59 protein-coding genes, 4 tRNA genes and 3 rRNA genes (2 of these 66 only partly in view) are annotated in these 56702 nt (G+C 41.4%); 41 read left to right on the top strand and 25 right to left on the bottom strand.

Annotated elements, in window-relative coordinates:
• Positions 1–226: the 5' portion of a LytTR family DNA-binding domain-containing protein gene (locus KFQ09_RS06810; RefSeq protein WP_008346719.1), read on the bottom strand. The gene continues 215 nt to the left of window position 1, outside the view; 226 of the gene's 441 nt are visible here — the first part of the coding sequence; it begins with the start codon at positions 224–226; its stop codon lies off the left edge, out of view.
• A gap of 161 nt (positions 227–387) precedes the next feature.
• On the opposite strand from KFQ09_RS06810, the gene KFQ09_RS06805 reads away from it, so the two are divergent.
• Positions 388–1176: a GNAT family N-acetyltransferase gene (locus tag KFQ09_RS06805; protein WP_046342768.1), complete on the top strand. Its 789-nt coding sequence runs from the start codon at positions 388–390 to the stop codon at positions 1174–1176.
• Here the strand turns inward: KFQ09_RS06805 and KFQ09_RS06800 are convergent.
• Positions 1168–1641, bottom strand: a complete 474-nt coding sequence (locus KFQ09_RS06800; RefSeq protein ID WP_008346715.1) for a GNAT family N-acetyltransferase — start codon at positions 1639–1641, stop codon at positions 1168–1170. The genes KFQ09_RS06805 and KFQ09_RS06800 overlap by 9 nt on opposite strands.
• A gap of 51 nt (positions 1642–1692) precedes the next feature.
• Between KFQ09_RS06800 and KFQ09_RS06795 the strand changes: the two genes are divergently transcribed.
• Complete coding sequence (locus KFQ09_RS06795) at positions 1693–1962, top strand: YesK-like family protein (RefSeq protein ID WP_035390333.1); 270 nt, start codon at positions 1693–1695, stop codon at positions 1960–1962.
• 12 nt (positions 1963–1974) lie between these two features.
• On the opposite strand, the gene KFQ09_RS06790 is transcribed toward KFQ09_RS06795, so the two are convergent.
• From KFQ09_RS06790 to KFQ09_RS06780, 3 genes are all read right to left on the bottom strand, one after another.
• Complete coding sequence (locus tag KFQ09_RS06790; protein WP_255836139.1) at positions 1975–2499, bottom strand: GNAT family N-acetyltransferase; 525 nt, start codon at positions 2497–2499, stop codon at positions 1975–1977.
• Positions 2496–2891, bottom strand: a complete 396-nt coding sequence (locus KFQ09_RS06785; protein WP_008346708.1) for a VOC family protein — start codon at positions 2889–2891, stop codon at positions 2496–2498. The genes KFQ09_RS06790 and KFQ09_RS06785 overlap by 4 nt, the downstream gene beginning before the upstream one ends.
• Positions 2892–2959: 68 nt before the next feature.
• Positions 2960–3583 carry a GNAT family N-acetyltransferase gene (locus tag KFQ09_RS06780; RefSeq protein ID WP_048001231.1) on the bottom strand — a complete coding sequence of 208 codons (624 nt, stop codon included), beginning with the start codon at positions 3581–3583 and terminating at the stop codon, positions 2960–2962.
• A gap of 150 nt (positions 3584–3733) precedes the next feature.
• Here KFQ09_RS06780 and KFQ09_RS06775 point away from each other — a divergent pair, with 150 nt between their 5' ends.
• The 6 genes from KFQ09_RS06775 (at position 3734) to KFQ09_RS06750 (ending at position 7807) form a co-directional block, all read left to right on the top strand.
• Positions 3734–4285 (top strand): TetR/AcrR family transcriptional regulator, encoded by a 552-nt coding sequence (locus KFQ09_RS06775; protein WP_008346703.1) that lies wholly within the window; start codon positions 3734–3736, stop codon positions 4283–4285.
• Between the two features lie 115 nt (positions 4286–4400).
• The gene (locus KFQ09_RS06770; protein ID WP_051626197.1) at positions 4401–4904 is read left to right on the top strand and encodes a dihydrofolate reductase family protein; all 504 of its coding nucleotides are present in this window, start codon (positions 4401–4403) and stop codon (positions 4902–4904) included.
• A gap of 109 nt (positions 4905–5013) precedes the next feature.
• On the top strand, positions 5014–5487 hold the full coding sequence (locus KFQ09_RS06765; protein ID WP_017358433.1) for a MarR family winged helix-turn-helix transcriptional regulator: 474 nt from the start codon (positions 5014–5016) through the stop codon (positions 5485–5487).
• Positions 5471–6094, top strand: a complete 624-nt coding sequence (locus KFQ09_RS06760) for a nitroreductase family protein (protein ID WP_008346699.1) — start codon at positions 5471–5473, stop codon at positions 6092–6094. Before KFQ09_RS06765 ends, KFQ09_RS06760 begins: the two co-directional genes overlap by 17 nt.
• A 17-nt stretch (positions 6095–6111) precedes the next feature.
• Positions 6112–7164, top strand: a complete 1053-nt coding sequence (locus KFQ09_RS06755; protein ID WP_024719164.1) for an LLM class flavin-dependent oxidoreductase — start codon at positions 6112–6114, stop codon at positions 7162–7164.
• A 349-nt stretch (positions 7165–7513) separates the two neighbouring features.
• Positions 7514–7807, top strand: coding sequence for a hypothetical protein (locus KFQ09_RS06750; RefSeq protein WP_008346693.1), 294 nt, complete (start codon positions 7514–7516; stop codon positions 7805–7807).
• A 41-nt stretch (positions 7808–7848) separates the two neighbouring features.
• Here the strand turns inward: KFQ09_RS06750 and KFQ09_RS06745 are convergent, their stop codons facing one another.
• Positions 7849–8403 (bottom strand): helix-turn-helix domain-containing protein, encoded by a 555-nt coding sequence (locus tag KFQ09_RS06745; RefSeq protein WP_025206820.1) that lies wholly within the window; start codon positions 8401–8403, stop codon positions 7849–7851.
• 114 nt (positions 8404–8517) lie between these two features.
• Between KFQ09_RS06745 and KFQ09_RS06740 the strand changes: the two genes are divergently transcribed.
• Complete coding sequence (locus KFQ09_RS06740; RefSeq protein ID WP_007496397.1) at positions 8518–9105, top strand: LysE family transporter; 588 nt, start codon at positions 8518–8520, stop codon at positions 9103–9105.
• Positions 9106–9109: 4 nt separating this feature from the next.
• Here KFQ09_RS06740 and KFQ09_RS06735 read toward each other — a convergent pair whose 3' ends face one another.
• Positions 9110–9661, bottom strand: a complete 552-nt coding sequence (locus KFQ09_RS06735; RefSeq protein ID WP_017358427.1) for a GNAT family N-acetyltransferase — start codon at positions 9659–9661, stop codon at positions 9110–9112.
• Between the two features lie 126 nt (positions 9662–9787).
• Between KFQ09_RS06735 and KFQ09_RS06730 the strand changes: the two genes are divergently transcribed.
• Positions 9788–9973, top strand: coding sequence for a CsbD family protein (locus KFQ09_RS06730; RefSeq protein ID WP_008346686.1), 186 nt, complete (start codon positions 9788–9790; stop codon positions 9971–9973).
• Between the two features lie 149 nt (positions 9974–10122).
• Positions 10123–10785 carry an O-methyltransferase gene (locus KFQ09_RS06725; RefSeq protein ID WP_025206822.1) on the top strand — a complete coding sequence of 221 codons (663 nt, stop codon included), beginning with the start codon at positions 10123–10125 and terminating at the stop codon, positions 10783–10785.
• Positions 10786–10820: 35 nt separating this feature from the next.
• On the opposite strand, the gene KFQ09_RS06720 is transcribed toward KFQ09_RS06725, so the two are convergent.
• Complete coding sequence (locus tag KFQ09_RS06720) at positions 10821–11141, bottom strand: AzlD domain-containing protein (protein WP_025206823.1); 321 nt, start codon at positions 11139–11141, stop codon at positions 10821–10823.
• Entirely contained in the window at positions 11138–11863 is a 726-nt protein-coding gene (locus KFQ09_RS06715; RefSeq protein WP_025206824.1) for an AzlC family ABC transporter permease, read from the bottom strand. The genes KFQ09_RS06720 and KFQ09_RS06715 overlap by 4 nt, the downstream gene beginning before the upstream one ends.
• A 294-nt stretch (positions 11864–12157) precedes the next feature.
• On the opposite strand from KFQ09_RS06715, the gene KFQ09_RS06710 reads away from it, so the two are divergent.
• Positions 12158–13033 carry a DMT family transporter gene (locus KFQ09_RS06710; protein ID WP_255836137.1) on the top strand — a complete coding sequence of 292 codons (876 nt, stop codon included), beginning with the start codon at positions 12158–12160 and terminating at the stop codon, positions 13031–13033.
• A 79-nt stretch (positions 13034–13112) separates the two neighbouring features.
• Complete coding sequence (locus KFQ09_RS06705) at positions 13113–14132, top strand: S66 family peptidase (RefSeq protein ID WP_255836136.1); 1020 nt, start codon at positions 13113–13115, stop codon at positions 14130–14132.
• Positions 14133–14170: 38 nt separating this feature from the next.
• On the opposite strand, the gene gltP is transcribed toward KFQ09_RS06705, so the two are convergent.
• Complete coding sequence (gene gltP / locus KFQ09_RS06700) at positions 14171–15421, bottom strand: glutamate-aspartate/proton symporter GltP (protein WP_024719154.1); 1251 nt, start codon at positions 15419–15421, stop codon at positions 14171–14173.
• A gap of 370 nt (positions 15422–15791) precedes the next feature.
• Here gltP and KFQ09_RS06695 point away from each other — a divergent pair.
• From KFQ09_RS06695 to tsaD, 12 genes are all read left to right on the top strand, one after another.
• Positions 15792–15868 (top strand) — tRNA-Arg (locus KFQ09_RS06695).
• Positions 15869–15883: 15 nt separating this feature from the next.
• Positions 15884–15957: transfer RNA gene (locus KFQ09_RS06690), tRNA-Gly, on the top strand.
• Between the two features lie 134 nt (positions 15958–16091).
• Positions 16092–17639, top strand: a 16S ribosomal RNA gene (locus tag KFQ09_RS06685).
• A gap of 181 nt (positions 17640–17820) precedes the next feature.
• A 23S ribosomal RNA gene (locus KFQ09_RS06680) occupies positions 17821–20749 on the top strand.
• A gap of 61 nt (positions 20750–20810) precedes the next feature.
• Positions 20811–20926: ribosomal RNA gene (gene rrf, locus KFQ09_RS06675) — 5S ribosomal RNA — on the top strand.
• The 16S, 23S and 5S rRNA genes sit together here with 4 tRNA genes alongside, the layout of an rRNA operon.
• A 17-nt stretch (positions 20927–20943) precedes the next feature.
• Positions 20944–21020: transfer RNA gene (locus KFQ09_RS06670), tRNA-Met, on the top strand.
• A gap of 49 nt (positions 21021–21069) precedes the next feature.
• A tRNA-Asp gene (locus tag KFQ09_RS06665) sits at positions 21070–21146 on the top strand.
• Between the two features lie 278 nt (positions 21147–21424).
• Positions 21425–22402, top strand: coding sequence for a thiamine-phosphate kinase (thiL, locus tag KFQ09_RS06660; RefSeq protein WP_048002239.1), 978 nt, complete (start codon positions 21425–21427; stop codon positions 22400–22402).
• A gap of 12 nt (positions 22403–22414) precedes the next feature.
• Positions 22415–22891, top strand: a complete 477-nt coding sequence (gene tsaE, locus KFQ09_RS06655) for a tRNA (adenosine(37)-N6)-threonylcarbamoyltransferase complex ATPase subunit type 1 TsaE (RefSeq protein WP_017359859.1) — start codon at positions 22415–22417, stop codon at positions 22889–22891.
• Positions 22872–23561, top strand: coding sequence for a tRNA (adenosine(37)-N6)-threonylcarbamoyltransferase complex dimerization subunit type 1 TsaB (gene tsaB, locus KFQ09_RS06650; protein ID WP_035391507.1), 690 nt, complete (start codon positions 22872–22874; stop codon positions 23559–23561). Before tsaE ends, tsaB begins: the two co-directional genes overlap by 20 nt.
• Positions 23562–23586: 25 nt before the next feature.
• Entirely contained in the window at positions 23587–24015 is a 429-nt protein-coding gene (gene rimI, locus KFQ09_RS06645) for a ribosomal protein S18-alanine N-acetyltransferase (protein WP_008344382.1), read from the top strand.
• The gene (tsaD, locus tag KFQ09_RS06640; RefSeq protein ID WP_017359857.1) at positions 24008–25036 is read left to right on the top strand and encodes a tRNA (adenosine(37)-N6)-threonylcarbamoyltransferase complex transferase subunit TsaD; all 1029 of its coding nucleotides are present in this window, start codon (positions 24008–24010) and stop codon (positions 25034–25036) included. Before rimI ends, tsaD begins: the two co-directional genes overlap by 8 nt.
• A gap of 474 nt (positions 25037–25510) precedes the next feature.
• Here the strand turns inward: tsaD and KFQ09_RS06635 are convergent, their stop codons facing one another.
• Complete coding sequence (locus tag KFQ09_RS06635; RefSeq protein ID WP_008344379.1) at positions 25511–27433, bottom strand: ABC-F family ATP-binding cassette domain-containing protein; 1923 nt, start codon at positions 27431–27433, stop codon at positions 25511–25513.
• 138 nt (positions 27434–27571) lie between these two features.
• Here KFQ09_RS06635 and moaC point away from each other — a divergent pair, with 138 nt between their 5' ends.
• Genes moaC through tatC form a run of 4 tightly spaced genes read left to right on the top strand, consistent with a single transcriptional unit; the run spans position 27572 to position 29709 of the window.
• Complete coding sequence (gene moaC, locus KFQ09_RS06630; RefSeq protein ID WP_035391505.1) at positions 27572–28063, top strand: cyclic pyranopterin monophosphate synthase MoaC; 492 nt, start codon at positions 27572–27574, stop codon at positions 28061–28063.
• 15 nt (positions 28064–28078) lie between these two features.
• Positions 28079–28732, top strand: a complete 654-nt coding sequence (locus KFQ09_RS06625) for a redox-sensing transcriptional repressor Rex (protein ID WP_008355687.1) — start codon at positions 28079–28081, stop codon at positions 28730–28732.
• 26 nt (positions 28733–28758) lie between these two features.
• Positions 28759–28938, top strand: a complete 180-nt coding sequence (locus KFQ09_RS06620; RefSeq protein WP_008344374.1) for a twin-arginine translocase TatA/TatE family subunit — start codon at positions 28759–28761, stop codon at positions 28936–28938.
• A 6-nt stretch (positions 28939–28944) separates the two neighbouring features.
• On the top strand, positions 28945–29709 hold the full coding sequence (gene tatC / locus KFQ09_RS06615) for a twin-arginine translocase subunit TatC (RefSeq protein ID WP_096881072.1): 765 nt from the start codon (positions 28945–28947) through the stop codon (positions 29707–29709).
• A 39-nt stretch (positions 29710–29748) separates the two neighbouring features.
• Here tatC and KFQ09_RS06610 read toward each other — a convergent pair whose 3' ends face one another.
• The 3 genes from KFQ09_RS06610 to KFQ09_RS06600 are packed head-to-tail and all read right to left on the bottom strand — an operon-like array spanning position 29749 to position 31358.
• Complete coding sequence (locus KFQ09_RS06610) at positions 29749–30375, bottom strand: NUDIX hydrolase (protein ID WP_035391502.1); 627 nt, start codon at positions 30373–30375, stop codon at positions 29749–29751.
• 57 nt (positions 30376–30432) lie between these two features.
• Positions 30433–30627, bottom strand: a complete 195-nt coding sequence (locus KFQ09_RS06605; RefSeq protein ID WP_017366710.1) for a YdiK family protein — start codon at positions 30625–30627, stop codon at positions 30433–30435.
• Entirely contained in the window at positions 30624–31358 is a 735-nt protein-coding gene (locus tag KFQ09_RS06600; protein ID WP_060832115.1) for a CPBP family intramembrane glutamic endopeptidase, read from the bottom strand. Before KFQ09_RS06600 ends, KFQ09_RS06605 begins: the two co-directional genes overlap by 4 nt.
• A 229-nt stretch (positions 31359–31587) precedes the next feature.
• On the opposite strand from KFQ09_RS06600, the gene groES reads away from it, so the two are divergent.
• The 4 genes from groES (at position 31588) to KFQ09_RS06580 (ending at position 35020) form a co-directional block, all read left to right on the top strand.
• Positions 31588–31872: a co-chaperone GroES gene (groES, locus tag KFQ09_RS06595; RefSeq protein ID WP_003214120.1), complete on the top strand. Its 285-nt coding sequence runs from the start codon at positions 31588–31590 to the stop codon at positions 31870–31872.
• 56 nt (positions 31873–31928) lie between these two features.
• Entirely contained in the window at positions 31929–33563 is a 1635-nt protein-coding gene (gene groL / locus KFQ09_RS06590) for a chaperonin GroEL (RefSeq protein ID WP_007496015.1), read from the top strand.
• 371 nt (positions 33564–33934) lie between these two features.
• Entirely contained in the window at positions 33935–34387 is a 453-nt protein-coding gene (locus KFQ09_RS06585) for a MarR family winged helix-turn-helix transcriptional regulator (protein WP_008344363.1), read from the top strand.
• Positions 34388–34408: 21 nt separating this feature from the next.
• Positions 34409–35020, top strand: coding sequence for an FMN-binding negative transcriptional regulator (locus KFQ09_RS06580; protein ID WP_255836135.1), 612 nt, complete (start codon positions 34409–34411; stop codon positions 35018–35020).
• A gap of 35 nt (positions 35021–35055) precedes the next feature.
• Here the strand turns inward: KFQ09_RS06580 and KFQ09_RS06575 are convergent, their stop codons facing one another.
• Entirely contained in the window at positions 35056–35547 is a 492-nt protein-coding gene (locus tag KFQ09_RS06575; protein ID WP_255836134.1) for a M15 family metallopeptidase, read from the bottom strand.
• Between the two features lie 34 nt (positions 35548–35581).
• Positions 35582–35935 (bottom strand): SH3 domain-containing protein, encoded by a 354-nt coding sequence (locus KFQ09_RS06570; RefSeq protein ID WP_255836133.1) that lies wholly within the window; start codon positions 35933–35935, stop codon positions 35582–35584.
• A gap of 206 nt (positions 35936–36141) precedes the next feature.
• Here KFQ09_RS06570 and KFQ09_RS06565 point away from each other — a divergent pair, with 206 nt between their 5' ends.
• Positions 36142–36567 (top strand): hypothetical protein, encoded by a 426-nt coding sequence (locus KFQ09_RS06565; protein WP_017366716.1) that lies wholly within the window; start codon positions 36142–36144, stop codon positions 36565–36567.
• 45 nt (positions 36568–36612) lie between these two features.
• Here the strand turns inward: KFQ09_RS06565 and KFQ09_RS06560 are convergent, their stop codons facing one another.
• From KFQ09_RS06560 to KFQ09_RS06550, 3 genes are all read right to left on the bottom strand, one after another.
• Positions 36613–36963 (bottom strand): DUF4064 domain-containing protein, encoded by a 351-nt coding sequence (locus KFQ09_RS06560; protein ID WP_017359851.1) that lies wholly within the window; start codon positions 36961–36963, stop codon positions 36613–36615.
• Positions 36964–37101: 138 nt separating this feature from the next.
• Positions 37102–37569, bottom strand: a complete 468-nt coding sequence (locus tag KFQ09_RS06555) for a hypothetical protein (RefSeq protein WP_017366718.1) — start codon at positions 37567–37569, stop codon at positions 37102–37104.
• Positions 37570–37693: 124 nt separating this feature from the next.
• Positions 37694–38368 carry a hypothetical protein gene (locus KFQ09_RS06550; protein WP_060832118.1) on the bottom strand — a complete coding sequence of 225 codons (675 nt, stop codon included), beginning with the start codon at positions 38366–38368 and terminating at the stop codon, positions 37694–37696.
• Between the two features lie 210 nt (positions 38369–38578).
• Here KFQ09_RS06550 and KFQ09_RS06545 point away from each other — a divergent pair, with 210 nt between their 5' ends.
• Entirely contained in the window at positions 38579–38947 is a 369-nt protein-coding gene (locus tag KFQ09_RS06545) for an RlpA-like double-psi beta-barrel domain-containing protein (RefSeq protein WP_008344356.1), read from the top strand.
• Between the two features lie 73 nt (positions 38948–39020).
• Positions 39021–40070 carry a hypothetical protein gene (locus KFQ09_RS06540; protein WP_052320937.1) on the top strand — a complete coding sequence of 350 codons (1050 nt, stop codon included), beginning with the start codon at positions 39021–39023 and terminating at the stop codon, positions 40068–40070.
• 215 nt (positions 40071–40285) lie between these two features.
• Here the strand turns inward: KFQ09_RS06540 and KFQ09_RS06535 are convergent, their stop codons facing one another.
• The 3 genes from KFQ09_RS06535 to gabP all read right to left on the bottom strand — a co-directional run bounded on the left by KFQ09_RS06535 (position 40286) and on the right by gabP (position 43943).
• The gene (locus KFQ09_RS06535) at positions 40286–40660 is read right to left on the bottom strand and encodes a carboxymuconolactone decarboxylase family protein (RefSeq protein WP_007496965.1); all 375 of its coding nucleotides are present in this window, start codon (positions 40658–40660) and stop codon (positions 40286–40288) included.
• A 267-nt stretch (positions 40661–40927) separates the two neighbouring features.
• Positions 40928–42457: a multicopper oxidase family protein gene (locus KFQ09_RS06530; RefSeq protein ID WP_017359847.1), complete on the bottom strand. Its 1530-nt coding sequence runs from the start codon at positions 42455–42457 to the stop codon at positions 40928–40930.
• Positions 42458–42554: 97 nt separating this feature from the next.
• Positions 42555–43943, bottom strand: a complete 1389-nt coding sequence (gene gabP / locus KFQ09_RS06525) for a GABA permease (protein WP_017359846.1) — start codon at positions 43941–43943, stop codon at positions 42555–42557.
• Between the two features lie 482 nt (positions 43944–44425).
• Between gabP and KFQ09_RS06520 the strand changes: the two genes are divergently transcribed.
• The 5 genes from KFQ09_RS06520 (at position 44426) to guaA (ending at position 51513) form a co-directional block, all read left to right on the top strand.
• Entirely contained in the window at positions 44426–45325 is a 900-nt protein-coding gene (locus KFQ09_RS06520) for a cation diffusion facilitator family transporter (protein ID WP_052320938.1), read from the top strand.
• 102 nt (positions 45326–45427) lie between these two features.
• Positions 45428–46390, top strand: coding sequence for an AAA family ATPase (locus tag KFQ09_RS06515; RefSeq protein WP_017366721.1), 963 nt, complete (start codon positions 45428–45430; stop codon positions 46388–46390).
• Entirely contained in the window at positions 46387–47577 is a 1191-nt protein-coding gene (locus tag KFQ09_RS06510; protein WP_255836129.1) for a DUF58 domain-containing protein, read from the top strand. The genes KFQ09_RS06515 and KFQ09_RS06510 overlap by 4 nt, the downstream gene beginning before the upstream one ends.
• Positions 47578–47588: 11 nt before the next feature.
• The gene (locus KFQ09_RS06505) at positions 47589–49787 is read left to right on the top strand and encodes a transglutaminase TgpA family protein (RefSeq protein ID WP_060832119.1); all 2199 of its coding nucleotides are present in this window, start codon (positions 47589–47591) and stop codon (positions 49785–49787) included.
• A 184-nt stretch (positions 49788–49971) separates the two neighbouring features.
• Complete coding sequence (guaA, locus tag KFQ09_RS06500; protein ID WP_017359841.1) at positions 49972–51513, top strand: glutamine-hydrolyzing GMP synthase; 1542 nt, start codon at positions 49972–49974, stop codon at positions 51511–51513.
• A 1094-nt stretch (positions 51514–52607) separates the two neighbouring features.
• Here the strand turns inward: guaA and KFQ09_RS06490 are convergent.
• The 3 genes from KFQ09_RS06490 to KFQ09_RS06480 all read right to left on the bottom strand — a co-directional run.
• Positions 52608–55151: a DEAD/DEAH box helicase gene (locus KFQ09_RS06490; protein WP_255836128.1), complete on the bottom strand. Its 2544-nt coding sequence runs from the start codon at positions 55149–55151 to the stop codon at positions 52608–52610.
• Positions 55144–56106, bottom strand: a complete 963-nt coding sequence (locus KFQ09_RS06485; protein WP_058336449.1) for a HamA C-terminal domain-containing protein — start codon at positions 56104–56106, stop codon at positions 55144–55146. Before KFQ09_RS06485 ends, KFQ09_RS06490 begins: the two co-directional genes overlap by 8 nt.
• 535 nt (positions 56107–56641) lie before the next feature.
• On the bottom strand, positions 56642–56702 hold the 3' end of the coding sequence (locus KFQ09_RS06480; protein ID WP_255836125.1) for a hypothetical protein. 695 nt of this gene lie beyond the right edge of the window; 61 of the gene's 756 nt are visible here — the last part of the coding sequence; its start codon lies off the right edge, out of view; the stop codon is at positions 56642–56644.

Here is a 56702-nt window from a genome sequence, read left to right as displayed (position 1 = left end):
CTTGAGTCGTGATCACCTTTGACAGATGTCCAAGCGCAGAGATCGCTTCAATTTGTTCTAATGGTAAAAGAGACTGCCGATCATTTTTTGGATCTTTGACCGTTAGAGATGTACTAGTCTCCAGCATTGTTGCCATCTTTTGTAAACGTTCTTGATTATGTGGATGGCTGATGACGTCTACTTCCGTCACATCCTTTTCTTGATTCCAGATCAAACGAAATTTCATCCATAAACCTCCTCTCACAATGAGCATAGCAATAGATGAAAGCGAATGCGATGGAATGTTGCTTTGATGCAGAAGAATTCTTTTTGTTGCAAAGATTCACTGCGAGTCTACGGCTTTCCTTTATAATGAAAAGATACTCGTTCGTGAATGGAGGAATGATGTTGTATCTTGTAGATCAACAAAGGACAGGAGCGGTAAAAGAGGAAATTCGGCGGATTGATCCTGCCTATCCAGTGTTCGTAGATGCGATACTCGATGGGGTGATACAAGGAGATTTATATGTGGATCACCGAGATCACCCGTGTGTCTATTTTGCAGGGACAACAACCGGCATTTATTATGTCGCAGGCAAGACAGAAGCAGCACTCTCATTATGTTCAACGTTCATTGTGGATGTTTATAAAAAGCAGAAAAGAGAGAACAGACGGTTCACTTTGTTTTCAGCAAATCCTGCATCAGATGAGATGATGAAAAAATGCTTCGGTTCAAAACTGAATGAAATGCAAAGACATGCGTATTCTTATGATTTGACCTCTCCTGATCTGATTGTGCCTGATCAAGACGAAATGATTAAACGCACGAATGAACAAGTCATTGCCGCAAGCAAAGTATTCCCATCCAGCTATTATGAAGCATATTGGGGAGGAGTAGATCACTTTTTATCTAATGGCGTCGGAGTTGCCATCTTAAACGGTGAAGACGTGGTCAGTGAATGTATCTCTATTTTTTCAAGTGAAAAACGTGTGGAGATCGATATTTGGACAGATGAAGCCTGCCGTGGAAAAGGGTTGGCTTTGTTAGCAGCTCAGCAAATGATCAGCATCTGTGTTGAAAAAGGGAAGACACCGCATTGGGATTGCGATGTCCATCATGCAACCTCGGCCAAATTGGCAGAGAAGCTAGGTTTTCAGTGGACAAAGACGTATCGCTTATTTTATGCCTCACGCTGAAAAGGTTTTGAGATACCAAGCATCCATGGCAGAATGCTCTGAGCCTTCAATCGGTGCAGGAAGAAGAGAAAAGTCATACCGTTGATAAAGGCCAGTAGCAGCTGTTAATTCACTGCGGGTTTCTAAATAACAAGCATCGTAGTATGTAGCAGCATATTGCAGGGCCGTATCCATCAGTTTCTTGCCCGCACCTTTGCCTTGTGCTTTTGGGCTTAAATAAAGCTTTTGTAGCTCACAAATGCCATCTGTGAAAGGGGCAATGCCAACGCCACCAACAATTTCACCATGTTCTTCGGCAATCCAATAGGCTGCATGAGTCAATGATTGATAGTATTCGAAAAGCTGATCAAGGTGTGGGTCTGTGTAGGCTGTACCTTCAATCGCAAGATTCGCTGATTCTAATGACTGGCGGATAATGGCCGCGATAAAAGGATTGTCCTGCTTTTGAATTGGTCTAATATTCATTGTAAAAACCTCCGTTGTCATAGGATAAAAAAGAAAAGGAGTTGATGCGATATGTTCTGGCTACAAACCGCTATTTTTACTGTCATTGTGCTCTGTCTCTCGTGGTGGGCAGGAAAAAGACGCAGGCATCGCCATGCCGGGCTGATTGTTCCGGTATGTATCACTTTGTTTGGATTGCTGTTATTGATCGGCAGTTTCTTCATTGGCAGATGGGAAGGGATGGCGCTCAGCATATCAAGCGTCTCTATCGTTCTCTCTTCTATCATTTGTTTGATCATCGTTACAGGGGTTCATTTGTTTAAAAAAGATGACCCTTCGTAGGCTGGGACATCTTTATGATTTGAATCTATCGTATTCCTCACGAAGGATGCCCATCATGATGACATCCGAATAAGCACCGTTGAAATAGAGCGCTTGACGTCTTTTTCCTTCATATTGAAATCCGGCTTTCTCATAGCTTCGAAAGGCTCGTGGGTTATGGGGAAAAACTTCAAGCTCAAGCCGATTGAGTTCTAACGTCTCAAAGGCAAATGTTTGAACCATCCGAACAGCCTCAGTGCCATACCCTTTGTGGAAATGCTCTGGACCATGCAGCGCAATGCGGAAACTTGCCGTATGATTCATCGGATCAATATCCACAATCGCAGCATCCCCGATCATTTCTTTCGTGTCTAGCAGACAAATAGCAAAGTCTCGTCTACTGTCATCCTGCAGAAAACGGGTATAGGCTGAACGAATTTCTTCTAGTGTGAACGTTTTTCGTGTGCCAGTCATATAAAGTGTTTCTGCATGCTGGCATCCTCTATGAATACCAGGATAATCTTGCTCTTCAATCGGTCTCAAAAATAATCGAGTCATGATGGATCAGCCTCCTCTATATATCGGGAGATTTCAATTAAGTTCATATCAGGATCACGGATATAAATGGATTCAATCGGACCTAATGCACCAGACCGTCTGACCGGACCTTCTTCAATTGGAACAACCTGCTTTCGAAGATGAAGCAATAAACTGTCTATATCTAAATCGGTGATAAAACACAAGTCAGCAGATCCAGGCTGGGGATGAGCAGCTTTTGGTTCAAATTCATGACCCGCTTCATGAAGGTTGATCTTTTGTAAGCCAAAACGAAGGGCTTTACGGCCTTCTCCAAAAGTTTCTTCCTTCATTCCTAATACGTTTGTATAAAAGCGAATGGTTTCCTCCATATGTTGAACAGTCAACACGATATGATCAAGTCGTCGTATCATCAGTCTCTCCTCCAAGTATGATCATTGTTTGAACTGCTTCTATTATATCATCCCTTGAAGAAGATACCTTATTTGATCACGGTTTTATAACTCCAGCTTTCTAGGGACATGTTTTCTCCGTGCAGTACTCTCTCATCAAACTCCGTCCACCCATTTTTTCGATAGAAATGACGATTGGCCTCGTTGTGTGTAATCAGTGTGAACAGTCCGCCGCCTTGCCGGGCGATAAAGGGGAAAAGACATTGCTTTAGCATACGGCTTCCAAGTTTTTTTCCTTGTTGGTCTTTTGCAACGACAAGAGCTTCTAAATACCAGTAAGGTTTCTTTAAGGAAGAACACGCTTTTTTTGCCTCCTTTAACATACGGAACACATGCTGAATCGCCGATATGCCACCAGTAAAGAGTAGCTTTAACCCACCAGATAACACATAATCCATGAGTCCTGGTTCAGGAAGACGGGGATGTTTTAACAGGGCGGCAGACACAATTTTCTCGTTCTCAACCCCGACCAAACAGATTTGATGCTGAAAATATACCTTTGTATTGATCAAATGCAACTGACGGGCGAAAGCAGAACGATTGGTCACCTTTTCGCATAATAAATCAAAAAATGAATAGTTCTGAAATGAATCATCTAACAACGCTGCCACTTGAGGCAGTTCATCCTCTCTAGCAAGTCTGAATTGAAACATATGATGGTCCTCCTTTTTTTGAACAGATATAGATTATTGAACATGTGTCCATTATAATAAGAGGAAAATAAACCGAACATCGGCAATGAATGATCTCTTGTTCATAAATAGACAGGTATAGCCAGATTGTTCAAAAATGGAGGGTGTTTGATGAAGGACAGACGAACAATCAAAACCAAAAAGGCGATACGGGAAAGCTTTCTTGAGCTTTTAAAGGAAAAAGATGTTCAACAAATTACAGTATCAGAGCTATCTAGAAGAGCGGATTTAGGAAGAGGGACCTTTTATTTGCACTACCAAGATGTATTTGATTTGCATGAACAGCTTGAGAAGGAACTATTTCATCAGCTTGGCGGACTATACGATGAATCGTTTCCAAGCCAGGACCCGCTTGATATGCTGTCCTTTTTAAACAAAACAACTGAGTATTTAAAAGAAAAACAATTCATGATGACGTTATTTGTCAAACCGAATAGCCCAACGACGAATCAATTTAAAGCGTTTTTTAAAGAAAAAATCATGAAAGAGTGGCAACTTGATCAGCGTCAGATTACGGAACGTGAACAGATTGAGGCTTCATTTGTTGTGTCTGGTGTTGTTGGTGTACTGGAGGAATGGATTCATGAAGGGATGACAGTCGAAGCGGGGCAGCTTGCGCACATCTTGTACAAGCTTCTTATGAAGGTAGAACAGGAATCGTAAGATACGAATTGATCATATATCATTTTTCTATTCTTTCTGTTAAAATGGGAATGTACGTTCTTATTTGAGGCGGGGAGTGGTGAGATTGAAAAGGAAATTACTATTTTATGGGGCAATGAGCATTGATGGATATTTAGCAAGGGATGATCACCGTTTAGATTGGCTCATAGGAACAGAGGGCGAAGAGGATACGAGATATGAGGAATTTTATGCTTCAGTCGATACGCTGATCATGGGACGGAACACATATGAACAGGTTCTAAAGCTCTCACCTGATGGGTTTCCTTATGAAGACAAGACATGTTATATCGTTTCTCGCACTTTACAAGACAGTCATACAGGGACCCACATCGTTCGTGAAGATGTTCTCTCTTTTATCAAAAATTTAAAAAATGAAAAAGGCCAGCATATTTGGATTTTAGGGGGCGGGGAACTGCTTCAAGCATTATTAAAAGAAAGATTAGTCGATGAGCTGTATCTCCAAATCGCACCTGTCATGATTGGAAAAGGAATCCCTCTTTTTCCTCCAACTGAACAGGAATCTAGATTTTCATTACAACAAGTGAATCAATACAAACAAATTGCTGAAATGCATTTTGTGTTAAAAGAAGACCACTAATTCACAGGGGTCTTTTTTTTAATCAAACAAACACGTTGACAAGAAAATATCCTAGTGTTAGGATAAATTTATCCTAGTTTTAGGATTTATTGAAAAAGGAGTAGTTGCCATGGTGCAGCAAGAACAGGAATTAGACTTAAGGCTTTTCCGAGTGTGGATGAAAGCCTATCATGCCCTTTTTGCAAATATCCAAAAAGACATTGAACGTTATGATATCGGATTTGAAAACTTTCAAATTCTTGAATTACTGTATAGTAAGGGACCACATCCCGTTCAAAAAATTAGTGAGATTTTATCCATTCCAAGTGGGAGCATCACCTATGTGGTCAACAAATTAGAAAAACAAGAATTAGTCAAAAGACAATGTGCACCTTCTGATAAACGTGTATTCCATGTATTACTGACAGATAAAGGGAAGCAGCTATTTGACGATATTTTCCCAAAACATACAGATGTCATTTCACAAAATCTGTCCTTTATCGAAACAGAGGAAAAAGAGCAGCTCATTGAATGGTTGAAAAAAATCGGTTTAGGTGCAAAACAACTTCACGAAAAGGGGAAACAAGATGACACGCAGCTTTGATACATTGGTACGTGAAAGACGATCAGCATCAAATTTTTTGCCAAATATCTCGATTTCGAGAGAAGAGCTTAATAGTATCTTTGAAGAAGTGAAGCTGGCACCTTCAGCCTTTAATTTACAGCATACGCAATATGTCGTCGTCCAATCAGAAGCGCTTAAAGAGCAAGTAAGAGATGCTGCATTTGGACAATATAAGGTGCATTCCGCTTCAGCAGCGATCATTGTACTCGGCGATCCGAAAGCTTATGAGCAAGCAGGAAACATTTATGAAGGCCTAAAAATGCTCGGCATCTTAAATGCGCAACAATATGAGGAAATGGTCAGAGAGACGATGAGTTTTTATGTGCAGAGAGGATCAGACTTTCAGAAAGAAGAGGCGATTCGAAATGCTTCATTATCTGCCATGCTATTTATGCTTGCCGCCAAAAACAAGGGATGGGATACTTGTCCGATGATTGGCTTTGACCCCGAAGCAATGAAAAAGGTGTTAAATATCGAATCAGATTTGGTTCCTGTATTAATGATCACGCTCGGAAAAGAAAAAGTAGAGAGCAGACAAGCGAGAGGCTATCGCAAGCCGGTCTCTGAATTTGTGACATATTTATAAGATAGGGGGTTCCATTCATGGAACTAGGAATTAGTACATTTGTAGAAACAACACCTGATTTTCAAACAGGAAAAACAGTCAGCCACGCACAGCGTATTCGTGAAGTAGTAGAAGAAATTATTTTAGCAGATCAAGTGGGTCTCGACGTTTTTGGTGTAGGAGAGCATCATCGTGAAGATTTTGCCGCATCAAATCCAGCAGTCGTATTAGCAGCTGCGGCAACGCAAACAAAGAATATTCGTCTGACAAGTGCCGTAACTGTTCTTTCATCGGCAGATCCTGTTCGTGTGTTTCAAGATTTTGCGACATTAGATGGCCTTTCTAACGGGCGTGCAGAGATCATGGCTGGCCGTGGATCATTTATTGAATCGTTCCCGCTTTTTGGCTATGACTTAGATGATTATGAAGAATTATTTGAAGAAAAACTAGATTTACTATTGAAATTACAGCAGTCAGAGCGTGTGACATGGAGCGGTAAGCATCGTCCTTCCATTCAGGATGTCGGCGTATACCCAAGACCTGTTCAAGATCCGCTTCCGATCTGGATTGGCAGTGGAGGAAACAGAGAATCTGTCGTACGTGCTGGATTATTAGGATTACCACTTGTCCTTGCCATTATTGGCGGCAGCCCTAGACAGTTCGCACCGCTCGTGCAGCTCTACAAGCAAGCTGCGATTCACGCTGGACATGACCCTGAGAAATTAACGGTGGCATCCCATTCACATGGATTTGTTGCGGAGGAAACAGAATTGGCAGCAGATCAATTCTTCCCTTCTACACAGCATGTCATGAATACATTAGCAAGAGAACGAGGCTGGGGACCTTATACCCGTTCTACATTCGATGCAGCAAGAACATTAGAAGGTGCATTGTATGTAGGAGATCCAGATGCCGTGGCAGAGAAAGTGATACATCTGCGAAAAAATGTAGGCATTACGCGCTTCATGCTGCACGTACCGGTCGGTTCGATGCCGCATGATCAAGTGCTGAAAGCTATTGAGTTATTTGGAAAAGAAGTGGCTCCTAAAGTAAGAGAAGAGGTTGCCCGCTGGGAAGCCGAACAAGCATAACAAAAAAGTCGATCAAGTGAATAGGCTTGATCGACTTTTTCTTATGCTTAAGGATCAATAACACATGGTTTCACTGTAGGGCATGAAGCAGCAGAAGCAAATGGTGTGGCCGTCAAGGTGAAGAGGAAAACAAGTTGAAAACAGATAAGCCATTTTTTCATGAAATCACCTCCGTTATCAATTGCTTCACTAGAACGAGGTGAGGATAAAAGCATAGAAGTATGTAACATCCTCTATCCAGCATAAGACAATCATATCATAATTTTCAAAAAAATGAAAAAATAACTTACGAAAGTTCTAAATTATGGTATGGTTAATATGTTCAACAAAAAAAGGGAGGGATTTTTGTATGAAAAAGGTCATAACTTCTGTTTTGGTTGGAGCAATTGTTTTAACGGGTGCGGGTGTCACCGCTGTCCCGGTAGAAGCGAAGGGGAAAGTAAACAGTGAAGTTACGGTACAAGCAAGTCGAACCGTCTCGGAAACGAGAACATATACGACGTCAAACATCCCATCAAGTATTACATATGCAAAGGATGGATGGGTCGGTATTCTCTATCAATCGTCAATTGAAGAGTTAGGTTTAGGAAAATATAGAGTTACCTTTACTGGAACGGTTGTACGCGATCCAGGATTTAATTAAATAAAATAAAGCTGACAGGTGGACAAGCCTGTCAGCTTTTTTTAATGGGGATAATAAAGAATCATTTGCATCCGTACCATCTGTTCTCCTGATTGTTTATACTCATGGGCACGGTCAGCTTTAAACCGAATCGAGTCGCCAGCTTGTAATGTGTATTGCTCATCACCGATTGATAAATCAAGTGCTCCCTCAAATACGGTAATCAATTCCTCTGTACCGCCGATATGTTCTTCCGCACTTAACGACCCATGAGGATCAATTTCTACCTGATAGACTTCAAATTTTCTCAGGTCATCAAATGGGAACGTCGTATATACCCGATACCTTCCCTCGTCCTCTGTTAAAACTTGTCCTTCTTCTTTTCGCACAAACTTAATCTCAGGCTGCGGTGCGTATATGAGTTCACTAAAAGACACCTTCAACCCATTGGCGATTTTCCACAGAGTGGTGATGGTTGGTGTGGATTCTCCTCTTTCGATTTGCCCAATCATCGTTTTACTCACACTTGTTACCTCAGCCATCTTTTCTAGGCTTAATTTCTTTTGCTCTCTTAACAGTTTGACATTTCTAGCAATAATCGATTGTACATCCTCCATCAAAAAAACTCCTTTCTGGATTTACTTTATAACGACTGAATAGTACAATAAAACGTAATATATACACAATAAAGACTTTTAAGTCTAAATAACGTATGAGAAGGAGGTAACAGTTTGATTGTTTCCATGTTGATTTATGCTTTTGTTACCAGCTTTACCCCTGGACCGAATAATATCATGGCGATGGTCTTTACGAATAAATATGGGGTCAAGCAAACATTTCGATTTTGTTTAGGGGTTGGGATCGGATTTTTGGTCATTTTATGTTTGAGCGGTTTTTTCAATATGATTCTTTATCAAGTCATGCCGAAAATCGGCTGGGTCATGGCTTTCATCGGAGCCGGTTACATGATCTATTTAGCTGTCAAAATCATGAGAAGTAAAGGCGGAGATGACGAAACACTAGACCGCTATAATCATTTTATCCCGGGGATGCTGCTGCAATTTATTAATCCGAAAGCCATCTTGTATGGGTTAACCGTCATTTCCACTTTTGTTCTGCCGTATGGACAGTCCAATATGCAATACATGTTGTTGACGTTGATTCTCGCCATCATTGGTTTTTTAGGCACATTTAGCTGGAGTTTATTTGGCTCTGTATTCAAGCGTTTTTTGACTCTTTATCAGCGGCCGTTCCAGTTCGTCATGGGGCTGCTGCTTATGTATAGTGCGATTTCGATGATCTGGAGTTATGTCATGTAAGCGGTCAGGAGACTGGCCGCTGCCTGCCCATCACAACCGTATCATAATACATGCCGTCCGCCAGCCGTTTATCTTTTTTTAACAAGCCTTCAATCTCAAAGCCATAGTGTTCATATAAACGAATGGCTTTTTGATTGGTTTCCATTACTTGAAGTGACATCTTTTGAATGCCTTGCTGATCTGCCCAGTCGATCGATGCAGCTAAAAGTTCTTTCCCGATGTGATAGCCCCAAGCGGCCTTCTGTACGGCGACGCCAAACGTTACTTTGTGAGCAGAGCGCTTAAGAGAATGCCCTTCGCATCTTGAAAAACCGACAATGTCTCCTTCAATATCTGCAACTAAAAAGAGATGACGGCATTCCTTGGAATCCTCTTGAATCAACGCCTCGAACCCTTTCTCATCAATAAAAGCTTCACCCGGTTCACGATCTAAATATTCGGTTTCACCATCGATTTTCAGTCTGAGAGCTGATAACTGTTTGGCATCTGCTAATGCAGCAGAGCGAATACGATAAGTCACACCACGTACAGTGAACATACTTTCAGAAATGATCATTGAACAAACCACCAACCTTTCATTCCATTATGTCTATCATACCTGAAACGCGCACACAGAACACTCAGATGTTTTGTCATGTGCAAAAAGGCTAAATAAACAGTATCAAACGTGGAGGTGGAACAAATGAGTGAACAAAATGGACATATGGATAAAGCGAAAGGAAAAACAAATCAAGTCAAAGGTCAAGTGAAAGAAAAACTTGGCGAAGCGACAGATCATGAAAACCTGAAAGCAGAAGGAAAGAAAGATCAAGTAAAAGGAAAGCTTCAAGATAAAAAAGGTGACGTGAAAAATAAGCTGAATCAGTAGTTTGCGTATACTTGCACTCGCCCCATGTATCCATCATCACATTCCTTTCATCAATAAAATGAATAGGTGTGTGAAAAGAATTGATTATAAATTCTCGCTTCCATCATGTAGAATTTAAATAGAAGACATGAACAAGGGAGATGGATGACTTGGAGCAAGTATGGGGGAAAGTTGACGAGTATATCAAAGACAAATTGATGGCCAAAGATGACGTATTGGAGCAAACTCTTATCAAGAATAAGCAAGCCGGGTTACCAGAAATAGATGTGTCGCCGGCCCAAGGAAAACTGCTTTATTTGTTAGCAAAAACCAAGGGTGCAAAGCGCATTTTAGAAATCGGTACACTTGGCGGTTATAGTACCATTTGGCTTGCCCGTGCACTTGAAGAAGATGGAGAACTTTTGACATTAGAGGCTGTCAGTCATCATGCAGAAACAGCACAGCAGAACATAGACAGAGCAGGCCTAGCAGAACGTGTCACCATTTTACAAGGAAAAGCGTTAGATACTTTATCTCAGTTAAAAGAGCAGGATACGCTTCCGTTCGATTTGATTTTCATTGATGCAGACAAACCAAACAACCCGCAATATTTGAAGTGGGCGTTACATTTCTCAAAAAAGGGAACAGTCATTATTGCAGACAATGTGGTCAGAAATGGGGCAGTTCTCCATGCCTCTGATCAAGATGAGCGAGTGAAGGGAACGCGTGAATTTTTCGATTTACTCAAACAAGAGTCGAGAATTGAAGCAACCGCTATTCAAACTGTTGGCGAAAAAGGCTATGACGGCTTTATATACGGTATCGTAAAATGAAAAAAGCTTAACCGCATCCGGTTAAGCTTTTTCTATTAGAAAAGCCATCTAGCTGTGCCCATCAGCATGACGCCTACTAGAACGGTGAGGGACAAGCTTTTTGTCCAAACAGCGATTAACACAGTTGGAACCAAGACAGCAAGGTACATCCAGTGAATGGTGACGCTTGCTGTAGTATGTATGAATAGATGCTCTGCAATCAAAGCAGTAAATATACAAATGGGGATAAATGATAACCATTTGAGCACCACTTCTGGCATCTGGATACTCCTCACAAATAAAAATGGAACGACTCTTGGGATGATGGTCACAATCATACAGCCAAGAATGAGCCATAACATAAAACTACTAATCATTTATCTGTCACCACCCCAATAGTGGCAACAAGCACAGTCGCCAACAAAACAGCCACGTGTGAAGGAACAAAATGAAGCAGCACAAACATCGCAACAAACATATATAAAACAAGTGATAAGCGATGGGTTAGCTTATTTTTTGGCACCGTCTGTAAAGAAAGAATGAGCAGCGCAGCAAACATCGCGGATAGGGCAAAATCAAGACCAAGCGCCTCTGGATTTGAAATCCAGTGTCCGAATATTCCGCCAAGTGTACACGCAGCAATCCAGCATAAATAAGCTGTAATATTCAGTCCATGCATCCATCTGTTATTCAATTTTCCTTGCTGTGCTAATTTATTCATCGCTACGCCAAAGGATTCATCAGTAAGCAGAAGGCCAAACCCGATGTTCTGCTTTACAGAGTAGCGTGTAAAATGAGGGGCAAGCGTAAGACTGAGTAACAAATGCCGTAAATTGACAATGAACGTGGTGAAAATAATAGCGGAAAGGGGGCTTCCTGTCACAAGTAATGCACAGATGATAAACTGTGAAGCGCCAGCATAAATAAAGATAGATAGCAGCGCGATTTCCCATATACTTAAGTGCGAACTAATGCCAACAATTCCAAAGGCAAACCCAATGCTCATATAACCAAGCAAGGTTGGCACACAATCTTTTATTCCCTCAAGAAACGGTTCGTTTCCGGCAGTGGGAATGTGTTTCCTAGCTTCAACATCCAAAGACCTCTACTCCTTTTCTGTGTAAACATCAATTGTTTTACTTACTATAAGAAAACGAATTCATCATGTCAATCCTATTGAACTTCTATTATATGAAGAAACATGGCGATAAAAAGGATTGAAGTGAACCAGATTTTGTTATAAAGTAATCAGAAAATAAACACAATTGGGGTGACTGATATGCAATGGAAGCCTTTATTTGAACATGATGTACCAAATCACCTCCGTCCATAACGGAGAGTGATCTCCGTTTGTGGATATCGCAGTGAATATATCCGTAACGGAGGGGAAAAAATGAATGAAAAATATATAGGAGCCCTCTACTTAGCGTTAGCTGCTAGTATTTGGGGCGGTATGTATGTAGTGGTCAAAGTAACAGTTGCGGTTGTCCCGCCACTTGAGCTCGTCTGGATGAGATATGCAGTAGCTGGAGTCGTTCTTGTGTTCACGATTTGGCGTTTGGGCTACTCTTTTCGGTTAGACAAAAAGGATATCCCGCTGATTGTGTCGATTGGATTGATTGGCAACTTTCTATCGATCGTGACCCAAGAAATTGGCACAATGTATACGTCTGCACAAATGGGTGCCGTCATCACATCGGCCACACCTGCTTTTATGGTGCTTTTCGCTTTCTTTCTATTAAAAGAATCATTCACAGTGAGAAAGTGTGTCTCCATTCTGCTTGCTACAGTAGGTGTACTGACGATGATTGGACCTGTCGCTGTTCAAACGGATGAGTTTGTTGGCGGTCTTTCGCTGATGATCGCTGCATTAACATGGGCGCTGATGTCTGTTCTTTTGAAACGAGTTCCAGGAAAGTATCCTCAAGTAGTGACGACAACATATGCGATCATTGTGGCTTTTATCGTATTAACACCACCTGTCTTGTTTCGTTTGCCTCATCTTGATGTGCAGCAAATGGCAAGACCGGAAATATGGGGCGGCATTCTGTATCTAGGTATCATCTCAACGGCCCTTGCTTTCTTTTTGTGGAATAGAGGGCTTCAACTGATGGACGCTTCAAGCGGTGGTCTGTTTTTCTTCTTTCAACCAATCGTTGGTACGGTCCTTGGATGGCTGCTTCTAGGTGAAGAGATGGGCTTACGTTCGTTTGTTGGGATTTTGTGTATTTTCGCAGGTGTATATACTGTCCTGCGTCAGAGAGAGTAAGACGAGATTCCCCTTGAAGAAGGGGAATTTTCTTTACAATGAATAGATGAGAGATTCATAGAAGGTGGAGGTGAGCAGGATGATCCAGTATCCATTTTTGCAAAAAGGACAAACGATTGGGGTGACAGCACCGTCCTCAGGTGTGCAACCCTCTTTGCATAAGATGTTTCAACTGTCTTGTGATCGGATGAAAAAAAGAGGCTATGAAGTCATATGTGGAGAGACAGTATGGCAGCAGGAAAAAGCGAAATCAGCCCCTGCAATCAAGCGAGCAAATGAGTTACAGCGGATGATGACTTGTCATGAGATTGACCACATCATCCCGCCATGGGGCGGACAGCTGCTTATTGAAGTGTTAGAGCATCTTGATTTCTCAGTGATGCAAAAAAAGTGGATTCTTGGTTACTCAGATACAAGTCTCCTTCTATTAGCTTTGACATTAAACACAGGCATTGCGACAGCGCATGGACCGAACCTTGTGGATCTTCAGGGGGAAGAGCTTGATCAGGTGACGGCTATGTGGGAACAAATACTTTCCACTCCAGAGAAAAAGGACGTTACTCAATTTTCTTCTGATATGTATCAAAAGGAATGGCAGTATGACCATCCAAGTATACATGTCTTTCATTTAACCGAACCAACCGCATGGCGTACTGTTGATCACTTAGAGACGACGATGAAGGGAAGACTGATGGGTGGCTGTATTGATGTGATCCGGCACTTAGCTGGCACGCCTTTTGGAGATGTCAAAGCTTTTCAAGAAACATACCTGAAAGGTGAACCCGTTCTATGGTATTTTGAAAACTGTGAATTAAATGCTGCGAGCATGAAGAGGTCTCTTGTTCAATTAAAACTAGCAGGCTGGTTTGATCATTGCTCTGGCATCATGTTTGGCAGGAGTGCAGTGGACACTCCTGTGGAAGGATATGAATATACGGATCTATATGAAGAATTGCATAAGGAATTACAAATACCAATTGTTTACGATATTGATTGTGGACACGTACCGCCTCAAATGACCCTCATTAACGGAGCATATGCGGAGGTGCAGTTGCAACAAGAAGGTAAAGCCGTGCTGAGGCAGACATTTTTGCCATGAAAAAAGGAAAGGGCGACCCCTTTCCTTCATAAATAACATTACATTCCTTTTGTTTCTTCACCTGCTTTTGGAACTTCCCATGCAGACTCTCGGAATACTTTTTCCCATTTAGAAACGACAATACAGGCAACCGCATGTCCAGGAACATTCACGCCTGTTCGAGCCATATCCATAATCCGGTCAACCCCGGCGATAATAGCGACACCTTCTGCTGGCAGACCTACTGCATGAGCTGTTGCCAAAAGAACGACAAGTGAGCCAGACGGGACAGCTGCAATGCCTTTACTTGTTAAAACAAGGACAAGCATCATGAGGAGCTGCTGTGATAAACTCATATCGACACCAAACGCTTGTGCAAGAAACACACAGGAAACCGATAAATATAAACTTGAACCATCACAATTAAGAGAAAGACCTGACGGGATGACGAAGGAAACGATTCTTTTTGGGCAGCCGTATTTCTCCATCCGTGACATGAGCTGGGGAAGAACAGTTTCTGTACTTGTAGTAGAAAAGGCCACTAAAAACAAATCCCAAATCATTTTCAACACTTCGAAGTAGTTAAAACGGAAGATCAGTGCGACAAGAGGGAACAAAACAAATAGAATAATAAACAATCCTAAGAAAACAGTGCCAACAAGTTTCATCATAGGAATGAGTAAAACAATGCCGTATTGTCCGACAGAAGCTGCCATTAATGCTAAAACTCCAATAGGAGCTGTCACCATGACCATTTGTGTGAGCTTAAACATAATTTGTGCTACTGATTCAAAGAAGGTAAGGACAGGAGCGGAAGCTTTCCCAATGCCGCTTGCGGCTACACCGAATAAAATAGCGAAGAAAATCACTGCTAGTAAATCATTTTGAGCCATGACATCGATGATATTGGTTGGAATGATGTCTAAAACCATCTGTTTAAAATCGACGACCTTTTGAGTATAACCATCGAGTTCCCCAATATCTTTCTTAGCTAATTGAGAGAAATCGAGTCCAACGCCTGGCTTTAACACGTTGGCCAATAAAAGTCCGATTCCAAGAACGATGGTCGTAATGACCTCAAACCAAATGATTGTCTTTAATCCGAGACTGCCCATTTTCTTCATTCCACCGCTGCCAGCTGCGCCGATGACAATCGTAGAGAAAACAATAGGGACTACAATCATTTTAATCAATCGGATAAAGCCATCCCCAATGGGCCGCAGTGCCATTCCGAAATCAGGGAAGAAGTGGCCGATAAGAGCTCCTATCACCAAAGCGATCATGATTTGAAAAGCGACAAACTTTTTCATCATCTCCTACCTCCTTTAAATGCATGGAAAAAAATTAAGAATTTTCCAATAAATAAAAATTCTAGGTGACCATGTTTTGTCCTCCTTTGGATTTAGAAAGATTTTATTTAAGAATCATTAGAATTATGAAGAAAGAAATGAAATTAGGGCGATTGAAACTCTATTTATCTAACAAAAGAGCACTTCTTAAAAAACATGAAACTTTTTTAGAAAAATGTATTGACCCTTTTGTGTGATCCATGGTATATTTTTATTCGTCGCTGATGACGCATCTGAAACACTGATGCTCAGACAGATACGACAAACAAACTTCAAAAAGATGTTGACTTAATAAAAACGATATGTTAAGATAATTAAGTCGCCTGATTAAGCGCCCGTAGCTCAATTGGATAGAGCGTTTGACTACGGATCAAAAGGTTAGGGGTTCGACTCCTCTCGGGCGCGCCAATAACATTTAACCACGCGGGTGTAGTTTAGTGGTAAAACCTCAGCCTTCCAAGCTGATGTCGTGAGTTCGATTCTCATCACCCGCTCCATTTTTAAAAATGATCTTTGAAAACTAAACAAGACAAAACGTACCTGTTAATTCGAGTTTTTACAAAAAAATCCTATGATATTTCATAGGTAGTCAGTCAAACGCTGACGAAAAACAAAACTTCGGTTTTGTACTTTTTCGGAGAGTTTGATCCTGGCTCAGGACGAACGCTGGCGGCGTGCCTAATACATGCAAGTCGAGCGGACAGAAGGGAGCTTGCTCCCGGATGTTAGCGGCGGACGGGTGAGTAACACGTGGGTAACCTGCCTGTAAGACTGGGATAACTCCGGGAAACCGGAGCTAATACCGGATAGTTCCTTGAACCGCATGGTTCAAGGATGAAAGACGGTTTCGGCTGTCACTTACAGATGGACCCGCGGCGCATTAGCTAGTTGGTGAGGTAACGGCTCACCAAGGCGACGATGCGTAGCCGACCTGAGAGGGTGATCGGCCACACTGGGACTGAGACACGGCCCAGACTCCTACGGGAGGCAGCAGTAGGGAATCTTCCGCAATGGACGAAAGTCTGACGGAGCAACGCCGCGTGAGTGATGAAGGTTTTCGGATCGTAAAGCTCTGTTGTTAGGGAAGAACAAGTGCAAGAGTAACTGCTTGCACCTTGACGGTACCTAACCAGAAAGCCACGGCTAACTACGTGCCAGCAGCCGCGGTAATACGTAGGTGGCAAGCGTTGTCCGGAATTATTGGGCGTAAAGGGCTCGCAGGCGGTTTCTTAAGTCTGATGTGAAAGCCCCCGGCTCAACCGGGGAGGGTCATTGGAAACTGGGAAACTTGAGTGCAGAAGAGGAGAGTGGAATTCCACGTGTAGCGGTGAAATGCGTAGAGATGTGGAGGAACACCAGTGGCGAAGGCGACTCTCTGGTCTGTAACTGACGCTGAGGAGCGAAAGCGTGGGGAGCGAACAGGATTAGATACCCTGGTAGTCCACGCCGTAAACGATGAGTGCTAAGTGTTAGGGGGTTTCCGCCCTTAGTGCTGCAGCTAACGCATTAAGCACTCCGCCTGGGGAGTACGGTCGCAAGACTGAAACTCAAAGGAATTGACGGGGGCCCGCACAAGCGGTGGAGCATGTGGTTTAATTCGAAGCAACGCGAAGAACCTTACCAGGTCTTGACATCCTCTGACAACCCTAGAGATAGGGCTTTCCCTTCGGGGACAGAGTGACAGGTGGTGCATGGTTGTCGTCAGCTCGTGTCGTGAGATGTTGGGTTAAGTCCCGCAACGAGCGCAACCCTTGATCTTAGTTGCCAGCATTCAGTTGGGCACTCTAAGGTGACTGCCGGTGACAAACCGGAGGAAGGTGGGGATGACGTCAAATCATCATGCCCCTTATGACCTGGGCTACACACGTGCTACAATGGACAGAACAAAGGGCTGCGAGACCGCAAGGTTTAGCCAATCCCACAAATCTGTTCTCAGTTCGGATCGCAGTCTGCAACTCGACTGCGTGAAGCTGGAATCGCTAGTAATCGCGGATCAGCATGCCGCGGTGAATACGTTCCCGGGCCTTGTACACACCGCCCGTCACACCACGAGAGTTTGCAACACCCGAAGTCGGTGAGGTAACCTTTATGGAGCCAGCCGCCGAAGGTGGGGCAGATGATTGGGGTGAAGTCGTAACAAGGTAGCCGTATCGGAAGGTGCGGCTGGATCACCTCCTTTCTAAGGATATATGGAGCAGCGTGCGTTTTCGTCTTGTTTAGTTTTGAAGGATCATTCCTTCAAACATGTCTCTAGCGAGACAGGATTGTTCTTTGAAAACTAGATAACAATAAGTAATACATTCACATTGAATGCAATGCAAAGTTCATCACACATAGTGATTCTTTCTAAAGTAAGAAATGGTTAAGTTAGAAAGGGCGCACGGTGGATGCCTTGGCACTAGGAGCCGATGAAGGACGGGACGAACACCGATATGCTTCGGGGAGCTGTAAGCAAGCTTTGATCCGGAGATTTCCGAATGGGGAAACCCACTGCTCGTAATGGAGTAGTATCCATACTTGAATACATAGAGTATGAGAAGGCATACCCGGGGAACTGAAACATCTAAGTACCCGGAGGAAGAGAAAGCAAATGCGATTCCCTGAGTAGCGGCGAGCGAAACGGGAACAGCCCAAACCAAGAGGCTTGCCTCTTGGGGTTGTAGGACACTCTATACGGAGTTACAAAGGAACGATATAAGCGAAGAGGTCTGGAAAGGCCCGCCAAAGAAGGTAACAGCCCTGTAACTGAAATGTTGTTCTCTCCAGAGTGGATCCTGAGTACGGCGGAACACGTGAAATTCCGTCGGAATCCGGGAGGACCATCTCCCAAGGCTAAATACTCCCTAGTGACCGATAGTGAACCAGTACCGTGAGGGAAAGGTGAAAAGCACCCCGGAAGGGGAGTGAAATAGATCCTGAAACCGTGTGCCTACAAGTAGTCAGAGCCCGTTAACGGGTGATGGCGTGCCTTTTGTAGAATGAACCGGCGAGTTACGATCCCGTGCAAGGTTAAGCAGAAGATGCGGAGCCGCAGCGAAAGCGAGTCTGAATAGGGCGCATGAGTACGTGGTCGTAGACCCGAAACCAGGTGATCTACCCATGTCCAGGGTGAAGTTCAGGTAACACTGAATGGAGGCCCGAACCCACGCACGTTGAAAAGTGCGGGGATGAGGTGTGGGTAGGGGTGAAATGCCAATCGAACCTGGAGATAGCTGGTTCTCTCCGAAATAGCTTTAGGGCTAGCCTCAAGGTAAGAGTCTCGGAGGTAGAGCACTGATTGGACTAGGGGCCCCTACCGGGTTACCGAATTCAGTCAAACTCCGAATGCCGATGACTTATCCTTGGGAGTCAGACTGCGAGTGATAAGATCCGTAGTCGAAAGGGAAACAGCCCAGACCGCCAGCTAAGGTCCCAAAGTATACGTTAAGTGGAAAAGGATGTGGAGTTGCTTAGACAACCAGGATGTTGGCTTAGAAGCAGCCACCATTTAAAGAGTGCGTAATAGCTCACTGGTCGAGTGACTCTGCGCCGAAAATGTACCGGGGCTAAACGTATCACCGAAGCTGCGGACTGTTCTTACGAACAGTGGTAGGAGAGCGTTCTAAGTGCAGTGAAGTCAGACCGGAAGGACTGGTGGAGCGCTTAGAAGTGAGAATGCCGGTATGAGTAGCGAAAGACGGGTGAGAATCCCGTCCACCGAATGCCTAAGGTTTCCTGAGGAAGGCTCGTCCGCTCAGGGTTAGTCGGGACCTAAGCCGAGGCCGAAAGGCGTAGGCGATGGACAACAGGTTGATATTCCTGTACCACCTCCTCACCATTTGAGCAATGGGGGGACGCAGGAGGATAGGGTAAGCGCGGTATTGGATATCCGCGTCCAAGCAGTTAGGCTGGGAAATAGGCAAATCCGTTTCCCGTGAAGGCTGAGCTGTGATGGCGAGCGAAATTTAGTAGCGAAGTTCCTGATTCCACACTGCCAAGAAAAGCCTCTAGCGAGGTGAGAGGTGCCCGTACCGCAAACCGACACAGGTAGGCGAGGAGAGAATCCTAAGGTGATCGAGAGAACTCTCGTTAAGGAACTCGGCAAAATGACCCCGTAACTTCGGGAGAAGGGGTGCTTCTTAGGGTGTTAAAGCCCCGAGAAGCCGCAGTGAATAGGCCCAGGCGACTGTTTAGCAAAAACACAGGTCTCTGCGAAGCCGTAAGGCGAAGTATAGGGCTGACGCCTGCCCGGTGCTGGAAGGTTAAGAGGAGCGCTTAGCGTAAGCGAAGGTGCGAATTGAAGCCCCAGTAAACGGCGGCCGTAACTATAACGGTCCTAAGGTAGCGAAATTCCTTGTCGGGTAAGTTCCGACCCGCACGAAAGGCGCAACGATCTGGGCACTGTCTCAACGAGAGACTCGGTGAAATTATAGTACCTGTGAAGATGCAGGTTACCCGCGACAGGACGGAAAGACCCCGTGGAGCTTTACTGCAGCCTGATATTGAATGTTGGTACAGCTTGTACAGGATAGGTAGGAGCCTTGGAAACCGGAGCGCTAGCTTCGGTGGAGGCATCGGTGGGATACTACCCTGGCTGTATTGACCTTCTAACCCGCTGCCCTTATCGGGCAGGGAGACAGTGTCAGGTGGGCAGTTTGACTGGGGCGGTCGCCTCCTAAAATGTAACGGAGGCGCCCAAAGGTTCCCTCAGAATGGTTGGAAATCATTCGCAGAGTGTAAAGGCACAAGGGAGCTTGACTGCGAGACCTACAAGTCGAGCAGGGACGAAAGTCGGGCTTAGTGATCCGGTGGTTCCGCATGGAAGGGCCATCGCTCAACGGATAAAAGCTACCCCGGGGATAACAGGCTTATCTCCCCAAGAGTCCACATCGACGGGGAGGTTTGGCACCTCGATGTCGGCTCATCGCATCCTGGGGCTGTAGTCGGTCCCAAGGGTTGGGCTGTTCGCCCATTAAAGCGGTACGCGAGCTGGGTTCAGAACGTCGTGAGACAGTTCGGTCCCTATCCGTCGCGGGCGCAGGAAATTTGAGAGGAGCTGTCCTTAGTACGAGAGGACCGGGATGGACGCACCGCTGGTGTACCAGTTGTTCTGCCAAGGGCATCGCTGGGTAGCTATGTGCGGACGGGATAAGTGCTGAAAGCATCTAAGCATGAAGCCCCCCTCAAGATGAGATTTCCCATTCCGCAAGGAAGTAAGATCCCTGAAAGATGATCAGGTTGATAGGTCTGAGGTGGAAGCGTGGTGACACGTGGAGCTGACAGATACTAATAGATCGAGGACTTAACCTATATTCTAATGTGAAAAATGAACGTTGTTATCTAGTTTTGAGAGAACATTCTCTCCATCAGGTTTGGTGGCGATAGCGAAGAGGTCACACCCGTTCCCATACCGAACACGGAAGTTAAGCTCTTCAGCGCCGATGGTAGTTGGGGGTTTCCCCCTGTGAGAGTAGGACGCCGCCAAGCTTGTTATTTTATATCGTCGCGGGGTGGAGCAGTTCGGTAGCTCGTCGGGCTCATAACCCGAAGGTCGCAGGTTCAAATCCTGCCCCCGCAACCAAATTATTTTACCTATTAAATAGGGAGTACTCATTGAGTACAGCCAAAATGGTCCGGTAGTTCAGTTGGTTAGAATGCCTGCCTGTCACGCAGGAGGTCGCGGGTTCGAGTCCCGTCCGGACCGCCATTTTTATAACTTGTAAACGAAAACGTATAGTTTCGTTTTTTTTTATGTCTTTTTCTTTCTATAAGTATCCTAGATGCAATGAAACTCCTTGTGTTTGGCTACACTAAATGTGATAAGAAAAGATCATGACTTCAACAAACAACGCCTGGTTTTTTTATACCAGGCTTTCTTTATATCATTTTTAGTTGGAACCGAGGCTCATATTCGCTACACTAATACTAACTGTGTCTGACATCATGTTTGCTCAATCAGTTGATTGTATGAAGGGGCTGTCTTTTATGGATGAATTTGATCTTATTCGCCGAATTACACCAAAAGAAACGCATCAGCGTTCTTTGGTCATGGGCATCGGTGATGATGCTAGTGTTTATCAACCTCATTCACATTGTGAAGAGGTCGTTTGTGTTGATACAATGGTAGAGCATGTCCATTTTCGATTTGATTTTTCCACACCCTTTGAGGTTGGATTTAAAGCGCTGGCAGTGAATATCAGTGATATCGCAGCCATGGGAGGAACCCCTAAGTATTATCTTGTATCAATCGCGATCCCGCCTCATGGGGATGAAGCAATTGTCGCATCATTTTACGAGGGAATGAAAGCATTGGCTGACACATATCATATGGATTTAATCGGTGGAGATACAGTAGCCACCCGCAGTGACTTTGTCATCACAGTAACGGTCATTGGTGAGATTCCAAAGGGAACAGCCTGTTACCGTCATAGTGCTCAGACAGGAGACGTTGTCTTTGTCACAGGTGAACTAGGTTCATCAGCTGCTGGGCTATCCCTTTTAATGAATGAAGTAAATGCAGCACATTCGATTGACACTGCTTTTTTTCTAGAGCGACACAAAATGCCGCAGCCGCATATTGCTGCTGGCCTTATTTGTTCAAGCTTCCCCCGGGTGACCTTGAATGATGTGAGTGACGGATTAGCGAGTGAGTTAAACGAAATAGCGGAAGCCAGTCGTGTGACGATTGAAATTGAAGCTGATCAGCTCCCAAAACATCCACATCTACCGTTGTTACATAAAGAGTGGCTTGAATGGGTCTTGTTCGGTGGAGAGGATTTTGTCTTAACTGGTACGATCCCTGAAACGGATTGGAAGCGATTTGAGACGCAATGTAAAAAAGAACACATTCAGGTCACGCGTATTGGACAAGTCAAAGATGATCGAGCGTCCAGCGTTATTTTAAAAGACCATGATCAACAAACAATTTTAATGAAAAAAGGATATAATCATTTTAAGAAATGAGGTGACTCCACCATGAAGTTAACGTGGACAACAAAAGGTGCGGATGAGACGAAACGAATTGCTGCTGCCTTGGCTACACTTGTGATGCCTGGCGATGTCTTAACATTAGAAGGAGACTTAGGTGCAGGTAAAACGACTTTTTCAAAAGGTTTTGCAGAAGGCTTAGGTATTACCCGTATCGTCAACAGCCCTACTTTTACAATTATTAAAGAATATACGGATGGCAGACTGCCACTTTATCATATGGATGTGTATCGTATGGAAGATGCGGAAGAAGATATTGGACTGGGCGAATATTTTGAGGGGGAAGGTGTGTGTTTGGTTGAATGGGCACATCTCATTGAACCTCAATTGCCTTCATCGTATTTAAAAATTGAAATGCTGAGAACAGAACGTGAAGAAGAACGTCATCTCACGTTTTATGCAAAAGGGGAGCGTTATGAGGCCCTTTGTAAGGAGATGAAAAACATTGACCATACTGGCAATTGATACGTCAAACCATACACTCGGAATAGCTCTTATCCGTGATGACACTGTGGTTGGGGAAAGTATTACGTACTTAAAGAAGAATCATTCAGTACGTGCAATGCCGACAGTTGAAGCACTGATGAAAGAATGCGGCGTAGCACCGAGCGAATTAAGCAAAATTGTTGTAGCCAAAGGGCCCGGTTCTTACACTGGCGTTAGAATCGGTGTGACCATTGCAAAAACACTTGCTTGGACGCTGTCTATTCCGATAGCTGCTGTTTCAAGTTTAGAAACGCTGGCGGCAAATGCTCGATATTTTGATGGAATGATTTCTCCTATATTTGATGCAAGAAGAGGACAAGTTTATACAGGGTTATATACATTTGAAGGTGGAAAGATAAAAGAAGTGAAACCAGATCAAAATATCCTGCTCACTGATTGGCTTCAAGAGCTGAAAAAGGAAGGGAACCCTGTTTTATTTCTTGGACATGATGTGCATCTTCATCAAGAGAATATACTCTCCATACTTGGAGAAACCGCCGTTTTAGCAGACGAGGCATTTCACAACCCAAGACCTTCAGTGCTCGCATTTTTGGGGGCAGACCGCCCTGCTGAAGATGTCCATCAGCTTGTTCCTAATTATATTCGTTTGGCAGAAGCGGAAGTGAAATGGCTTGAAGGACAAAAATAATCTCAACACAGTAGAGATGCGAAGAATGACAGTAGAGGACATCCCAGAGGTATATACGATTGAAGTGCATTCATTTACAGCGCCTTGGAAAAAAGAGTCGTTTGTCTATGAAATTCTCCATAACCAATACAGCCATTATTTCCTCATTGAAGAAGATGGTCAGCCTGTTGGGTATTGCGGCGTTTGGATTGTCATGGATGATGCACAAATTACGAATATTGCGATTCTCCCTGAGCACCGGGGAAAAGGATACGGGGAAGCGCTGCTTCGATATGTCATGGAATTTTGCAAAGAAAAAAAGACAGATCATCTTTCACTAGAAGTGCGGGTATCAAATACGCCAGCACAATCCCTTTATGAAAAGCTAGGTTTTAAACCAGCTTCTATTCGAAAGAATTATTATACGGATAACGGGGAAGATGCATTAGTCATGTGGGTGAAGATAAATGAGTGAAAAAAAAGATCGATTCATATTAGGTATAGAAACAAGCTGTGACGAAACAGCTGCGTCCATTGTGAAAAATGGGAAAGAGATCGTAGCGAATGTTGTCGCCTCACAAATAGAAAGCCATAAACGATTTGGCGGCGTGGTACCAGAAATCGCTTCAAGGCATCATGTGGAACAAATGACGATCGTATTAGAAGAAGTCATGACGCAGGCCAATATGACCTTTCAGGATTTAGATGCCATTGCTGTGACAGAAGGTCCAGGCTTAGTTGGTGCACTTTTGATAGGTGTCAATGCAGCCAAAGCACTGAGTTTCGCACATCAAATTCCGCTTGTAGGTGTTCATCATATTGCTGGACACATTTATGCGAACCAGCTCGTTGGTGAACTGGTGTTTCCTTGTTTAGCTCTAGTCGTCTCTGGTGGGCATACTGAGCTTGTTTTGATGAAAGAGCATGGGTCTTTTGAGGTTATTGGTGAAACGTTGGATGATGCGGCTGGAGAAGCGTATGACAAAGTAGCTCGGACAATGGGTCTGCCATATCCAGGGGGACCTCACATTGATCGATTGGCACATGAAGGGGAGCCAACGATTAAGCTTCCTCGTGCATGGCTTGAAGAAGGATCCTATCATTTTAGTTTCAGCGGTTTAAAATCAGCGGTCATCAACACATTACACAATGCGTCTCAAAAGGGCGAAACCATTGCGCCTGAGGATTTGGCTGCAAGTTTCCAAGAAAGCGTGATTGAGGTGCTAGTCGGAAAGACATTAAAAGCGGCTGAAGCGTATGGTGTGAAACAAGTCGTTCTAGCTGGCGGGGTTGCTGCCAATAAAGGTCTTAGAGAAGCCCTTACTTCAGCATTTGCGAAGCTACCTGAAGTGAATGTCATGATTCCGCCATTGTCTCTTTGTACAGACAATGCAGCCATGATTGCTGCTGCGGGAACCATTGCATTTGAAAAGGGAATAAGAGGCGACATGGCAATGAACGGTCAACCTGGACTGCCGCTTGTTTCCTATGAATAAGAACTCCTGTGGATATACAGGAGTTTCAGCGTGTAGACAAACCCTCGCATTCAGTGTCAGTCCTGCGTGCTGGTGCTCACGAATATCAAATTCACTCCGCGCCAGTACTCGTCCTTCCTAGACTTCAAAGTTTTCTATCACGCTGAGCTGAAAAGAAGACAAAGGACTAAAATAAAGTTCATTTTATCCCTTTGTCAACAATTTGGAACTCCTGTGGATATACAGGAGTTTTTTCTCTTGAAATGAAAGCGATTTATTCACATGTAAACGTTATATATCCACAATTGTTAGAAAATTCGTTTTAAAATGAAGAGAATGTGTATAAATGTGATCTTTTATGTGGATATGTGATTAAAATACTGTGGATAAAGTGGATAACTTTAAAATATTTAAGAATAATCAAGATGTTATTGTGGGTATCATTGTGGATAAAGATTCTCACCTTAAAAAAAAGAGCACCCGTTAGGGCACTCTTTATGCATCTGATAGATCTTCCCATTCCGCAAAAAGTGATTCCATCTCTTGATTGAGCGCATCATTTTCTGTTTGAATGGCTTGTACTTTCTCGTGATCTTGGAAAATAGCAGGATCACATAGAAGCTCTTCGTTTTCACCGAGCTTGTCTTCGATGACAGCGATACGCTCTTCAATTTCTTCAATTCGGCGCTGCTTTTGTCTTTCTTTCTTTTTGAGTTCTTTCTCTTCTGCATAGGAAAGTTTTGCTGTTTCTACTGGTTTTTCTGCTTGTTTTTTATGCGTCTCCTGAGTTTGGAGTGCTTCAAGCTCTAATTGTTCGTTTTTCTTTTCAAGATAGTAGTCGTAGTCACCAAGGTATTCTTTTGTTTCATCTGGCGAAAGCTCAAGTACTTTTGTTGCCAAGCGATTGATAAAGTAACGGTCATGCGAAACAAACAAGATGGTGCCTGGATAATCAATCAGTGCATTCTCTAATATTTCCTTACTGTCTAAATCAAGATGGTTCGTCGGTTCATCGAGAATGAGGAAATTGGCTTTTTGGAGCATCAGCTTTGCCAGTGCAAGTCGTGCTTTTTCTCCACCACTTAAAGCATGTACAGGCTTTAAGACGTCATCACCTGAAAAAAGGAAGTTTCCTAAACAAGTCCGAATGTCTTTTTCAGTCATATGGGGATAATCATCCCAAAGTTCATTTAACACTTTTTTGGAGGATGTCAGCTTGGCTTGTTCCTGATCATAGTAGCCAATCGTCACATGAGAACCAAAGCTGATATCGCCTTTTACTGGTTTTAACGTATCCGTTAAGGTTTTTAAAAGAGTTGATTTCCCGATACCATTAGGACCGATGAGTGCCACGCTATCCTCCCGTTTAATATGAAAAGAGAGGGAGGAGAGGAGCGGCGTTTTTTCATCGTAACTAATATCGAGATCATGCACCTTCAGCACGTCATTTCCGCTTTGCCTCATAATATCGAAATGGAAGTTTGCGGATTTTTCATCTCCTAACGGCTTATCTAAACGATCCATCCGTTCCAGCTGTTTCCGCCTGCTTTGAGCACGCTTTGTGGTGGAGGCTCTTGCTAAGTTGCGATCCACGAAATCTTGAAGCTTCGAAATTTCTTCTTGTTGTTTTTCATACAGCTTCATATCACGCTCTAGCTGCTCAGCTTTTTGGTCAAGATACTTACTATAGTTCCCAGCGAACTTTTTCATCGCTGTTCTTGACACTTCATATACATGGTTCACGACCTTGTCTAAGAAGTACCGGTCATGGGAAACGATGAGAATGGCTCCTGTATAATTTTGCAAATACTGCTCAAGCCATGATAAGGTATCAATATCTAGATGGTTGGTTGGCTCATCCAAAATCAAGAGTTCTGGTTTCATCAATAATAGCTTTCCAAGCGCTAGACGGGTTTTCTGACCGCCGCTTAAGGATTGGACGGTTGTATGATCTTCAAAATGACTAAAGCCGAGTCCGTGTAAAATGGAGCGGACATCTGCTTCATATTGATAGCCGCCTTGATCTTTAAATGCTTGCTGCAGTCTGTCATAGGTTTTCATTAGAGAATCTAATTCTGTTCCTGTGGAAGAAGCCATTTTCTCTTCTATGGTTCTCATCTCTTGTTCCATTTCTTTTAAATGATCGAAAACGGATAGTAGTTCGTCTTTTAGCGTACGTGTAGACGTCACATCTGTATGCTGTGCTAGATATCCAATGGATAGGTCTTTCGGTTTGATGATCTCACCTTGTTCGTAAGACATTTGACCGGCAATGATTTTTAAAAGCGTGGATTTTCCTGCACCGTTACGACCGACAATGGCAATACGATCCCTCGCTTTGACTTCCAATTTTATATTCGTTAAAACGGTATCAGCGCCAAACGATTTGGACAGCTGATTCACTTGTAGAATCATCATGTAACTTCACCTCTGCTATAATATGTTAAGTGTAGCTTATCAGCAGTAAACCGGCAAATCTTACATACGGCTGCCATGGTCAAATGAAAGACAGATAGGAAAAAATAGTGTATGATTTGAGTGAGGGAGCGTTGAAAGATGAGTCAATTTAGCCACTTTAACGAACAAGGAAGAGCAAAGATGGTCGACATTAGTGACAAATCGTCTACAGTGAGAACTGCCGTTGCTGTTTCAAGCGTTCGTATGATAAAAGAAGTATTTCATCAAATACAAAAGCATGGTATTGGAAAAGGGGATGTACTATCTGTCGCACAGGTAGCTGGCATCATGGCAGCAAAGCAAACATCTACTATCATTCCAATGTGCCATCCGCTTGCATTAAAAGGTGTCGATATCTCCTTTGATTGGGAGGAAGACGGAAATGCGTACATTCTGAACATACAAGTACAGGTGAAAACAAAAGGAAGTACGGGTGTGGAGATGGAAGCGCTCACTTCTGCCTCAGTATGTGCACTGACCGTTTATGACATGTGCAAAGCAATAGACAAAGGGATGATCATCGGCCCGACCTATCTAGTAGAAAAAACAGGCGGGAAAAACGGTGATTTTCACAGAGCATCTGATATTTAAGTTGGAGGATCTTATATGAATATAGACCAGTCAAAAATTCCACAAGCGACAGCCAAACGTTTGCCGCTTTACTACCGTTTTTTAAAAAATCTGCATGCATCAGGAAAACAAAGGGTGTCATCGGCAGAGCTTAGTGATGCAGTCAAAGTGGATTCTGCCACCATTCGCCGAGATTTTTCTTACTTTGGTGCACTTGGGAAGAAAGGGTATGGCTATAACGTCGATTACCTCTTGACCTTCTTTAGAAAGACCCTTGACCAAGATGAAATGACGAATGTCATGCTCATCGGTGTCGGGAATTTAGGGACTGCTTTTTTACACTATAATTTCATTAAAAATAATAATACAAAAATTTCAATGGCTTTTGACGTCAATGAGAGTAAAATAGGAAGTGAGATAGGCGGCGTGCCTGTCTATGATTTGGATAAGCTTGAAGAGCATGTGCAAGAGGTAGGAGATATTCCTGTTGCGATTTTGACAGTGCCTGCCGTAGCAGCTCAATCCATTACAGATCGTTTGATTGCCCTTGGCATCAAAGGAATCCTTAACTTTACGCCGGCTCGATTGAATGTGCCGGAACACATTCGAATTCATCATATAGATTTGGCGGTTGAACTTCAGTCTCTTGTGTATTTCTTAAAGCATTATTCTGTTACACAGGAGGACTGACGAAAAGGGGTAAAGGGGTGGAGCAAATGGGTCCGATCGGTCCTGGAAGTTTGGTTCTGATTGCGGTTGTTGCGCTCATTATTTTTGGGCCGAAAAAGCTTCCTGAATTAGGAAGAGCAGCAGGAGATACATTACGTGAATTCAAAAATGCCACAAAAGGTTTAGCTGATGATCAGGAAGAAAAAAAGAAAAAAGAAGATCAGTAGAATAGGATGAGCTTCATGAATGTCAAAGATATGCCGCTTATGGAGCATATTGTGGAACTGCGAAAACGTTTAGTGATCATTGCGATGTTTTTTGTCACTTTTATGGTGGCAGGTTTTTTTCTCGCTAAGCCGGTCATTGTGTATTTACAAAATACCGATGAAGCGGCCACACTGACATTGAACGCATTTAAGCTCACAGATCCACTGTACGTGTTTATGCAGTTCGCTTTTGTCATTGCTCTTGTTTTGACGTGTCCCGTGATCTTATATCAGCTTTGGGCGTTTGTGAGTCCTGGCTTATATGAAAAAGAAAGAAAGGTGACACTTGCTTATATTCCGATTGCACTGCTTTTATTTCTGAGCGGTGTGGCTTTCTCTTATTTTATTTTGTTTCCATTTGTCGTCGATTTTATGATACGGATGTCAAATGATTTACATGTGGAGCAAGTGATTGGGATTCATGAGTATTTTACATTTCTGATGCAGTTAACACTTCCATTTGGCTTTTTGTTTCAGATGCCTGTCGTGTTGATGTTTCTCACTAGACTGGGTATCATTACACCGATGTTTTTATCAAAAATACGGAAGTATGCCTATTTTGTCCTCCTTGTCATTGCCGCACTGATTACACCGCCAGAGCTCGTTTCTCACCTCATGGTTACCTTGCCAATGCTCGTTTTGTATGAAGTGAGTATTGTCATTTCAAGAGTGACCTATCGCAAAATGCAGCAAACAGAGACAGAGGAGAAAGAAAATGATGTTGTCTCATAAAAAAGCATCGTGATCCAAATAGGGGTCACGATGCTTTTTCTATTGTGAAAGAAATTGATTGATTGCTTGAAAGAGATGCTCATAATAGGCAGATTCATGCGGGACAAAATCATGTACATGGACCTCTCTCTTTTCCTCACGTCGCTTGCCGTCTGCATCCACTTCAAAGCCCTCGATGTTCATTTTTTCGCATTCTCTATTTAAAAGCTGCTGTGCATCCATCAGCCTTGCTCTATAAAGTCCAGCAACTTCTTCTTTCTGTAGATGGACATCCATGTGCTCTTTTTGATCCATATAAAGATACACATGGCAAAACTCACGATCGGTAAACGATGGCATATGGATTTCATCTTTAATGACACCAGCAAAGGTAAGGTTCTCAAACGAGATGGAGAGACCAAGCTCTTCTTCGACTTCTCTGATGCCATCAGAAGGCTGTTCATCTGCGAGAAGGTGGCCTGCTGCTGTGATATCAAATAGAGAAGGGAAATCCTTTTTGGAGGGACTCCTCAGCTGAAAATAGAGAAACACTGTGTCATCTTCCTTTTTTAAAAGCCAGAAATGAAAGGTCTCATGCCAAAGGCCCTCAGCATGGATATCAGATCGAGCGGCTGTACCAATCGTTTCATGCTGATTGTTCATGATGTTCAGTTTTTCGTGTTCCATGAAAACATGACCTCCATAAAAAAACCATTTTCCAAACGACGGAAAATGGTTTCTGCTTTATTTTTGCTGTTGTTTTTTCATTTTGACAGAAAAAGCAAACATTTTTAACGCGATATTAATATTATAGGCCGCAAACACCATCAGCAAAATGCTGTAAAATGACCACATGTCACCTGGATTTTGAATGGCCATATAGGTGAACGCCACACCTACGGCAAAATAAATAATGCCCCATACGACAGGGTTTCTCATGAGAAAAAGCCTCCAATAATCATTTGCATTGTTTGAGATTGTTCTTCAATTATTTTTCTTACTGGCTCAATCTGCACAAGAATGACGAGCGAGTTCATCAGCATGTGTGCGCCGATTGGCACAATGATTCGTTTTGTTTTCGCATATAAAAAGGCAAAGGTAAAGCCCATTGCGGTATAGAGCAAGATATGTGGGAAATCATTGTGTACAGCAGCAAAAACCACTGAACTGACAAGTGCGCCAATGAAAAAATTCGTTTTTTCATAAACGACACCAAAAATGATTTTTCGAAAAATGATTTCTTCTAATATCGGTCCAATCAGAGCGATGACGATGACAAGCCATGGAACTGCATCCATAATGGCTAAAATGTTTTGAGTATTTTCGGATTCTCTGCTAATGCCAAATGCATATTGTTCAATCGCCCCCGCAATGGATTGTGCAAAGAGGGAAAGAAAGAAACCGCCAATGATCCAAGCGATTGCCACGCCGACTGATGCCGGTGCTTCATTTCGAAGTGAAGCTTTTGGTACAGTCCGAAGGATGAGCAGAATAATGATTAGTCCAATACAGAAGCTGATGATTGTCCATGTTCCTGACAATTTGGAGAGCTCTGCTTGTGTCATCGGTGTCTGAATGTAACCTAACCACTTCATGATGAACACATACGGAAACGCAGAAACCTGCACCAATATATACGTTAAGATGATGTACCAATATTGTTTTTTCAAGTAACGAAAACCCCTTTACTAAAAGAACTAGATTTATTGTAACACAAGTCTTCTTTTTCGTTGAAAAGGAAAGAATCGGTGATAAAAAAAGATCATGAAAGCGTAAAAATTTTTAAAGGTTTTTACTTGAAATTACAGAAGACATTCTTTATTATAATAAATGTGTTAGCACTCGCTAGTGATGAGTGCTAAAAAAGACTACATATAAAAATTGAGGAGGTTGTTTCTTATGTTAAAGCCATTAGGCGATCGCGTAATCATTGAACTCGTTGAATCTGAGGAAAAAACCGCTAGCGGTATTGTCTTACCGGATTCTGCAAAAGAAAAACCGCAAGAAGGTAAAATTGTTGCAGCAGGTTCAGGTCGTGTACTTGAAAGTGGTGAGCGCGTTGCGTTAGAAGTAAACACAGGCGACCGCATTATCTTCTCAAAATATGCAGGTACTGAAGTGAAATATGAAGGAAAAGAATATTTAATCCTTCGTGAAAGCGACATTTTAGCTGTTATTGGTTAATCACATAAACAAAGATTGAGATATATTTCTAAAAAGACTGAGGAGGTTTCGTTATTATGGCAAAAGATATTAAGTTCAGTGAAGAAGCACGTCGTGCAATGTTACGTGGTGTAGATGCACTTGCAGATGCTGTAAAAGTAACTTTAGGACCTAAAGGACGTAACGTGGTTCTTGAGAAAAAATTCGGTTCTCCACTTATCACAAATGATGGTGTAACGATTGCAAAAGAAATCGAATTAGAAGATGCATTTGAAAACATGGGTGCAAAACTTGTGGCTGAAGTTGCAAGCAAAACAAACGATGTAGCTGGTGACGGTACTACGACTGCAACGGTTCTAGCTCAAGCGATGATCCGTGAAGGTCTTAAAAACGTAACAGCTGGTGCAAACCCTGTTGGCGTTCGTAAAGGAATCGAAGAAGCAGTGAAAGTAGCACTTGAAGGCTTGCATGAGATTTCTAAACCAATCGAAGGTAAAGAATCAATTGCTCAAGTTGCGTCTATTTCTGCAGCAGATGAAGAAGTCGGTAGCCTAATTGCTGAAGCGATGGAGCGTGTAGGAAACGACGGCGTCATCACAATTGAAGAATCTAAAGGTTTCACAACTGAGCTTGAAGTGGTTGAAGGAATGCAGTTTGACCGTGGATATGCTTCACCATACATGGTCACTGATTCTGATAAGATGGAAGCGGTTCTTGAAAATCCTTACATCTTAATCACTGATAAAAAGATCACAAACATTCAAGAAATCCTTCCTGTACTTGAGCAAGTCGTACAACAAGGAAAACCATTATTGATCATTGCTGAAGATGTAGAAGGCGAAGCACTTGCAACACTTGTTGTGAACAAACTTCGTGGAACATTCAACGCAGTGGCAGTAAAAGCACCTGGATTCGGTGACCGTCGTAAAGCAATGCTTGAAGACATCTCTGTTCTAACTGGCGGAGAATTAATCACAGAAGACCTAGGACTTGACCTGAAATCAACTGAAATTGGTCAGCTTGGCCGTGCGTCTAAAGTGGTTGTCACAAAAGAGAACACAACGATCGTAGAAGGCTCAGGAGATTCTGCTCAAATCGCAGCACGCGTGAACCAAATCCGTGCTCAAGTAGAAGAAACCACTTCTGAATTCGATAAAGAAAAATTACAAGAACGCCTTGCAAAACTAGCTGGCGGCGTTGCTGTCATCAAAGTTGGTGCTGCAACTGAAACAGAATTAAAAGAACGTAAACTACGCATCGAGGATGCACTGAACTCAACTCGTGCAGCAGTTGAAGAAGGTATCGTATCCGGTGGTGGTACAGCACTTGTGAATGTATACAACAAAGTCGCTTCCATCGAAGCTGATGGTGACGTTCAAACAGGTGTGAACATCGTTCTACGTTCTCTTGAAGAGCCAATTCGTCAAATCGCTCACAACGCAGGTCTTGAAGGATCAGTCATCGTTGAGCGCTTGAAAAACGAAGAAATTGGCGTAGGCTTCAACGCAGCAACAAACGAATGGGTAAACATGATCGAAAAAGGAATCGTTGACCCAACAAAAGTAACTCGCTCTGCACTTCAAAACGCAGCTTCTGTAGCAGCTATGCTTCTTACAACTGAAGCAGTCGTAGCTGACAAACCAGAAGAAGGCGGCTCAGGCGGCGGAATGCCGGATATGGGCGGTATGGGCGGCATGGGTGGAATGATGTAAACACCCTCGAAAACCCCTTGAAATATAGGGGTTTTTGTTTTGTCTATTTTTTGGTTAAGAGCGTTAAATGAATTGAAACTTTCACCGCTTTACATCCGTTAACTAAAGAGACAGTGATTTTTTTGGTTTTATCTAACATAAAGAGATGATTTTCAAAAGAAAAGCGGTGATCATATGGGCTTTACGACTTGGGTGGCGATTATAGTTGCACTGGCTGTCGTATTTGGATTGTTTGGATCGAAGAGGCGTGATAAATAAGAGGTTGAACCCACTTCCAGAGAGGAAGTGGGCTTTTTATTGCATATACAATATTCATGAGCTATACTAATTTTTAAAATTTATGTAAATACAATAAAAAAGAGGCGTGATAAATGAGAGAAATTTTGCGGGAGATTGGCGTGATTGCTCGGGCGCTTGATTCCATTAGTAATATTGAATTTAAAGAGTATGATTTAACGAAGGGGCAGTATTTGTATCTTGTGCGTATTTGTGAGGAGCCTGGCATCATTCAGGAAAAACTAGCGGAGATGATCAAGGTAGACCGAACAACGGCGGCCCGGGCTATTCAAAAATTAGAGCTGCATGGTTTTATTGAGAAAAAGGATGACACAGTGAATAGGAAAATCAAGAAGCTGTTTCCAACTGAGAAAGGAAAAGCCGTCTATCCAATGATCAAACGAGAACATGATCATTCAAATCGGGTAGCGCTGGATGGATTTTCTGAAGAGGAAGCGGAACAGATTTATGAGTATCTTCTAAGGGTGCGAAAGAATATCGAAAAAGATTGGGAAGATGTGAAAAAAGGCAAAAAGAGAAGCTACTAATTAAATAAGGGGGAAGGGAACATGCATGTACCATCATTTTTTCAAGTGAAAGATATGGAGAAAATCAAATCATTTATTCAATCACATTCATTTGCTACAGTTGTGACGACAACGAATGAAAAGCCCATTGCGACCCATATTCCAGTGAGTTTTCATCAAATTGGCGATTCGTATGTGATCTCAGGGCATATGGCGATTGGAAATCCTCAGTGGAAAACGTTTGAAGAGAACGAGAAGGTGCTCGTCATTTTTCAAGGGCCGCATGCTTACATATCCTCTTCATGGTATGAGAAAGAAGCCGTACCGACGTGGAATTATCAAGCTGTACATGTATATGGAAAGGCTGCACTGCTCGAAAAATCAGAACTGGTCAAGGAATTAACAGCGATGCTGGAGACATATGAAAGTCATAGAGATCAGCCAGTGTTATGGGATACGTTATCTGAGGAACTGTTAGAGAAACAAATGAAAGGGATTGTGGGCTTCAAAATCATCATTAATGAAGTTCAAGCTGCTTTTAAGTTAAGCCAAAATCGCCATGAAAGAGATTATGCTCGCATTATTGAACAGCTGGAAGCAGAGGGTGAAGTGGAAATGGTGGCTGCGATGAAAAGGAGAGAAGAGAATATATGAAAAGAGCACTCTGAAGAAAAAGAGTGCTTTTGTTGTTATCCTTTTATGTTCAAATATTCTTCAAGGGTTTTGCCGCTCTTTTTCACTTTTTTCGCATTTTTTGATCCGAGGTATCTGAGGTGCCATGGTTCATATTGATAGCCTGTCACTTTTTCTTTACCTTTCGGATAGCGGATGATAAAGCCAAATTCATGGGCGTGTTTGGCCAGCCATTTCGCTTCTTTCGTATTGGCAAAAGAATCTTCAGCCCAATGTTTTGAATTGGCACCGCCGATATCAAAAGCAAGGCCGGTTTGATGTTCGGAATAGCCTGGTCTTGCGCTAAATCGATCTGCTTGTTTTTTGCCATGAGAGGCGACGTAATTGTTGTACAAGACACGCTGACGGTCGTATGAACGGAAGGTGCTAAAAGCGGTGAGTCGGATGTTTGCTTTTTTTGCTTTCGCGATCATAGCGTTTACTGCTTTTCTCGCTTGTTTGTTTTCTCCGGAATTGTATGAAGACGGGAGTCTATGTTTCTTATTCACAACCAATATCCCTTTTACATACGTACCTGGCGTTTTAGTGGAAGGAGCAGCATATGAAGCTGGTGAGCTTTTTGCCTGCTTTTTTGATATATTGAGAGCTGACGTAACCCGTTTTTCCTTTATACTTTGTTTGAATCCATGAACCATTCTTTTTAAGATAAGGAATCCTTTTCCCTTTTGGAATGGTCAATATCACTGAATATTTTGTTCCAGGTCCCTTGCGAAGATGAACATTCGCTGTTGTCACGTATTTCGGTGCGGCTGCTTTTGCGACTGGTGTCACATGAGTCATGTGTAAAAAGGGCAGCTGGACAGGAAAGATTCCAAGCCCAAGTACGAGAACCACACTGACAATAATTCCTTTGATCCACGGGTGTTTCATCTTCATTTCTCTCATCCCTTTCAATCTACTAACATACATATATTGAGATAGATTGAAATAAAGTGCAATGGTTTTTTTATGCCAATTGAGATTGAATCAAATCATTAGGTTCTTTTTTTTGTTTAAAATTACATAAAAAAATCCACTATTTCCATAAAAAATCAGATGAATTCCTTATAATAAAAGTATCTGAGAACGGGGAGTGAGTCGAGATGGACCAAAACGTGCTGCAAATGGATCAAGATAGATCAGAGAATGAATTCGCGGTTCTTAATATATCTTCTAAAGAGATTGGTGCTCTATCAAAGGGAGCAGCGGAGCAGATTTTACAAACGGGAGATACGGACCGTATTCATCAGCTGATGTACGTTCCGATTGAAAAGAAAGAAGATTTGAATTGGCTGATCCAATGTGTTGGGGAGGCGCTAAAGAATGAAGTTGGTGATGACGTTGCACTAGAAGTAGCTGATTTGCTCTATTTCTTTGTCATTCCGTATTATGGGAAGTATATGTTGAAAGATCGTCATTTGTATGAGTATATCGATCATTTGCTGGTACGATTAGCATCTAGAGCTCACTCGGATATTGACACGCTGATTGATATCATAAGAGAAGATTTAAATGAAAATATACAATAAAATAAGCTTGTAGAGCGACCCTCTACAAGCTTTTATATATCCACGTTATTCAGCAGGAACTGTTTTGACAGGCTCTTTTCTAAACACACCCATGCATCCTGCGATGAGGATTAATACAGCTGGAAGGATAAAGAACACAAAAATAGAAATAATACCGCCTACAGCAGAAACTAATAATAAAATCCCGCCAAGCTTTGCTTTTTTCTTCACGATAACAGATGCCACAATCGCAAGAATAGAGAAAAGCATCGCTGACCAGCCTAATCCCGTGAATTGACTCGTACCTGATTCATTAAATGCGGCATCTAGTCCTCCAAAAGCAAGTGCAAACATTGCACCGAAAAATCCAAAAATACCTCCAATTAAGCCTAAAACAAATTCTGTTGTTCTTTTCATGATACTTTCCTCCGATATGTAAATAAGAATTATTGGTACTTATGAACCAACACAATCTTACTCATCGGCATTCTTTTCACAATGTTAATAGTTTTGTTAAAAAAAACAAGAAAATCCATAAAGGATTTTCTTGTCCAATTACTGGGCTCTCTCCCAGGTAATCTTTGTTTCATTTGTTGTTTTCTTTCCTTTTGCCAGTACTTTTCCGTTTTCCTGTTTCACGGTAATGTTTAGGTCATAAAAGGAGTAGAGGGCGCCGAGGCTGTCATTTTCCGGTTTATGCAGGTTGTTTTCCTTTTCAGTGGATGCACCAATAGCTAGTGTTTTGGCAAAGTTCAAACCAATGACTTCAGCGTAATCACTATTGGTCTCAGATGAAGCCGTCACGTTTAAGGAAATGACTTTTTTCTTTTGATCAACGGTGATCGCTGTGTCTTTTACGAGCTTAGACTGCTCCATGACCTCTTTCGTTTCATTTTGAATGCGTTCATTAATCGTTGGAAGTGCCGTAGATTCTGTTTTTTCTTCTTTTGCCGTATTTGAGCAAGCTGCTAGGATAGAGAAGGTTGCAACAAGACTCATGAAAACAAGTAGACTTTTTCTCACGTTCTTTCTCCTTTGTTCTTCAAAGTATGTATGCTTATGTTACCACGAATTGATGTTTTGATTAAAAGAGAAGTGTTGATAAGCTGTGAACAATCAAAAGCACCCAAAGTTGGGTGCTCATGTTTTATTGTGCTGAAAGGGTTGTACTAAGTGGGATAGACGAAATGACCGTGAATTTTGGAGCCGGAGCACCAGATTCTAGATTTTTGCGTAAAAGAGATGATTTGACGGTGCCGTCCCATTTTTTATAGACACTTCCAGATGTATTTGCACGGAGCTGTACATTAGAGAAACTTGCTTGCGAGTAGCTGTTTGTTCCATTATCCTGTACGCCATGTACCATTTTGACAACATCAAGGTTTTTCAGACGGCTAGGGTTGAAAACAGGCTGTTTATAACGCAGTTTCCCGTTGACGTATAGTGACACTGTGCCATCACCATTGTTGATGAGCTTTAAGTTGACACGTGCACCATCTTTAATACTTGAATCGTATTCACTGTTCCAATATTGACTGCCGCCTTGGGAGCCGGTGCCCAGGAAGACCTTATAGCCAGAAGCTGTTTTTGAAATCCCGCTTTCAACAACGGCAGAACCGAGACCAAGATACCAGTCGGCATAGCCATTTTTAATGGTGGCTGTTTTTGGCAGCACAATATCAGCCGTGATACCTGACCATTTGGCTTCATCCGTTTGTGTCACGATGGCGCCGTGACGAGGACCAGCCGCAGAGGCAGGAATACTTGAAAGCATCAATACGAAGGTCAAACTTACACTCAAAACGATGAACCACTTTTTCATGAAAATTCCTCCTTATATTTGATTCATTTCTATTATATAAAACGAAAGGGAGGGATCTACTGACAATGTTCTGGCTGTTTTTGGTGAAATTTATGAACAAAATCGGTCATTAAGTGGTCAACTTGTATTCGAATTGTAATGTGACTGTAAAATAACTGGGTGCATCTTCATGTATAATAGGGTCAGAAACCAAATACGGAGGATTTTTTAATGAATAAAAAGCTTATCGCGACAATCGTAACAGTAGCTAGTTTATTTTTAGCGTTTAGTTTCTCACATGGAGCAAGTGCAAAAAAAGTAAGCGGCAATATTACTTGGTATAATGGTGTCGGTAAAAAAGGCGCAGATGGAAAAAAACTCGGTCATTGGGATGCAGCAACAAAAATGGGATTTGACGTACCGAAAAAAGGTACAAAACTAAGAGTGACAACAAAAGCGAAACCACATAAAGTGATTACAGTATATAAATATGATGTAGGTAGAATGCCAAACGCAGTATTAGACGTAAGTCCGAAAGCATTCAAAGCACTTGGGTATTCAACAAGTAAAGGTGTCGTCAAAGGGCATTACACTTATTAATACATAGGCATGCAAAGAAGCGGGAAAAGTTCATTTTCTGGCTTCTTTTCTTGTGGAGAGGGTCTGAAAGTCAATGAAAAAATCAACATGGTGGATCATCACAGTGATTGGAGTCGCAGTGATTGCGGCCGTTATTTTCTTCATGATGAAGCCTGGGCAAGAGGCGAAACAGGAAGGAAATGTGAAAACAAATCAAGATGCAAAAGACGAATTGCTTGTTTCTTTTACGGATCAAAAGTTAAACAATACTTATTACTTGCATGACAAGGCGCTTCATACAGAGAAACTGACAGCATATCCTTCAATTGCTTATGATCAGGCGAAACAGCTTTTATACTACACGTATACAAATGAAGACACACAAAAAGTAAGTATACGGGAATTGAATGTGAAAACGGATAAAGAAAAAACGCTCTTTACGAGTGACGATTCAATCGACAGTATGAGACTTTCTGGTGACGGAAAACAGTTATATCTAAGGTATAACAAGGATTCAGGTGAGCAATTTTATGTAGCGTCTTTTGATTTGAAAACACAGAAAGTGAAAGTGTTATATCCAGAAAAAAGTGATGATGATACGGTGAGTTCTTTTGCTTATGATCCAGCATCAAATCTGTTGGCCATTCAGCATTATTCGTTAAAAGAGGATTATAAAAAGACGGATGAGGCAAATGAAAAAGGAATGGATCCTGAACCAACGACCATGAAAATTACCCTTCAAACAGGTGAGAAGGGTAAGCGAATTGCACGTATTTCTCAAACCATCAATGATATTTCTTTTTCGCCAGATCATAAAAAACTCATTTATACAGAAGTGAAGGTTCGAAATGAAAAAGAAGTATCATCTATTAAGGTGATGGATGTAGATACAGGAAAAACGAAGACACTCGTTAAAAACAGCCAAGATGTGCGTATTTTAAGTGCTGCCCAGCCGCAATTTTCTGCGGATGGTACATCTGTTTATTTCTTAGGTGTTGCAAAGAACGCAAAGGAATTAAAGGATGACACAGGACGAAAGGCGAAGGTCAGAACCATTTTTGAATATGATATTAAGAAGAAAACAGTAGAAACCGCTTGGGAGAAAGAAGGCGGGATTGTTAACAATTTCACTGTCAATCGGTAAAAGGAGCGCGTTCAGTTATTTCATATAACTGGACGTTTTTTTATTTTGTCATGGGATGTGTCGGTGAAAAATGCGGATTTGTGAAATGAACATCACTTTTTAAGCAAGGAAATGAGCGATATTTTGATATTTTGCTACTGTGACAGAATCAGCGTAAGAGAGTAAAGTAAGTGGAAATAAAAAAAACGAGAGGACAGAAGACTTCTCGTTTTCTCTTATTTATTGTTTTCATCTAGTAAGTTTTGAAAAATAAACAAGGCATTAATGGAATGAGGGAATCCTGCAACCTTTGTACAGTGCTTAATGATCTCCATAATCTCTATAACAGAGAGCCCGATATGTAATGCTTGTACAAAATGAGCTTTTAACTCTTCATCACAATCACCTTTTGCAATGAGAGCCGATAATGTGCTGATGGCCTTCTGTTTTTCATCTAATATGAAGTGATTGAATTCTTTTTGTTCACCGAGTTCAATTGTTAGTTGTTCAATGTTTGATCGAATGCTCTCGTTTTCATGAATTGAAAGCTTCTCCCTGTTACCTGCCACTGTTTCTTGCTTGACCTGGCAAGTCTCTTTTTCTTCATTCAAATTGAACTCCTCCGTTTTTTATGACGATTTTCTATTTGTTCGTGCTTGGTTTCTTAAGTGCCTTTTGATAGAGGTAATGGGTATATAGTAGTATTATCGGTTTACTTCGTCAACTTTTTAAGTGTGGAATGTTCAAAAAAATGCCATTCATGCGATACATTGTTCGTTTTTTCTCATGGAGATTGAAAAGAAAATAGAGGGCTAATATATAAAAGCTGTTAGCCCTTTTCATATTACGCAATTAAGAGAGAGGAGGTTTCATATTTACTAAATGATATCCATCGGCCGCATCATGTCATAATCCTCGTGTTCTAAAATGTGACAATGCCACACATATCGTCCGCTATATGGGACAAACCGAGCGATGATGCGAATGACTTCACCGGCATGCGCCTGAATCGTATCTTTGTAGCCTTGTTCATGCAAAGGAGGCGCTTCATTTGGTCCTGTGTACACGATTTCACCTGTCGATTGATAGATGTCTGTATCGAATGGTCTTCTATCAATCACTCGAAATTGAACAAGATGTAAATGAATAGGGTGTGTACCTCTTGTTGGATTGACGATGTTCCACACCTCTACACTGCCAAGTCGAGGATTTTCTGTGACAGGATCATTCCAAAACTGGTTATCTAGTAATAAAATCGGGCGCCCATATTTATCTTGTGTGCCAGTAAGGGTCAGCGTTCGCTCGTTATCAGCTCGGCTCGGCCGGAGCGGTGGCAGTGGTTTGAAGATCGGACGTAATGTTTTAGCTGCTCTTCCTTTGAGCGGACGAGTGACTTTAAATTGCATAATGTTCGCATCTGTTTCTGGATTGACATCCTGACCGCAGCCTGCCGTATTTTTTAAAACAATCGTTTTGTTTTCGTAAGCTGAGAAGTCGATGATGACATCAAAACGTTCAGCAGGTGCAATGCTAAAAGATTGGTGATGAACAGGTCTTGGCAAAAAGCCGCCATCAGATCCAATTTGTAAGATTGTGGCGTCGTTATCTAGATGAAGCTCGTAAGTTCTTGTATTGGACGCGTTTAAGATACGAAAACGATATTTTCGCGGCTCTACTTCTAAATACGGCCATACTTTTCCATTGACTAAAATCGTTTCCCCGCAAAAAAATGGCACGATAGAGGGATCTGGAAGGTCACTATCTTCTGGTGTGTTATTTGGTCTACTTGGGTAAAACAGTGCGCCATCCTCCTGAAACGTCCGGTCCATGATCATTAAAGGGATATCATATTCATCTTTTGGTAATTCGAGCGATTTTTCAAATGCATCTGAGATCAAATAAAAGCCAGCTAATCCGGCGTATACATTTAATCGTGTTAATGCCATGGCATGATCGTGATACCACAATGTGCATGCTTGCTGGTGATTAGGGTATTCGTAAACCTCTCGTTCAAAGAAGGGGCCGGTCGCTTCAAAGTCTCGCGAAAACCAAGCCTCTGGATAACCGTCACTGCTTGCAGGTGTCACGCCCCCATGCAGGTGAACGACTGTTTTGACTTCGGGTTCATCATGGTGTCCAGCGTGAATGGTATGATCGACAGGCAGGAAGTGTTTCAGCGGCAATTTGTTCATCCATTTCACTTTGACCTTTTCATTTCGATTCGCTTTAATGGTTGGACCCGGCAAACTGCCATTATAGGTCCATAGCTTGGTTGGGGGCAGATCTCTATGAACTTTTAGGAACACCTCCTCCATAGCGATTTCATAATACGTTTGTCTTGGGTTTTTTTTGACGGGCTCTGCGACTTCTGGAATTGGCAGCTCGTCAACAAACTTTTCTAGGTTCATGTTGACTAATCCTCACTTAAAATCAATTTGATACATTATAAGTGCGGACATTCAAATAGGTGAATAAAATAAAAAAAACCGCTTTTCAGCGGGAGAATTAAGGGTGTTTATTTTCAAGCGCTGCACTTGCAGGCACTTTTTTGTTTGGTTTAAAGATGAAGTAGGCGGCTAGTACACTGATGGTAATGATGCTTGTCAGTATGAGCTGAGGTCTCATCGATTCGATAAACAGCATAGAGGCCAAGATGGCGCAGATGACCAAAATGGTAAAGTACGTAAGGTATGGGAACAGCCACATTTTGATTTTGAGTTGTTCTGGATTTTCTTTTTCAATTTTACGACGCATTCTTAATTGTGAGACGGCAATGACCAAGTAGACAAGAAGTGCAATGGCACCAGAGGCATTGACTAGAAATAGAAAGATGGTTTCAGGGTAAAAGTAGTTCATCATGACGGCAATATAGGAAAAGAAGGTTCCTGCGACTGTCGCTGCTACAGGGACACCGCGTTTGCTGATTTTCATAAAACGTTTTGGTGCTTCGCCTCTTTCTGCTAATGAATAAAGCATTCTGGACGTTGTGTATAGGCCGGAGTTTAAACAAGAAAGAACGGCTGTTAAAACAATGACGTTCATGACTTGAGCGGCTGATGGGACACCGATGTATTCTAATACTGCAACGAACGGACTTGTTAAAATATTCGCTGAATTCCATGGGAGTAACGTGACAACGACAGCGATCGACCCGACGTAGAACACAATAATACGCCATACAACTGAACGGGTAGCTGTTGTCACAGATTTGACAGGGTCTGCTGATTCACCTGCGGCAATTGCCACAATCTCGGTTCCCATGAATGAAAAGATGACTACGACAATCCCGAGGAGCACAGAGCCGAATCCGTTTGGAAGGAAACCGCCATTCCCCGTTAAATTAGCAAGACCTGCAGTATGATGACCGCCAAAACCAAAGATAAATGCAAAACCAATGAGTAGGAATAGAATAATGCTGACGACTTTAATCAATGAAAACCAATATTCAAATTCGCCAAAAGATTTAACAGAAAAGATATTTGTCAAAGTTAAGAGGATTGTGAGGATAAGACTTGTGAGCCAAACAGGTGCATCTCCATACCAATATTGAATAATGGCAGCACCAGCAATGGCTTCGATGGCGATGACGATGACCCAGAAAAACCAGTAAAGCCAGCCGATTGTAAACCCGGCCCACGGGCCGATGGCGTCGCTCGCATATTGTGAGAAAGAGCCGCTTGTCGGATAGGCACATGCCATTTCTCCAAGCATTCTCATAATAAAGATGACCAGAAGTCCGGCAAATGAATAGGAAAGAATCGATCCAGGCCCTGCAGAATGAATGACAGCACCACTACCAACAAATAGCCCTGCCCCAATGACCCCGGCAATGGAGATCATTGAAATATGTCTTGTCTTAAGGTTTTTTTGAAGACCGTTTGTCATGTTGGACATTTCTTTACCTCCAAACATTTCTCTTTTATTCGAGAGTTTGTTTTTAGAATATTTTAAATTTTATCATACTGAATTGTCATTCAGCATTGGACAGGTTATCAAACTGACATTTCAAACCTCTTAACATGATGTTAAAAAGTATAAAGGATTTGAGAGATTATGTTCCCTCATTTTCCTCTGCCCATTCTTAAAAATAGCATAAGAAGGAAGAAAGAAAAGTTGTGTTTTAAAATAAAACTATTCTGACAATTGTATAATAGAGTAATTTTGTTCTTTTTCATTTTTCAGGGTGGTTTTGAAAAACATTGATGGGAGTAGGTCTTGAGGTCAATTGACCTTATAAAAATAAGTTTGCTTAGGTCAACACATTTCTATGTATCCTATTTTGCTGATTCAAGCGAATCATGTTGCTGTAGACCCACACGGGCTTGGCTTTGTAAGATAAATATAGAAAAGTAATGTGTGAGGAGGCGCTGTTCGGTATGGAGCGCTACAACGAATTAAGACAAGGTGAAACAGGTGCTTGGGTCAGCATTATAGCCTATGTGATCTTATCTGCTGTCAAACTGATCATTGGGTATGTGTTTCATTCAGAAGCCCTTTCCGCAGATGGCTTGAATAATACGACAGATATCATTGCTTCGCTTGCCGTATTAATTGGGTTGCGTATTTCACAGAAGCCACCTGATGAGGATCATCCATACGGTCATTTTAGAGCTGAAAATATTGCGTCACTTGTGGCTTCCTTTATTATGATGCTTGTCGGGCTTCAGGTTTTGCTGAGTGCAGGCCAGTCGCTTTTCTCATCAGAGCATCAAACGCCTGATATGATTTCAGCTTGGACGGCAGCAGGAAGTGCGGTTGTGATGTATGGCGTGTATATGTATAACCGTAAACTGTCTAAACGAATTAATAGCCAGGCGCTATATGCGGCAGCGGCTGATAATAAATCAGATGCTTATGTGAGTATCGGGACGTTTGTCGGAATTATCGCCTCTCAATTTCAGCTGGCGTGGGTTGATACGCTTGCTGCGTTTGTGATTGGCTTAATTATCTGTAAAACGGCGTGGGAGATTTTCAGAGATGCGTCTCATTCGTTAACGGACGGTTTTCATATAAAAGATATGTCTAAATATAAAGAGACGATTGAAGCGACACCAGGAGTGGGCGATTTGAAAGACATTAAAGCTCGTTATCTTGGAAGCACCGTCCATGTGGATGTGGTCGTTGAAGTAGAACCGCATTTAAACATCGCAGAAAGCCATGATATTGCAGATGAAATTGAACGCAGAATGAAGCAGGAACATGATATTTTACACTCTCATGTTCATATGGAACCAGCAAGTGAGCCTAAAGAGGAGCAGAAGTCTTTTCCATCGTGAGAAGGCTTCTTTTTTCTACGTGTTGATGTTTCATGCAAATGCGTGTTGTATGGTAAAGTTAGACTATATGAAAATTGACGGAAACGTGATAGGAGGATCAGGATGGCATTTGATGAACCGATGCATTCAGATTTACAAAAAATCGTAGATAACATCAATAAAGTGATGGTAGGGAAAAAAGATATTGCGATATTAAGCCTTGTTGCGATTTTGGCGAAGGGGCATGTGCTATTAGAGGATGTGCCTGGCGTTGGGAAGACCATGATGGTTCGTGCTCTGGCAAAATCCATTGGGTGTGAGTTTAAGCGAATCCAATTTACGCCTGACCTTTTGCCTTCAGATGTAACAGGTGTGTCGATTTATAATAAAAAGACAAACGAGTTTGAATTTAGACAAGGACCGATTATGGGGCAGATTATTTTGGCTGATGAAATCAACCGAACCTCTCCTAAAACACAATCAGCCCTTCTTGAAGCGATGGAAGAAGGCAGTGTCACAGTGGACGGAGAAACGATGCCGCTGGCAGATCCTTTCTTTGTGATGGCTACGCAAAATCCAGTGGAGTATGAGGGGACCTATCCACTTCCAGAGGCGCAAATGGACCGTTTCTTGTTCAAGCTGCAGATGGGGTATCCAACCATGCTGGAGGAGCTTGAGGTGCTGAATTTGCAGGAGAAACAATCGCCAATTGACACGCTTCAGGCAGTCATGACAAAAGATCATATCCATGCTTTGCAGCAAGCGGTTCAGACCGTACATGTGGATGCATCGATTAAAGAATATATTGTCGAAATCGCCCAAGCGACGCGAAATCATCCGTCTGTCTATTTAGGCGTGAGCCCAAGGGGTTCAATTGCATTGATGAAAGCGGCTCAGGCGTATGCGCTGTTGAACAGGCGGGATTATGTGATTCCTGATGATGTACAGTATTTGGCGCCTTACACATTGCCGCATCGCATGATTTTGACATCAGAAGCAACATATGAAGGGAAGAAGGCGGAGACACTGTTGCGACAGATGATTGAGCATATTGGCGTACCAGTTCAAAAGTCGATGACTCAATGAAGTCACGTGACCGTTTCGCTTTTTCACTATGGTTACGGGTGTTTATGCTCCTTCTCCTTACAGCAGCAGCCTTTTGCTATGCCATGTTTCAGGGCGGCTTTGTGAGCTGGTTCCTTTTTTATGCATTTTCACCATATGCTTTGTATGCTTTGTTGTTTGCCCTTGTTCCACTTCGTGCAACAGCCAAAAGGACATTACAGCATACCCGGTTAAAGGCAGGGGATGTGCTGTCTGTTGACCTTGAAATCAAGCGGACGAATTTATTTCCGTACGTGTACGTCATACTTGAGGATGACCCACCGGATACCTTTCATTTGCAGGAACAAATTGAAATGAAGCGAATGATCTTTCCTTGGTTTCGGAAAACGTGGCGATTTTCGTATCAATTCAATGACATTGTGCGGGGAGAGCATCAATTGACGGCGGTTAGAATTAAAACGGGTGATATGTTTGGGTTTGTGGAAAAAGAAGTGATTCTTCCACTAGAGAAAACATTGCTTGTGTATCCGAAAATGTTGGATATTCCTGTTGAATCTGCTGCATCGGTGAATGAAAATGGAGGCAAAGCGTTGCACTCTTGGTTAAATGAACCGACAAATGTGACAACAGGTGTGCGTGAATACCAGCAAGGAGACCGTTTCGCTTGGGTGGACTGGAAGACAACAGCTAGAAGAGGTCAGCTTATGACGAAGGAGTTTGAACAGAATCAGACAAAGGATCTGGTGGTGTTTGCTGATTTTACAGATGAAGCCGCTTTTGAAACGATTGTATCTATGGCCGCATCGGTTCTGCAAACGGCTGTGAAAAAAGGGGTGCCGGTAGGCCTTGTCCCGCTTGGGGATCAGCACATATTTCGAGTGGATCAAGGAGAGTGGCATTTACAGGACATGCTCTACTATTTAACAAAGGTGCAGTATCAGCCTTCTCGTGCACCTGATTATCAATCATTAACATCGAGTGAGCACCAGCAGACAGGAAAGTATGTGGTGACAGGTCATCTGCAAGAAGAGCTTGCTGCCATTTTACTTGGGAATCGAAACAGAAAGAACATCACTGTTCTTTTAGTGAAGAGAGCCGTTGATCGATTGACGGCAAAAGAAAAACAGCTTGTGGACCGGCTTAAAGCTTCTGGGATACACACGACCCTTTTATTTGAGGACCGGCTGCACGAAAGAACTGTGAGGTGACAAACATTTATATGCATCAGCGGCAAAGCCGTTTTGAGTTGTTCATCTATTATGCTGTCGCATTTCTGCTGCTTTGGGAGTGGCTTCGTCCGCTTCAAGATTTTACAGAGACGAGTCATACGTCTTATTTCATCATTTTTATAGGGCTTACGTGTTTGTTTACGTTCTTTCGATTGAAGTGGTATGTGACGTTTCCTATTTGTGCTGGATTGATCTTGCTCGCATTATATTTGATTTTTTATCAATCAGAGCCAAGTTATCTGCCTGCGCTGTTTGCTGATATTCAAGATAATATTTCTTTGATGAGCATGGGCATGTGGAGTGACATGTATCCGTCTTTCCGCACATTGTTGTTCTATATTTTGCTTTGGCTGCTTGTTTATTTGCTCCATTATTGGGTTGTGTATCAGCAGCGTATCTTTTTCTTTTTACTGATGACGATTGTATATGTCACGATTCTTGATACGTTTACGCCTTATGATGCGACTTTTGCAATCGTTCGAATTATGGTATTTGGCTTTTGTTTGCTTGGCCTGCTCTATTTCGACCGGCTTCGTTCGGCTGAAGGTGTGCGGGTGTCACAGAAAGCGCGTTTCAATTGGTTCTTACCCATGCTGGCGCTTGTCCTTGTATCAGCATCACTCGGTGCTTCTTTGCCAAAATCTGATCCGAAATGGCCTGACCCTGTCCCGTTTTTTAAAGCGGTCACGAATCAAGATGGTTCCACCGGGCAGAATAAGGTGGGATATAGTGCGGATGATTCGTCGCTTGGGGGACCGTTTAGTGAGGATCGTACACCGGTATTTAAATGGAGCGGAAAAGAGCCGTCTTATTTTCGTGTAGAAACAAAAAGTATTTACACGGGGAAAGGCTGGGAGGATGCTTCAAATGATACGAAACCTACTCGGTTAAAAGGGAATGATGTGCCGAACCGGTGGTTTACCAATCGCGTGAAAACAGAGGAGCATGAAACGAGAGTCGATATGGAATCAAATTATCGATTTAATCATGCTGTTTATCCGATTGGTACGGTTATGCTGACGCCAATGGAAAACATTCCACTGCAAATGATGGGCAAAACGGAGAAAATTGTCCCGTCTACTCAAAACCCGCCCAAAAATTTAGGGAACTATCGAGTCAGCTTCTTATCACCTACATTTATCCTAGAGGACTTACAGCGAATCAAAGTGCCAACCAAGAAGCAAGTGAATCAGCAGGTCGGACGTGAATACTTGCAGCTCCCATCCTCGCTGCCAGAGCGTGTGAAAACATTGGCGAACAGCTTAACGGAAACGAAGGATAATATGTATGATAAAGCAAAAGCGATTGAGGATTATTTAGGATCTGCGAAGTTTTCATATGAAACCCAAAATGTCTCTGTGCCTGGGCGTGACGAAGACTATGTGGATCAGTTCTTATTTGATACGATGATTGGCTATTGTGATAACTTTTCAACCTCGATGATTGTCATGCTTCGCTCGATTGGAATTCCGGCGAGATGGGTGAAAGGATATACGTCTGGTCAGTTATATGAAACACAGATGGATGGAAACAATGTGTATGAAGTGACCAATAACAATGCCCATTCATGGGTAGAGGTGTATTTTCCAAACCGTGGTTGGGTGACTTTTGAACCGACAAAAGGGTTCACGAACCCAGAGACATTTACGAATGAAACCACGGCTAACAACGACCAAGCAGATGATCAAGAGGATGAAAAAGATCAGCCCGCATCTGATCAACAAGAAAACGAGCAGACACAGCAGCCGCAGCAACAAGAACCAGAACAGGCGGCAAAACAAGAGGAACAAGCAGCTAAAGCAAAGCCAAGTATGGTTCATGTTGGTTCAATCTTGGGCTACGCAGCAGGTGCGATTGTCTTTCTTGGTTTCATAGGCTGGATGCTTTACCGGTTCAGAGCAAGGTGGCTGCCAATCTTTATTGTGAGAAAGGTAAAACGTCTGCCAGATGAGGAAGCTTTTTTCTACGCGTATGCTGCTCTATTAAAACAGCTAAGGCGCAGAGGGATCGAGAAAAAGCCAGGCATGACGCTAAGAGAATTTGCTTCTTTGATCGATGACAAGGAAGGGAATCATCACATGTCTGAACTAACGCAGTTCTATGAGCGGGCGCTCTACAGGCGAGAAGATGCGTCGGCGCTTTGGCAGCAGTCGGCGAAGTTATGGGAAAATTTAATAAACAGGAGATAGTCTTGACCCCGTACCTTCCTGTTGTTAGAATAGGTGAATATTAAAACCTTCTAAAATACATGAAATTGAAGCGTTCGGATGTGAGTCTGGGCGCTTCAAAAGCGTGATTTACACTGAGAGAGGTTTTCTCCTCTCATTTTTTCTGTGCGTTTATAAAAACTATATTGGACATAGAGGTGACACCATGACAAATTTAGTAAATGAAATGATTTTGGTTCTCGATTTCGGCAGTCAGTACAATCAGCTGATCACTCGCCGTATTCGTGAATTTGGTGTGTACAGTGAGCTTCATCCGCACACTTTAACTGCTGAAGAAATTAAAGAAATGGCGCCGAAAGGAATCATCCTTTCTGGTGGACCAAACAGTGTATATGATGAAGGATCTTTCCGCTGTGACGAAAAGATTTTTGATCTAGGCATTCCGGTTCTAGGCATTTGCTACGGCATGCAGCTGATGACTCACTATTTAGGTGGGAAAGTAGAAGCGGCAAGCCAGCGTGAATATGGAAAAGCAGACATTCATATTAACGGAACACCTGCTCTATTCAAAGACCTTCCAACGGATCAAGTCGTTTGGATGAGCCATGGTGACCTTGTCGTTGAAGTACCAGAAGGCTTTACAGTTGATGCAACAAGTGCACATTGTCCAAACTCAGCGATGAGCTTAGCTGAGAAGAATTTCTATGGCGTTCAGTTCCACCCAGAGGTACGTCACTCTGAGTACGGAAATGATCTATTGAAGAACTTTGTCTTCGGCGTATGTGAGTGCGATGGCAAATGGTCAATGGAGAACTTCATTGAAATCGAAATGCAGAAAATCCGTGAAACAGTAGGCGACAAACAAGTATTGTGCGCACTAAGCGGCGGTGTAGATTCATCTGTTGTGGCGGTATTGATCCACAAAGCCATCGGCGATCAGCTGACATGTATTTTCGTTGACCACGGTCTTCTTCGCAAAGGCGAAGCAGAAGGGGTAATGAAAACATTTAGCGAAGGTTTCAACATGAACGTGATTAAAGTAGATGCGAAAGATCGCTTCTTAAACAAGCTAAAAGGTGTGTCTGATCCTGAGCAAAAACGTAAAATCATCGGTAACGAATTCATCTATGTATTCGATGACGAGGCGGACAAGCTAAAAGGAATCGACTACTTAGCACAAGGAACTCTTTACACAGACATCATTGAGAGTGGAACAGCAACGGCACAAACAATCAAATCTCACCACAACGTTGGCGGTCTTCCAGAAGACATGCAGTTTGAATTGATTGAGCCACTCAATACACTATTCAAGGATGAAGTTCGTGCTCTAGGGTCAGAGCTAGGTATTCCAGACGACATCGTATGGAGACAGCCATTCCCAGGTCCAGGACTAGGAATCCGTGTACTAGGTGAAATTTCTGAAGAAAAACTAGAAATCGTCCGTGAATCGGATGCGATTCTACGCGAAGAAATTGCCAACTTCGGCCTTGAGCGCGACATCTGGCAATACTTCACAGTCCTCCCAGACATCCGCAGCGTAGGTGTCATGGGTGACGCAAGAACATACGACTACACAATCGGTATCCGTGCTGTTACGTCTATTGACGGTATGACGAGTGACTGGGCAAGAATCCCTTGGGATGTACTTGAGAAGATCTCGACTCGTATCGTGAATGAAGTGAAGCATATTAACCGCGTGGTGTATGATATTACGAGTAAGCCGCCTGCTACGATTGAGTGGGAGTAATTAAATATTAATTATAAAAAGCTTGGAGAGCCTATTATTAAAAGGCTTCTCGAGCTTTTTATTGTTTACTGATAAATATACCTGTTTTTGGATAATTTTCGTATACAATACCTAACAGGATAAGTTAACTGTCTATGGTGAAGAAGTATATATTAGAAATAATAGTGATACAAGATTAGTGACTCATACTAAAGAGATTCTAGCATTAAATGAGATACCTTATTAAAAAGTTGATGTGAAGAATTCAAACCTAAAATTGAATAAGTTATGACTACTATTGGTAAATTTGATTAAATTCACTTTTGAATATATTTTATCAAAAATTAAAGATGCAGAAATTTTAATGGATATCAGAATTTCTGCATCTTTAAAAAGAATATTTATAGAGTATTTATTGAAAAAATAAACATAGTTTGTTCATTAGAATGTTTATGATTTTAAAATCTTATTACATTTGAATGATTGGTTACCTTGAAAATTAGTTTTCTTTACTTGAGAGGTCTTATATTTAATGGTTTCACTCAATTTATTAGCAATTTCAAAATTCACGTTCGGATATAAATGTGAGTAGATGCTTAACGTAGTTTTAATATCTTCAAGCCCTAGTCTTTCTCTAATGATGAGTGGATTAGCATTGTACTCATTCATAAAAAATTAAAGAATATAAGCCTTTTGTTTGGATAGGTTTAGCTCCTGCTAGTCTTACATTCGAATAATGCGGGAAATTGTTGATTCCATGTAGGTCATCCATCGTAAAAGAGAATAAAATCGAGTCAATTTAATCGTTCATGTGTAGTCTTATAAGTTTTCTAAAGGTTTACTGTATCAGTATCTAAGGCAATTGTATAAATAGAAGCTTTTGTATTAGTTGGATTGAATGACTTATTAGTACCGTTTATCGCATGCAATGAATGAAGAATTGTTAAAGTAAGATGTACTATGAAAGCAACCATCCAATGTACGAGATCATGCTTAATATAAAAAGGTAATAAAATAGAACATACGGTAATTACTTCGGATACGCATTTTGGGGGAGGAGAGATAATGAAGCTAACTCTCCGTTTATTAATGAGAAAATACATCAAATACTTTCTTCAATTATAAAAATCAATTACTTGCGCTACTTCTCGCTCCACAATCTTATTAAGCCCTGTGGTATCAATTCTTAATAAATAATCCAAGACTTCGTTTCTATTTAGATGTTCAGAATCAATTTGTTGGGCAATTTCAATTGCTGTTGAACGATTGAATCCTATTCCGATTAGTGAAATAACGGTCTTGCTAGAAGCACCGAGTTCTAACCATAATTTAAGCATGTCTGTATCATCTGAAATGTCTAAATTATTTTGTTGTCTCACCATATTCAAAATATCCTTATAACATGAAATATATTTTATAAATTTAAATCTGGCGAATTCTTCAATATCCTTAAAGGTGTCTCTAATTACTCTTTGTGGATTCTTACCACCATTTTTATCCCAATATTGCTGATTTTTAGATATGAGATAATTTAATGGCAGTCCTTTCATCCAATCAGTCACCAGAAACGCTAAATATCTAGCTCTATTCACATGATCGAAAGGTATAACCTTTTGAATGATATGTATTATTAATTCATATCTATCAGGCGCATCAGGGAGTGTAGGATTAATAGGTTCCAACATATCCAAAATATCAACATTTTTCTGGAAAAAATTTTTAAGCTTTTGTTGAGCCAGAGGACTTACGCCACTATGTTTAAAGAGTATATCATTTGGGATGTCTATTTCTTCTATTAATTTTTCTAATGTTTTTTCTAAAAGTATAATTTGATCCTCATTTATTAATTGTGACAAACTTTTAGTAATCAAGGATTGGTTCTTGCTATAAACTTTTAATAAATATGAAATTGTATGTTCATAATCCAAATTATATATATCTTCCTTAAATGCATCTTTTGATATATATTCTACTAATTCGTCGAATTTTTCTTTGATAATTTTTTTGGTGAAGAATTCAATTTTATACTTATCCCTCATTTTTGGAGGATTACTCCAAACTGAATTATCGTTAGTATCAATACATACAATATTACCTTGAAATTCTAATCCTTGTCTTCCAGCACGTCCTGCTAAGTTCCAAAATTCTACTTCTGTAAATGGAATAGTGTTCCCCTTTTTGGGTGTTCTTATAAATATGGTCTTAGCAGGTAAATTAACACCCTCTATTAGAGTTGATGTACACATAAGATATTTAATTTTCCCAGCTTTAAATAACCTTTCAATCTCAGATTTTACTATCAAAGGCATATTACCATAATGATATGCAATGCTTTTGGTTATCAGTTTACATAAACTATACCGTGTTGAAATAACTTCTTGTATTAACTTTCTTAATTCAATTAATTCCGCATCTAGGGACTCTTCGTTGGGTAACATTTCATATAATTTTTCAGCTGCTTTCTCTGCATCAGAAGGAATCTTTGTGTATACTAAATTGCCGCCAGAATTATCACCTAAAGAATAGACTATATAAATTAATCTTTCGATTGTATTTTTTGGTTTGTTTTTTAGGTTAAACTTTCCAATATCGTAGGTGCCATTTTTAAAGCATAGTTTCATTTCCCATTCCCTTGGTTTACGATATATTGGATTAACCCACAATAAATTTTGGTTAACAGGTATTAGCTCTTTTTGAACAGTATTCATTGATGATATTTCGTAAAGAGGTTGTAAAAAAACTTCAGGATTCTCAGTCAATGGACTTGAGAAAATCACTTTAATGTCTTTATTCTCATAGATTAAATCTTCTACTACATTTTGAAGTATTACACCACGCGAACCATCATTTACTTTTTGGGCTTCATCTACTATTAAGAAATCTATATTAAAATCTCTTTTTTCATTAATAAACCATTGTAAACGTTCCTGCGTTAAAATAAAAACTCTCTTATCATATCCCTCTAAAAGTTCATCCATTATGGGCATTGATGTAATGAAGGAATTATGAAATTCAGGCATCCTTAATTTCTTTCTAATATCTGATTCTACTTGGCTAATAAGTGCTCTTGTAGGTACTACATATACGATAGTTGTTTGAGCTTTATTCAAAAGTGTTTCTTTAATAATGTTTAATAATATATATGATTTCCCAGCAGAAGTGGGAGCTGAAATTGAAAGTAACTGCGTATTATAGCTTTTCTCAATAACATCATATTGAAATTTGTTAATATTCACTAGTTTATTTTCTGTCTCATCCCATAAAGAATATTTGATATTCCTTCTCATGAGATCTAATTTAGTTAATAAGGGTAATTGATCAATATAATCTACTCCAATATATCCCTTGTTAATAGCTAATTCAATACTTGGATGATTAGTCATTTTTTCTAAAACCAATGCACTTTTAACAGCTAATTCATCATCCTCTTGTTGAATTCCAAACTGTGCAATACGATATGCTACATCTAAATGTTCTGCCAAATTTGAATCTGCTAAAATACCGGCACAGTTTAATAAATATGGCAAATCTATATACTCATTTTGATTTTTAATTTGAGTAAATTGGGATTGAATAGACAACTTTAATAATGGTTCAAACATTCTTTGGAATCCATTTAAATTATAAATTCTAGTAGCTAGTTGTGTTATATCAATCACTATTCAAAACCTCCAAAAAAGCAGATCTAAATTCACTAACAGATGGAAATGGTATGATGAATATTTCAATAACCATTTTGTTTAGATCTAGATGACTATTAATAGCTGTTTTCAACTTATTTATCCAATTATCGAGATCTTTTAAAATTTCAGATAAAATTTGTTGTTGTTTTTTTAACCTTTGTTTTTTGGGATACTTAGTGTAGTCGAAACCTATTAAACATACTCCCTTGAATTCTAACGAATTATATGAAGGGTGGTCAGGATCAAGATAATTTATTAATGCATTCGCAAAATCTTCTTCAAGTGTAGATAAATTAGAAGTTAACAAGTCTAGATCTCTAACTCGATTTGATCCATCAGCAGCTAAAAAAGGTGCTAAGCTTTCAAAACAGTTTTTAATAGCTTCTCCATGATTTTGATATAGCTTTGCTTCACCCCAATAAATATTCAACTTCTGATTTTTAGAATCGTATCCTAAGTGAACTCCATCGGCACCATTATAATGAAGTTGGCTACTAGTTTTAAGTGACATTTTTGCAATGGCTTGAGGTAATTTTAAAATGCTTTGTGTCATTAGATATAACAAAACCTCACCTGGTTCACCTGTTTTACTGACAGTAGTAAATAAGGTGCGAGCTTTTTGATGAAGGGCTGCAATATGTTTTGTAGTATTCATTTCAAAATCTTTAGATTGGGCTTTTCTAATCTCATGTCTAGGAATTGAATAATCCAATAAATACTCTACTAGTACTTTTCCTAAATCTTTACTTCTAGGAAAATCTTGTCCGTTGAAATTTATCATGTAGCATCTTGCGGTGGCATGAGTATCCTCTACAATTTTTCCTTTTTCCACCGCACTAACATATGCATCTAACTCAGATCCGTCACCTCGTATCATTTTATTAAGGTATCCCTTCAAGTAATCTTCTTGAGTTGGGATTTGTGATGTCATTTAAGAAACCTCCTAAAAAGACATCACAAATTTAAAATTTTCAGCGATGTCTTTTAAAATATTATTTTTGATTTTCCCTTTTTTTTATAAAAATGGAAAAACTCTTATTCTCATTATACAGAAATTATAAAATTAACACACAACTTTTTTCACACTCCAAAATAATATTTAAAAATTCTATTTGTATAGGGAAATAGATAGTGGTACCATCATTGATACCAATCATAAGTTTTCTAATAATTTGAAAGCATTCACAATTAGTTTTAATCAGCATTGAGTGGGAATGAATGTTTTAATGCTGATTTAATAGGGTTTGAGTTTTTTTAAAATGATGAAAACACCTTAAAATGATATAGTTCCCCACCAAGGGGAGAAAAATGCCAAGTCCTTTTTAATGAGGATTTGGCATTTTTTTGTTTGCTTGTCGTATTTAAGAAGAGAAGTATTGACTTCGCTCTTGTTTGTTAATTTATTTCGTTGGAAAACCGAATTTGCCTATCTTTCAGTTCATCATAAAATGTGAAGTGTTGTAACTTCAATTCTTCGCAAACTTTTTTATGATCCATTTGCCTCGTTCTTCAATCTTGAGATTGACT

Source organism: Bacillus sp. FS02 (assembly GCF_024398395.1).
GTDB classification, from domain to species: domain Bacteria; phylum Bacillota; class Bacilli; order Bacillales; family Bacillaceae; genus Bacillus; species Bacillus altitudinis.
The sequence above is the reverse complement of the archived record's forward strand: the minus strand, read 5'-3'. Positions and strand labels throughout refer to the sequence as shown.

What these genes read in the sequence shown, in the direction of transcription:
- KFQ09_RS06720 (WP_025206823.1), bottom strand. Translation starts at nt 11,141, where the DNA reads ATGATTAGTAGTTTTATGTTATGGCTCATTCTTGGCTGTATGATTGTG.
- tsaE (WP_017359859.1), top strand. Translation starts at nt 22,415, where the DNA reads ATGAAGTTAACGTGGACAACAAAAGGTGCGGATGAGACGAAACGAATT.
- KFQ09_RS06520 (WP_052320938.1), top strand. Translation starts at nt 44,426, where the DNA reads ATGGAGCGCTACAACGAATTAAGACAAGGTGAAACAGGTGCTTGGGTC.
- moaC (WP_035391505.1), top strand. Translation starts at nt 27,572, where the DNA reads ATGAGTCAATTTAGCCACTTTAACGAACAAGGAAGAGCAAAGATGGTC.
- KFQ09_RS06765 (WP_017358433.1), top strand. Translation starts at nt 5,014, where the DNA reads ATGGTGCAGCAAGAACAGGAATTAGACTTAAGGCTTTTCCGAGTGTGG.
- KFQ09_RS06770 (WP_051626197.1), top strand. Translation starts at nt 4,401, where the DNA reads ATGAGCATTGATGGATATTTAGCAAGGGATGATCACCGTTTAGATTGG.
- KFQ09_RS06780 (WP_048001231.1), bottom strand. Translation starts at nt 3,583, where the DNA reads ATGTTTCAATTCAGACTTGCTAGAGAGGATGAACTGCCTCAAGTGGCA.
- KFQ09_RS06540 (WP_052320937.1), top strand. Translation starts at nt 39,021, where the DNA reads ATGAAAAAATCAACATGGTGGATCATCACAGTGATTGGAGTCGCAGTG.
- KFQ09_RS06795 (WP_035390333.1), top strand. Translation starts at nt 1,693, where the DNA reads ATGTTCTGGCTACAAACCGCTATTTTTACTGTCATTGTGCTCTGTCTC.
- KFQ09_RS06515 (WP_017366721.1), top strand. Translation starts at nt 45,428, where the DNA reads ATGGCATTTGATGAACCGATGCATTCAGATTTACAAAAAATCGTAGAT.
- KFQ09_RS06610 (WP_035391502.1), bottom strand. Translation starts at nt 30,375, where the DNA reads ATGGAACACGAAAAACTGAACATCATGAACAATCAGCATGAAACGATT.
- KFQ09_RS06485 (WP_058336449.1), bottom strand. Translation starts at nt 56,106, where the DNA reads ATGACATCACAAATCCCAACTCAAGAAGATTACTTGAAGGGATACCTT.
- rimI (WP_008344382.1), top strand. Translation starts at nt 23,587, where the DNA reads ATGACAGTAGAGGACATCCCAGAGGTATATACGATTGAAGTGCATTCA.
- KFQ09_RS06620 (WP_008344374.1), top strand. Translation starts at nt 28,759, where the DNA reads ATGGGTCCGATCGGTCCTGGAAGTTTGGTTCTGATTGCGGTTGTTGCG.
- KFQ09_RS06510 (WP_255836129.1), top strand. Translation starts at nt 46,387, where the DNA reads ATGAAGTCACGTGACCGTTTCGCTTTTTCACTATGGTTACGGGTGTTT.
- KFQ09_RS06580 (WP_255836135.1), top strand. Translation starts at nt 34,409, where the DNA reads ATGCATGTACCATCATTTTTTCAAGTGAAAGATATGGAGAAAATCAAA.
- KFQ09_RS06585 (WP_008344363.1), top strand. Translation starts at nt 33,935, where the DNA reads ATGAGAGAAATTTTGCGGGAGATTGGCGTGATTGCTCGGGCGCTTGAT.
- KFQ09_RS06605 (WP_017366710.1), bottom strand. Translation starts at nt 30,627, where the DNA reads ATGAGAAACCCTGTCGTATGGGGCATTATTTATTTTGCCGTAGGTGTG.
- KFQ09_RS06710 (WP_255836137.1), top strand. Translation starts at nt 12,158, where the DNA reads ATGAATGAAAAATATATAGGAGCCCTCTACTTAGCGTTAGCTGCTAGT.
- KFQ09_RS06775 (WP_008346703.1), top strand. Translation starts at nt 3,734, where the DNA reads ATGAAGGACAGACGAACAATCAAAACCAAAAAGGCGATACGGGAAAGC.
- groL (WP_007496015.1), top strand. Translation starts at nt 31,929, where the DNA reads ATGGCAAAAGATATTAAGTTCAGTGAAGAAGCACGTCGTGCAATGTTA.
- KFQ09_RS06735 (WP_017358427.1), bottom strand. Translation starts at nt 9,661, where the DNA reads ATGATCATTTCTGAAAGTATGTTCACTGTACGTGGTGTGACTTATCGT.
- KFQ09_RS06570 (WP_255836133.1), bottom strand. Translation starts at nt 35,935, where the DNA reads ATGAAGATGAAACACCCGTGGATCAAAGGAATTATTGTCAGTGTGGTT.
- guaA (WP_017359841.1), top strand. Translation starts at nt 49,972, where the DNA reads ATGACAAATTTAGTAAATGAAATGATTTTGGTTCTCGATTTCGGCAGT.
- thiL (WP_048002239.1), top strand. Translation starts at nt 21,425, where the DNA reads ATGGATGAATTTGATCTTATTCGCCGAATTACACCAAAAGAAACGCAT.
- KFQ09_RS06785 (WP_008346708.1), bottom strand. Translation starts at nt 2,891, where the DNA reads ATGATACGACGACTTGATCATATCGTGTTGACTGTTCAACATATGGAG.
- KFQ09_RS06550 (WP_060832118.1), bottom strand. Translation starts at nt 38,368, where the DNA reads ATGAAAAAGTGGTTCATCGTTTTGAGTGTAAGTTTGACCTTCGTATTG.
- KFQ09_RS06790 (WP_255836139.1), bottom strand. Translation starts at nt 2,499, where the DNA reads ATGACTCGATTATTTTTGAGACCGATTGAAGAGCAAGATTATCCTGGT.
- KFQ09_RS06800 (WP_008346715.1), bottom strand. Translation starts at nt 1,641, where the DNA reads ATGAATATTAGACCAATTCAAAAGCAGGACAATCCTTTTATCGCGGCC.
- KFQ09_RS06505 (WP_060832119.1), top strand. Translation starts at nt 47,589, where the DNA reads ATGCATCAGCGGCAAAGCCGTTTTGAGTTGTTCATCTATTATGCTGTC.
- KFQ09_RS06755 (WP_024719164.1), top strand. Translation starts at nt 6,112, where the DNA reads ATGGAACTAGGAATTAGTACATTTGTAGAAACAACACCTGATTTTCAA.
- gabP (WP_017359846.1), bottom strand. Translation starts at nt 43,943, where the DNA reads ATGTCCAACATGACAAACGGTCTTCAAAAAAACCTTAAGACAAGACAT.
- KFQ09_RS06530 (WP_017359847.1), bottom strand. Translation starts at nt 42,457, where the DNA reads ATGAACCTAGAAAAGTTTGTTGACGAGCTGCCAATTCCAGAAGTCGCA.
- KFQ09_RS06760 (WP_008346699.1), top strand. Translation starts at nt 5,471, where the DNA reads ATGACACGCAGCTTTGATACATTGGTACGTGAAAGACGATCAGCATCA.
- KFQ09_RS06565 (WP_017366716.1), top strand. Translation starts at nt 36,142, where the DNA reads ATGGACCAAAACGTGCTGCAAATGGATCAAGATAGATCAGAGAATGAA.
- KFQ09_RS06625 (WP_008355687.1), top strand. Translation starts at nt 28,079, where the DNA reads ATGAATATAGACCAGTCAAAAATTCCACAAGCGACAGCCAAACGTTTG.
- KFQ09_RS06635 (WP_008344379.1), bottom strand. Translation starts at nt 27,433, where the DNA reads ATGATGATTCTACAAGTGAATCAGCTGTCCAAATCGTTTGGCGCTGAT.
- KFQ09_RS06545 (WP_008344356.1), top strand. Translation starts at nt 38,579, where the DNA reads ATGAATAAAAAGCTTATCGCGACAATCGTAACAGTAGCTAGTTTATTT.
- gltP (WP_024719154.1), bottom strand. Translation starts at nt 15,421, where the DNA reads ATGAAAAAGTTTGTCGCTTTTCAAATCATGATCGCTTTGGTGATAGGA.
- groES (WP_003214120.1), top strand. Translation starts at nt 31,588, where the DNA reads ATGTTAAAGCCATTAGGCGATCGCGTAATCATTGAACTCGTTGAATCT.
- tsaD (WP_017359857.1), top strand. Translation starts at nt 24,008, where the DNA reads ATGAGTGAAAAAAAAGATCGATTCATATTAGGTATAGAAACAAGCTGT.
- KFQ09_RS06730 (WP_008346686.1), top strand. Translation starts at nt 9,788, where the DNA reads ATGAGTGAACAAAATGGACATATGGATAAAGCGAAAGGAAAAACAAAT.
- KFQ09_RS06745 (WP_025206820.1), bottom strand. Translation starts at nt 8,403, where the DNA reads ATGGAGGATGTACAATCGATTATTGCTAGAAATGTCAAACTGTTAAGA.
- KFQ09_RS06560 (WP_017359851.1), bottom strand. Translation starts at nt 36,963, where the DNA reads ATGAAAAGAACAACAGAATTTGTTTTAGGCTTAATTGGAGGTATTTTT.
- KFQ09_RS06705 (WP_255836136.1), top strand. Translation starts at nt 13,113, where the DNA reads ATGATCCAGTATCCATTTTTGCAAAAAGGACAAACGATTGGGGTGACA.
- KFQ09_RS06750 (WP_008346693.1), top strand. Translation starts at nt 7,514, where the DNA reads ATGAAAAAGGTCATAACTTCTGTTTTGGTTGGAGCAATTGTTTTAACG.
- tatC (WP_096881072.1), top strand. Translation starts at nt 28,945, where the DNA reads ATGAGCTTCATGAATGTCAAAGATATGCCGCTTATGGAGCATATTGTG.